The organism is Colwellia aquaemaris (assembly GCF_057548755.1).
Window position 1 is genome coordinate 115,343 of record NZ_BAAJLV010000005.1, and the last position, 57,671, is coordinate 173,013.

The 57,671-nt window shown below is 37.8% G+C and carries 46 protein-coding genes (1 of these 46 cut by a window edge); 21 read left to right on the top strand and 25 right to left on the bottom strand.

From position 1 onward, the window contains the following. Positions 1–62 precede the first annotated feature (62 nt). A complete protein-coding gene (gene pdsS / locus AC27HL_RS14765; RefSeq protein WP_487081948.1) occupies positions 63–2,285 on the bottom strand; it encodes a proteobacterial dedicated sortase system histidine kinase in 2,223 nt (740 codons plus the stop codon). A 12-nt stretch (positions 2,286–2,297) separates the two neighbouring features. Continuing rightward, positions 2,298–3,029, bottom strand: coding sequence for a proteobacterial dedicated sortase system response regulator (gene pdsR, locus AC27HL_RS14770; protein ID WP_487081810.1), 732 nt, complete (start codon positions 3,027–3,029; stop codon positions 2,298–2,300). Positions 3,030–3,264: 235 nt separating this feature from the next. Here pdsR and pdsO point away from each other — a divergent pair, with 235 nt between their 5' ends. The 5 genes from pdsO to AC27HL_RS14795 all read left to right on the top strand — a co-directional run bounded on the left by pdsO (position 3,265) and on the right by AC27HL_RS14795 (position 6,328). After that, positions 3,265–4,098, top strand: coding sequence for a sortase-associated OmpA-like protein PdsO (pdsO, locus tag AC27HL_RS14775; protein WP_487081811.1), 834 nt, complete (start codon positions 3,265–3,267; stop codon positions 4,096–4,098). A 224-nt stretch (positions 4,099–4,322) separates the two neighbouring features. Then, positions 4,323–4,865 (top strand): DUF924 family protein, encoded by a 543-nt coding sequence (locus AC27HL_RS14780; protein ID WP_487081812.1) that lies wholly within the window; start codon positions 4,323–4,325, stop codon positions 4,863–4,865. Between the two features lie 116 nt (positions 4,866–4,981). Continuing rightward, on the top strand, positions 4,982–5,140 hold the full coding sequence (locus tag AC27HL_RS14785) for a YqaE/Pmp3 family membrane protein (RefSeq protein WP_487081813.1): 159 nt from the start codon (positions 4,982–4,984) through the stop codon (positions 5,138–5,140). A gap of 150 nt (positions 5,141–5,290) precedes the next feature. Then, positions 5,291–5,662 (top strand): VOC family protein, encoded by a 372-nt coding sequence (locus tag AC27HL_RS14790; protein ID WP_487081814.1) that lies wholly within the window; start codon positions 5,291–5,293, stop codon positions 5,660–5,662. Between the two features lie 150 nt (positions 5,663–5,812). Continuing rightward, positions 5,813–6,328, top strand: a complete 516-nt coding sequence (locus AC27HL_RS14795; RefSeq protein WP_487081815.1) for a DUF6841 family protein — start codon at positions 5,813–5,815, stop codon at positions 6,326–6,328. Between the two features lie 30 nt (positions 6,329–6,358). On the opposite strand, the gene AC27HL_RS14800 is transcribed toward AC27HL_RS14795, so the two are convergent. After that, positions 6,359–7,225, bottom strand: coding sequence for a LysR family transcriptional regulator (locus tag AC27HL_RS14800; protein ID WP_487081816.1), 867 nt, complete (start codon positions 7,223–7,225; stop codon positions 6,359–6,361). Between the two features lie 169 nt (positions 7,226–7,394). Beyond that, positions 7,395–9,497 (bottom strand): ATP-dependent DNA helicase DinG, encoded by a 2,103-nt coding sequence (gene dinG / locus AC27HL_RS14805; RefSeq protein WP_487081817.1) that lies wholly within the window; start codon positions 9,495–9,497, stop codon positions 7,395–7,397. Between the two features lie 106 nt (positions 9,498–9,603). On the opposite strand from dinG, the gene AC27HL_RS14810 reads away from it, so the two are divergent. Continuing rightward, a complete protein-coding gene (locus tag AC27HL_RS14810; RefSeq protein WP_487081818.1) occupies positions 9,604–12,081 on the top strand; it encodes a DNA polymerase II in 2,478 nt (825 codons plus the stop codon). Between the two features lie 133 nt (positions 12,082–12,214). Further along, positions 12,215–13,402, top strand: a complete 1,188-nt coding sequence (locus tag AC27HL_RS14815) for a cystathionine beta-lyase (protein ID WP_487081819.1) — start codon at positions 12,215–12,217, stop codon at positions 13,400–13,402. A 69-nt stretch (positions 13,403–13,471) separates the two neighbouring features. On the opposite strand, the gene AC27HL_RS14820 is transcribed toward AC27HL_RS14815, so the two are convergent. After that, positions 13,472–15,646 (bottom strand): winged helix-turn-helix domain-containing protein, encoded by a 2,175-nt coding sequence (locus AC27HL_RS14820; RefSeq protein ID WP_487081820.1) that lies wholly within the window; start codon positions 15,644–15,646, stop codon positions 13,472–13,474. A gap of 213 nt (positions 15,647–15,859) precedes the next feature. Here AC27HL_RS14820 and AC27HL_RS14825 point away from each other — a divergent pair, with 213 nt between their 5' ends. Together AC27HL_RS14825 and AC27HL_RS14830 are read left to right on the top strand one after the other, a co-directional pair. Further along, positions 15,860–17,032 (top strand): alpha/beta hydrolase-fold protein, encoded by a 1,173-nt coding sequence (locus tag AC27HL_RS14825; RefSeq protein WP_487081821.1) that lies wholly within the window; start codon positions 15,860–15,862, stop codon positions 17,030–17,032. A gap of 13 nt (positions 17,033–17,045) precedes the next feature. After that, entirely contained in the window at positions 17,046–17,300 is a 255-nt protein-coding gene (locus AC27HL_RS14830; RefSeq protein WP_487081822.1) for a hypothetical protein, read from the top strand. Positions 17,301–17,484: 184 nt separating this feature from the next. Here the strand turns inward: AC27HL_RS14830 and AC27HL_RS14835 are convergent, their stop codons facing one another. The 3 genes from AC27HL_RS14835 to AC27HL_RS14845 all read right to left on the bottom strand — a co-directional run bounded on the left by AC27HL_RS14835 (position 17,485) and on the right by AC27HL_RS14845 (position 20,776). Then, positions 17,485–18,873, bottom strand: a complete 1,389-nt coding sequence (locus AC27HL_RS14835) for an alkaline phosphatase (RefSeq protein ID WP_487081823.1) — start codon at positions 18,871–18,873, stop codon at positions 17,485–17,487. Positions 18,874–18,934: 61 nt separating this feature from the next. Continuing rightward, positions 18,935–20,140 carry an endonuclease/exonuclease/phosphatase family protein gene (locus AC27HL_RS14840; protein ID WP_487081949.1) on the bottom strand — a complete coding sequence of 402 codons (1,206 nt, stop codon included), beginning with the start codon at positions 20,138–20,140 and terminating at the stop codon, positions 18,935–18,937. Between the two features lie 3 nt (positions 20,141–20,143). After that, positions 20,144–20,776 carry a TetR family transcriptional regulator C-terminal domain-containing protein gene (locus tag AC27HL_RS14845; protein ID WP_487081824.1) on the bottom strand — a complete coding sequence of 211 codons (633 nt, stop codon included), beginning with the start codon at positions 20,774–20,776 and terminating at the stop codon, positions 20,144–20,146. Positions 20,777–21,459: 683 nt separating this feature from the next. Between AC27HL_RS14845 and AC27HL_RS14850 the strand changes: the two genes are divergently transcribed. From AC27HL_RS14850 to deoA, 3 genes are all read left to right on the top strand, one after another. After that, positions 21,460–24,663: a TonB-dependent receptor gene (locus AC27HL_RS14850; RefSeq protein ID WP_487081825.1), complete on the top strand. Its 3,204-nt coding sequence runs from the start codon at positions 21,460–21,462 to the stop codon at positions 24,661–24,663. Between the two features lie 183 nt (positions 24,664–24,846). Beyond that, positions 24,847–25,266: a cytidine deaminase gene (locus AC27HL_RS14855; RefSeq protein ID WP_487081826.1), complete on the top strand. Its 420-nt coding sequence runs from the start codon at positions 24,847–24,849 to the stop codon at positions 25,264–25,266. Between the two features lie 12 nt (positions 25,267–25,278). Further along, positions 25,279–26,595, top strand: a complete 1,317-nt coding sequence (gene deoA / locus AC27HL_RS14860) for a thymidine phosphorylase (protein ID WP_487081827.1) — start codon at positions 25,279–25,281, stop codon at positions 26,593–26,595. Positions 26,596–26,679: 84 nt separating this feature from the next. Here the strand turns inward: deoA and AC27HL_RS14865 are convergent, their stop codons facing one another. The 4 genes from AC27HL_RS14865 to udk all read right to left on the bottom strand — a co-directional run bounded on the left by AC27HL_RS14865 (position 26,680) and on the right by udk (position 30,107). Continuing rightward, positions 26,680–27,255, bottom strand: coding sequence for a thymidine kinase (locus AC27HL_RS14865; RefSeq protein ID WP_487081828.1), 576 nt, complete (start codon positions 27,253–27,255; stop codon positions 26,680–26,682). Positions 27,256–27,295: 40 nt separating this feature from the next. After that, positions 27,296–28,069, bottom strand: coding sequence for a deoxyribose-phosphate aldolase (gene deoC, locus AC27HL_RS14870; protein ID WP_487081829.1), 774 nt, complete (start codon positions 28,067–28,069; stop codon positions 27,296–27,298). An 87-nt stretch (positions 28,070–28,156) separates the two neighbouring features. Next, the gene (locus AC27HL_RS14875) at positions 28,157–29,401 is read right to left on the bottom strand and encodes a NupC/NupG family nucleoside CNT transporter (protein WP_487081830.1); all 1,245 of its coding nucleotides are present in this window, start codon (positions 29,399–29,401) and stop codon (positions 28,157–28,159) included. A 64-nt stretch (positions 29,402–29,465) separates the two neighbouring features. Beyond that, the gene (udk, locus tag AC27HL_RS14880) at positions 29,466–30,107 is read right to left on the bottom strand and encodes a uridine kinase (RefSeq protein ID WP_487081831.1); all 642 of its coding nucleotides are present in this window, start codon (positions 30,105–30,107) and stop codon (positions 29,466–29,468) included. 290 nt (positions 30,108–30,397) lie between these two features. Here udk and AC27HL_RS14885 point away from each other — a divergent pair, with 290 nt between their 5' ends. Together AC27HL_RS14885 and AC27HL_RS14890 are read left to right on the top strand one after the other, a co-directional pair. Continuing rightward, positions 30,398–31,609, top strand: coding sequence for a phosphopentomutase (locus tag AC27HL_RS14885; protein ID WP_487081832.1), 1,212 nt, complete (start codon positions 30,398–30,400; stop codon positions 31,607–31,609). A gap of 118 nt (positions 31,610–31,727) precedes the next feature. Continuing rightward, on the top strand, positions 31,728–33,989 hold the full coding sequence (locus tag AC27HL_RS14890) for a TonB-dependent receptor (protein WP_487081833.1): 2,262 nt from the start codon (positions 31,728–31,730) through the stop codon (positions 33,987–33,989). 146 nt (positions 33,990–34,135) lie between these two features. Here the strand turns inward: AC27HL_RS14890 and AC27HL_RS14895 are convergent, their stop codons facing one another. Further along, positions 34,136–35,185, bottom strand: coding sequence for a 3-deoxy-7-phosphoheptulonate synthase (locus AC27HL_RS14895; protein WP_487081834.1), 1,050 nt, complete (start codon positions 35,183–35,185; stop codon positions 34,136–34,138). Between the two features lie 129 nt (positions 35,186–35,314). Beyond that, on the bottom strand, positions 35,315–36,124 hold the full coding sequence (gene ppsR / locus AC27HL_RS14900) for a posphoenolpyruvate synthetase regulatory kinase/phosphorylase PpsR (protein ID WP_487081835.1): 810 nt from the start codon (positions 36,122–36,124) through the stop codon (positions 35,315–35,317). A gap of 243 nt (positions 36,125–36,367) precedes the next feature. On the opposite strand from ppsR, the gene ppsA reads away from it, so the two are divergent. Further along, positions 36,368–38,743, top strand: coding sequence for a phosphoenolpyruvate synthase (ppsA, locus tag AC27HL_RS14905; RefSeq protein WP_487081836.1), 2,376 nt, complete (start codon positions 36,368–36,370; stop codon positions 38,741–38,743). A gap of 170 nt (positions 38,744–38,913) precedes the next feature. Further along, a complete protein-coding gene (gene ydiJ, locus AC27HL_RS14910) occupies positions 38,914–41,985 on the top strand; it encodes a D-2-hydroxyglutarate dehydrogenase YdiJ (RefSeq protein WP_487081837.1) in 3,072 nt (1,023 codons plus the stop codon). A gap of 74 nt (positions 41,986–42,059) precedes the next feature. Here the strand turns inward: ydiJ and AC27HL_RS14915 are convergent, their stop codons facing one another. Further along, entirely contained in the window at positions 42,060–43,103 is a 1,044-nt protein-coding gene (locus AC27HL_RS14915; protein WP_487081838.1) for a Leu/Phe/Val dehydrogenase, read from the bottom strand. A gap of 207 nt (positions 43,104–43,310) precedes the next feature. Here AC27HL_RS14915 and AC27HL_RS14920 point away from each other — a divergent pair, with 207 nt between their 5' ends. Further along, on the top strand, positions 43,311–43,718 hold the full coding sequence (locus AC27HL_RS14920) for a DUF4826 family protein (protein WP_487081839.1): 408 nt from the start codon (positions 43,311–43,313) through the stop codon (positions 43,716–43,718). Between the two features lie 57 nt (positions 43,719–43,775). On the opposite strand, the gene AC27HL_RS14925 is transcribed toward AC27HL_RS14920, so the two are convergent. From AC27HL_RS14925 to AC27HL_RS14955, 7 genes are all read right to left on the bottom strand, one after another. Next, positions 43,776–44,237 carry a GNAT family N-acetyltransferase gene (locus AC27HL_RS14925; RefSeq protein ID WP_487081840.1) on the bottom strand — a complete coding sequence of 154 codons (462 nt, stop codon included), beginning with the start codon at positions 44,235–44,237 and terminating at the stop codon, positions 43,776–43,778. 6 nt (positions 44,238–44,243) lie between these two features. Continuing rightward, entirely contained in the window at positions 44,244–45,398 is a 1,155-nt protein-coding gene (locus tag AC27HL_RS14930; protein ID WP_487081841.1) for a JmjC domain-containing protein, read from the bottom strand. 110 nt (positions 45,399–45,508) lie between these two features. Then, a complete protein-coding gene (gene purB, locus AC27HL_RS14935; protein ID WP_487081842.1) occupies positions 45,509–46,879 on the bottom strand; it encodes an adenylosuccinate lyase in 1,371 nt (456 codons plus the stop codon). 21 nt (positions 46,880–46,900) lie between these two features. Beyond that, the gene (gene hflD, locus AC27HL_RS14940; protein ID WP_487081843.1) at positions 46,901–47,524 is read right to left on the bottom strand and encodes a high frequency lysogenization protein HflD; all 624 of its coding nucleotides are present in this window, start codon (positions 47,522–47,524) and stop codon (positions 46,901–46,903) included. A gap of 11 nt (positions 47,525–47,535) precedes the next feature. Next, positions 47,536–48,681, bottom strand: a complete 1,146-nt coding sequence (gene mnmA / locus AC27HL_RS14945) for a tRNA 2-thiouridine(34) synthase MnmA (protein WP_487081844.1) — start codon at positions 48,679–48,681, stop codon at positions 47,536–47,538. 64 nt (positions 48,682–48,745) lie between these two features. Then, entirely contained in the window at positions 48,746–49,243 is a 498-nt protein-coding gene (locus AC27HL_RS14950; protein ID WP_487081845.1) for an NUDIX hydrolase, read from the bottom strand. Beyond that, complete coding sequence (locus AC27HL_RS14955; RefSeq protein WP_487081846.1) at positions 49,236–49,853, bottom strand: pseudouridine synthase; 618 nt, start codon at positions 49,851–49,853, stop codon at positions 49,236–49,238. Before AC27HL_RS14955 ends, AC27HL_RS14950 begins: the two co-directional genes overlap by 8 nt. A 174-nt stretch (positions 49,854–50,027) precedes the next feature. Here AC27HL_RS14955 and AC27HL_RS14960 point away from each other — a divergent pair, with 174 nt between their 5' ends. Then, the gene (locus AC27HL_RS14960; protein WP_487081847.1) at positions 50,028–52,259 is read left to right on the top strand and encodes an NADP-dependent isocitrate dehydrogenase; all 2,232 of its coding nucleotides are present in this window, start codon (positions 50,028–50,030) and stop codon (positions 52,257–52,259) included. 270 nt (positions 52,260–52,529) lie between these two features. Further along, positions 52,530–53,780 (top strand): NADP-dependent isocitrate dehydrogenase, encoded by a 1,251-nt coding sequence (icd, locus tag AC27HL_RS14965; RefSeq protein ID WP_487081848.1) that lies wholly within the window; start codon positions 52,530–52,532, stop codon positions 53,778–53,780. Between the two features lie 85 nt (positions 53,781–53,865). Here icd and cspD read toward each other — a convergent pair whose 3' ends face one another. Then, positions 53,866–54,087 carry a cold shock domain-containing protein CspD gene (gene cspD, locus AC27HL_RS14970; RefSeq protein WP_487081849.1) on the bottom strand — a complete coding sequence of 74 codons (222 nt, stop codon included), beginning with the start codon at positions 54,085–54,087 and terminating at the stop codon, positions 53,866–53,868. 213 nt (positions 54,088–54,300) lie between these two features. Between cspD and clpS the strand changes: the two genes are divergently transcribed. Then, positions 54,301–54,621 carry an ATP-dependent Clp protease adapter ClpS gene (gene clpS / locus AC27HL_RS14975; protein WP_487081850.1) on the top strand — a complete coding sequence of 107 codons (321 nt, stop codon included), beginning with the start codon at positions 54,301–54,303 and terminating at the stop codon, positions 54,619–54,621. A 28-nt stretch (positions 54,622–54,649) separates the two neighbouring features. Further along, positions 54,650–56,902, top strand: a complete 2,253-nt coding sequence (gene clpA / locus AC27HL_RS14980) for an ATP-dependent Clp protease ATP-binding subunit ClpA (RefSeq protein ID WP_487081851.1) — start codon at positions 54,650–54,652, stop codon at positions 56,900–56,902. Positions 56,903–57,061: 159 nt separating this feature from the next. On the opposite strand, the gene infA is transcribed toward clpA, so the two are convergent. Beyond that, complete coding sequence (gene infA / locus AC27HL_RS14985; RefSeq protein ID WP_011043571.1) at positions 57,062–57,280, bottom strand: translation initiation factor IF-1; 219 nt, start codon at positions 57,278–57,280, stop codon at positions 57,062–57,064. 84 nt (positions 57,281–57,364) lie between these two features. Beyond that, positions 57,365–57,671: the 3' end of an arginyltransferase gene (locus AC27HL_RS14990; RefSeq protein ID WP_487081852.1), read on the bottom strand. Its footprint extends 395 nt past the window's final position; only the last 307 of its 702 coding nucleotides appear in the window; the start codon falls outside the window, past its right edge — the gene reads right to left on this strand; its stop codon occupies positions 57,365–57,367.

The following is a 57,671-nucleotide window of genomic DNA, read 5'->3' on the forward strand; positions in this document are numbered from 1 at the left end:
GACTATAAATTTCAACGTATAGCAGATTAAATTGTTAATCTAAATATTGAAACACGACATGTTTATTTTGCTAATGGTAAAGTAATTATTACGTCGACACCGTCAGCAAGGGTGTTATTTACAGCTTTAATCGAACCTCGATGAAACTGACAAATTAAACGAGCAATATATAAACCTAAGCCTAAATGGGGCTGTTCATTATTGTGCTTTTGCCGAATCGATACCATGGAATCAAAAAGCTGCTCACTCATCTGTTCTGGTAACAAAGCGCCAGTATTTTTAATGGCGATAATACATTCTTGTGCTTGTTGAGCAAATGCTAACGCTACTTTTTGATCGTCAGAAAATTCAACCGCGTTGGCGATAACTTTATCAAGTAGTTGTGCAATATGTTCAGGTGAGCCGTTTATTCGGTATTGTCCTTCAGGAATATTACTATAGCTAAAGTTAATATCTTGATAAATTAGCTGGTAACCTTGCATACAGCCATTAATCACTTCACCAAGGTCGAACTGAGTTTTATCGGTGTTTTGCAATATTTGTTCAATACGTGTCGCTTCGTTCATATTGGTTAAAATAAGGCTAAGTCTTTCAACACCACGTTGTGCTCGGGTTAAATATGGATTTTCATGTTCCTGTGCGTTTTCATCCATGCCATCATTATGATTTAGGCTTTGGTGCTGCATGGCTAAAGTTTCTAACGATGTGCGAACAACTGCTATTGGGGTGCGTAATTCGTGTGAAAGCCGAGACGACATATTCTCCAAATAATGATTGTATTGGCCAAGGCGATTAACCGCGGTGGCAAAACTTCGTGATAAATCGCCAATTTCATCATTGGTAGTAGAAGTGTCAACGTTACCGTTAATTCTGCCGTGTTCATCAATAGCAAGCTCAGCTTGATTACTTAAAGTTCTGATACGATTAGAAATACGAGAAGCGAATAGGAAAAATGCCAGTGCGCCAAGTAACATAATGGCCAGTATCGAACTAAATAGCTTCTCAAGCGCTTGGTTTCTAAGGGTACGAATACCATTAGTGGTTTCTTCGACTATCACCACACCTTTGACACTTTCGTCGATAAATATCGGGTAAGCCGCAGACAGTACAACGGCTTTTTGATCGGTTGATAGTCGCCACTGCGACATAGGGTTACCGCTCAAGGCGCTTTCTATGTGTTTGCCCGTTAGGTTTTCAGAGTCGTAGAGCTGATCAATAAAGTTACGCGGTGGTTGCGTGAGAATTTTCTCATAAAAAGGCTTTAGCCAGTTTTTTTCAACACTATACCAAGTATTTTTAATACCAGCCCAAATAGGATTATTTGAAATTGCCTCATTGTTACTGCTATTAATGCGCTTATTCCATACGCCGCTGGCTTGTTTGATATCTCCGGCTCTTGCCAATACTCTGTGATGTTGGTCAACCACCCAAATACTCGAGTTAGTATAACTCATGCCTTTTACAATACGCTCAATTTCTGGCGACGGTACCAATATTGTGCCTAAGGTTTCTCTAGAGCTAGGGTCAGCAGAGCCGAGAGAGCTAACAATATTGCCTAAGTTTTTGTCAACATCATGCACTGCAAATGCTATATGGTCGTTAAATTCTGTCAGTGGTAGTCTAATTTCAACATTGTAGCCTTGATTTGTGTCTCGCCAATGGCCTTGAATTTGTGTTGCCGGAACTGGAATATTGTTTTCAATGTCGGTAATACGATAGGCATCAATCCAACCGGTGGTTTTGTTACTGATAATAAAGCGACTAAATACGCCTTTTGGATTAATAAAAGCAAGTTCTAAGTGATCATTTTTAACAATACTACGGGCGTTGCTATTGCGATAAATAACTTCGTTGTCGTTAACTGAAAAATATAAATACAGATACTTGCCATATGTGCCTACAGCGGCAGTAAAGTTCACAGATAACTGTTCGGGTGGCAGTTGCGTATAAAGTTGGTTGTTTTGCTGATAAAAATGAGCCTTGTTGGCAAAGTCAGGCCAATCGTTATTTAAGCCGTCTAACTGAATAGGGGCAGATAAGGCATAACTATATAAATCTTTACCTTTTTCTACGCTGGGTAAAAAGCTCGCCTGATTGTTAAATAAATTGGCTCTTTCATGCATTGCGGTGGCTAATGCTCTTGCTGTACCAATAATGGTTTGTTCTTGACCATAACGCAGGTACTTTTCCATTTCCCAAACGTATTGGTAGCCAAACCAAGGAATGGTAAAGAGAAAACTAGAAAGTAAAAGTAATTTGCTTCTTAAGCCAAAGCGCCATTTCATCGTCATTAGTTGTTATTGACCTTGCTCGTTCGCAGTGGACTGCTCAAGCACTTGGCTTTGATTCCATCGATATCCCATGCCGTAAACGGTATCAATGCAATTAAATTTTGCGTCTATTCGGGTAAACTTTTTTCTGATCCGCTTGATATGTGAAGTGATAGTGGAGTCATCAACATAGATTTTTGAATCTTGCATTAACTGGCTTCTATTTTTTACATGGCCAGGGTGCTTTGCTAATGCATAGAGCATCCAAAACTCGGTGATGGTTAAATCAACTAACTCTTCTCTCCATTGTATCGTCATACGCTGACTATCAATAGTTAAGGCATCTAGTTTTAATAAGTGATCAGTTTGTTGTGGCTTGCCTAAGGCATCTTGTCGACGAAATAAGGCGGCAATGCGTGCGGCTAAATGCGGTAGGCTAATATCTTTGGTTAAGTAGTCATCGGCACCTATTCTTAGCCCTGATACGGTATCAACGTCACTGTCGCGGGCGGTTAGAAATATGATGGGTAAAGTATTCGATTTTGTTCTGAGCCACTGGCAAAGCTCAAAACCAGCATCATACTCATGCTCTAAACCAATATCTAATATTGCTAAATTAGGTAAACGTAAAGCAAAAGCCTGCATAGCTGTGGTTTTGTTTGGATACGTTTGTACTTGATATCCCTGCAATCGTAGGGCGTCTGCGTAGTTTTCTCTTATTGCTGCATCGTCTTCAACTATAGCGATTCGTTTTGACATCTTAAATGATTACCTTATTAACTGTGGTTTGCATCATATCGAATAATTCATAGTGATGCTGCTAATAGTTGTAATTGCCATAATCTTGCCACATTTGCTCAGTGAATTGTCATTTTTGCGTCGGTAAGTGGCCGTTTTCCTGCGTTTTAATAGCTCTATCGAAAACGAGATAAGTGAGTTAACAAAACTCAAATACTCAATGATTTAACTATTACTTTTTATTAAGGGAAACACTATGACTACGCAAAACTTAACAATCAATACTAAAGGCAAGAAAGCAACCGCTAATACATTAGTTAGTGCGGCTTTAATTTCGGTTTTGTCAATTACGCCAGCATTTGCAACATCCCACAATCAAGCCCAGCTCTCGCCAACTAGTATTGAAGAGGCACAGCGAAACGAAGAAATAGGTTTTGGTGCAGGTGTTGTTATTGGCGCTATTTTTGGTGGCCCAGCGGGGGCTTTTATTACTGGCTTGGCAGGTAACTTTATTGCAAAAAATATAAATGCAGAGGATGAAATTGAACACATATCAACGGCTTACCAACAAGAGAAACAAAGCAATGAAATGGCGTTGGCTATGTATCAAGAAAAAATTGCAAACACCGAGCAAGCGTACCAAGAAGAGTTATTTGCGCTAGAAAAAAACTATCAAAAAACAAGTCTATTGCAAGCTCAAAACTTACTCATGAGCTTACAGTTCTCTACTGGCTCAAGTGAAATTAAAGATCATTATCAAGAGCAATTGACAGCGTTAGTGAATATCGTCCAGCAATCGCCACAACTAACTATTGATCTTTCAGGCTATACCGACAAACAAGGTAGTGATGAATTAAATCAAGCATTGTCGTTAGCACGTATCAATGCTGTTAAAAATGCCTTAATTGATCAAGGCGTAGCAGCAGAACGAATAAATTTATTTGCCTATGGTGAGCAGCAACCGGTTGTTGCTTCTAATGACAAGGAAGTCAGCTTTTACGACCGCCGAGTTGTTATTAAGTTAAAAAATGAAGCAATAGCTAATAAGTCTTCAGAAAATAGTGATTCGCAAGTGGCAAAGAACTTTTAAACCGCGTATTTATTAACTAGTTGATTTTATGTTGGAAAATGTAGGAGGTGAAACACAGAAACAGTAAACTAAATTATTCCCAGTTATATTGAATTTAAATTGCAGTGAAAGCCAAGGTTTATGCCTTGGTTTTTTATTATTTCTAGGTTTTCGTTACAGTAGCTAGACATTACTGAATATTTCAGTCTAAGCTGTTGAACATATGAGTTATCAGGTGAGTATAAATGAAGAATTATCTAACGGTTCTAGATTTTTGGTTTGATGAAATATCGCCAGAGCAATGGTGGATAAAAGATCCAAACTTTGATCAAGAAATAAAAGCGCGTTTTCTTGATTTACATAAAAGTGCCAATTGTGGCGAGCTGTTTCATTGGCGTAATACTGCGCAAGGGCGGTTAGCTGAAATACTAGTGCTGGATCAATTTTCTCGGAATATTTTTCGAGATACCGCCAAAGCATTTGCATCAGATACACTTGCCTTGGTTTTGGCACAAGAAGCGGTAAGTTTAGGTGCAGATAAAACACTCGCTGACAATCAACGTAGTTTTATGTATTTACCCTATATGCATAGTGAATCAGCAGCAATCCATCAACAGGCCATAAAGTTATATACTGAGCTAGGTAATGAATCGAACTTGTCGTTTGAATTAAAGCATCAAGAAATAATTGCTCGTTTTGGTCGTTATCCACACCGAAATAATATACTTGCTCGTCAGTCTACTGCAGAGGAGTTAGAATTTTTACAACAACCTGGCTCGTCATTTTAATATCGCTGAACAATATCATTTACTGAGCCAGCAAAAATCTCGATTTGTGCTATTAATTAAGTGGCTAAGCAGTAACTTTAGCTTTGTATAACAACAATTAAAAATAGGAAGTTAGTATGAATAAATTAGTACATATCATTCTTGCCATTTTTTTACCGCCTGTAGCTGTTTTTCTTAAGTCTGGGGTTGGAAAAGGTTTGCTGATCAACATAATTTTATGTTTGTTTTTCTTTATCCCGGGTGTTTTACATGCCATTTGGTTAATTACCAAATAACAAGTACACGACACTTTACTTGCACATAGGCAATAAAATTTACCTAAGTAGGTTAAGTTGAAGAGAACTATGGTCCCATTGCAGTTTTAACTATTGCAGTGGGACTAATGTTTTAACGCATGACAATATAAAAGTATTGGAGAATAAATTATGAAATTAGATTGTTTTTCTGTCAGTTTAGCAGTAAAGGATTTAGAAAAATCACGCGACTTTTATCAAAAATTAGGCTTTAGTGTGTTTGCCGGAGAGTTAGCACATCAATATTTAATAATGAAAAATGGCGATACCAATATTGGCCTTTTTCAGGGCATGTTCGAAGGCAATATTTTAACTTTTAACCCTGGTTGGAGCCAAAGTGCTAGTAATCTTGAGAATTTTACCGATGTTCGTGAATTATTGGCAAAAGTTGAACAACAAGGAATTGAAGTTACAAGTAAAAACATTGAAGGGGAACAAGGGCCAGCTAGTTTTTCATTTTTAGATCCTGACGGTAATGCCATTCTTATTGATCAACATCGTTAATCTCTTGCTTGCTAAGCATTGGTTTTTTTATGGTGCATTTTTGCAACCTGCAGAAAACATAATAATCCACGACATGCTTTTTCCTAGATGATAGTGTCTCTTAAGTTACATTTACTTAATGATGAGTTTATTTTTATAAAAGGATAAAGCGTGAATATATATAAAAAATTAACATTAGCGGCTGTGCTAATCATTAGTACAGGAACAGTATTTGCTGCCAATATAAACAAGGAGAAAGCTGATAGTGATTTAGCTGAAATTTCCCAAGTATTTAAAAGTTATATGAAAAAGTATAACCATTTCATAAAAAATCAGGAGTTAAAGTTATCTCCTGTTTTGTATTCAGAGCAAGTAATGCTGATTTCGGGTAATGGTAAGTCTACAACATTAACACCTGAAAAAATGAATCAAGGGGTGACAGGTTTTTTAACAAGATTAAAAGCCAAAGGAGTTAGTAAAGTTGCTTGGGAAAATGTTGAAGTTAAGTTATTAGCAGATAACATTGCTATAGCAAGTAATGTTGCCGTGCGTTTTTTAGCAAATGGCGATGTTTATGATCGCGCTGGTGCGACATATTTTTTAAATAAGGCAGCAACCGGATGGGAAATATCTGCGTTTGCACTCCATGCACCTGAAAAAAGTCTGAATTTTTTATCTGAGAGTTAACCTTATTTGAAAAGCTAATTGCTAAAACTGTTAGACAGCCTTTCCGCTAATTAGCTTTTCTTTTATTCGCAGTGAATTAGTTAAAAATGTCATTAATAGTTTTATACGTGGCACGTTGCGTAAATCGGGATGAGTAAGCACCCAAATATCTTGATGAGGAAATACCATGTTTTTATCTATGCGGCGTAAGCCCTTTATTGAATCAGCGATGTAACACGCCCCCATTGTCATACCTTGTCCTTGTGCAGCAGCATAATGTCTCAGTACTAAATCTTCTATTCGCATGGCTATGCTGGCATTTGGGTAAGGAGAGTTTTCAATCCAAGCCGGTCTGGCACCAATATTCGTCAACCATTGATACTCTGTTTCATGCCTTGCTGAAAGATATTGTGCACTGGCGTAATAGCTTAAGGCGATGGGGAATAATCTATGGCCAACTAAATGCTCAGATGGTTGATTGGATACCCGAATAACCACGTCTGCCTCAGATCTATCCAAATTAGCCAATTGATATGAAGTTTGCATATTCAAAATAATTTCAGGGTATTGCTGCTGAAAGTTGTGCAGTTCTTCTAAAAGAAGGTATTGACCAATAGCCGGTGGTATAGAAAGGTTGATTTCGCCTGCTAGTTCCAGTTGATGAGTTTTCTTTAAACGGTTATCACTTAGGGTAAGTTGCTCAATTTTTTCGGCAGAAGTTAGCAGCGTTTTACCCGATGCAGTTAGCGCATAACCTTTTGGTGTTAAATCAAAAATATCAGCACCATATTTTTGGTTAAGATTAGCTAGGCGTCGTGAAACTGTACTATGATTCAAGGCCAATTGCTGCGCGGCGTTTCTCAGTGTTTTACCCCGATAAACAGCGAGTATTAAGCGATAATCGTCCCAATTTTCCATTTAAATACCTAAGCCAACGAATACAGTTAACATCATCATACGGGATAACTTTGTTGGAATGAAAAACTATTTAATTGCTAAATGTTACCAAAAACAGTTTGTTATCAGTTTACTAGTTTAGTTAAGCATTGAGTTGTTAATTTATTTACAAAGTTAAAGGCGATAATCTTTATTCAATAATACGTTTAAAAGGCGGCAGTGAATTTAATAGGTCTTTACCGTAGCGTTTACTGACAACACGCTTGTCCATTAAGGTTATAATGCCGTAATCTTTTTCGTTTCTAAGCAAGCGGCCTGTGGCTTGAATTAGCTTTTTTGAAGTTTCAGGCACTGAAATTGACATAAACGGATTGCCGCCTTTTGCCGTTATATATTCAGCCTGTGCTTCCTCAACAGGGGAAGACGGCACGGAAAAAGGCAATTTGGTAATTATAACATTGGTTAAATAGTTGCCAGGTAAATCTAACCCCTCTGAAAAGCTTTGCGTACCAAATATAATGCTGACTTTTTCTTTATCGCATAGTGCTTTATGTGTTTCGATAATTTTTTGTCGTGATTGTTCGCCTTGCACTAAAATACTAAGTTTATTTTTTTCACGCAGGGCAGTAACCACTTTATCCATTTGCCAATAGGATGAAAATAATACTAATGTTGCTTTTCCACGCTTAATTAACGCTGGTAGCTTTTCAATAAGTTCATCAGTAAAGCCATCGGCACTGGGTTCATATTGCATTTTTGCTATCATTAATTGCGCATTATTTTGATAATCAAATGGTGAATCAACTTTTTGATACTGGCTGCCATCGTTAGTTTGCAAACCGGCTTGTCGACGAAAGTGATCAAAAGAGTTTAGTGCCAAAATTGTTGCCGAGCATAGAACCGCACCTTCACATTTTGACCACAACATATCTTCTAATGTGAAGCCAACTTCAATTGGTGACGCACACAATAAATAGTCATTGCGTTTACTTTCAAGTTGCTCCATCCAACGCGCCATAGGTGCACCTTTTTCACTGTCGGTTTTTGCGTACATTTGCCAGAGTGCATTGAAATTTTCTAGCCGTTGGATCATAAAGCCGGATTCAGCCAATAATGGCTCAGCTAAATACATTTGTGTGTCGCCATCTTTAACCGATTCCATCAAAAGGTTATAAAGCTTATTCAAATGGCTAAGTGATTTTTTAGAACTTTCACTTAAATCTTCTGCCCAATTTTTTAAAGACTTTGGAATTATTCCGTTTTCATAACGAAATAATGGCGTTTGATTTTTGCCGTTTTTTGCTGCCGTATCGTTGAAATAAATACTGCGATTATTGTCGATAAAAGCTAACACTTTTTGCATGTCGGCTAGAATATCTCGACAATCATCGGCTAATTTTATCGATGGTGAAATAGCACTTTGCGATTTTACTAATTTTGCAATTTTGTCACCGGTTTCTTGTAACTTTGCAAGCCAGTCAAGGGCTCCCTTGATGGTAAGGCTGGCGCTAGAGTGGTCACGCGTAACCTTGGGAAGGTGGTGAGCTTCGTCAATAATGTAAAAAGTCTCTTCAGGTGAAGGTAAAATTCTGCCGCCGCCCAGTTCTAAATCAGCAAGTAGCAAACTATGGTTAACAACGAGAACATCAGCGGCTTCCATTGTTTCTCTCGCTTTATGAAATGGACAATGTGCATGCTCAGATAAGTGCTTTAAGCAGCTGTGTTTGTCAGCTTGAATTTGTTGCCAAATTACATGATTTACGGGATCAGGCCAAGAATCAATATCGCCAGACCAAGAGTTGTCTGACAGCGCTTTATGCATGTTATTTAGCATTCTAATATCATGCGCTTGTGGTTTTTCCGCGAAAGTAAAACCCACTTGAGGGTTATCATCATTGGTTACAGCTTGAGATAATTTTTGTCGGCAAACATAGCGCTGTCGGCCTTTGGCTAAGGTGAAATTAAAATCAAGGCCGCTGTGTTTTTTTAAAAACGGTAAATCTTTATCAACTAACTGCTCTTGTAGTGCAACGGTGGCAGTTGCAATGCATACCTTTTTGTTTCTACTAAGTGCTAATGGGATTGAACCTAAGGCATACGCTAGTGACTTCCCCGTACCTGTGCCGGCTTCAATAGTGATGATTTTGCGTTGCTTGTCATATTCGCCAGCTAATGTTTTGGCAATTTCGGCAATTAAGAAGGTTTGTTGTTTGCGTGGGTTAAAATTGTTTAGGTTTTCACCTATGCTTTTATAGGAAGTTCGAATAACTTGCTTAATTTTTTCGCTTAACATTGCGGCTGTGGTTTCCTAAAAAGAATAGATGATTTACACTGCTGTATATATTAACAGTTTATTTGGATTGGTTGCACTAATTAATCCACTTGGTATTCGTCACTAAATGCAAATTTCTCCGCAAAATTTAAATGAACAGTCAAATATAGTGAATTTACAACGTGGTTTTATATTAACGCGTTCAGTGCGTGATCTAGGTAATGCAATCGAAATTACCTTGTGGTTAAAAACCCCTAAAGGCCCAGTTGAGCTTATTATTAATAATGAACGTGCAGTATTTTTTATTGAACATCAGCATGTTGATTCAGTTCAGCGTATTCTTAAAAGCCAGCAATTTAATTCTACACACATTAAGCCAGTCGCTTTAAAAACGTTTAACCAAGTGAAGGTTAATGTTGTTTATTTTTCTACCTTAAGAGAGTTTTATCAAGCAAGAGAAATTTTGAAAAAACAAGGTATTAAGTGCTATGAGGATGATTTTCGTCCTGATGATCGCTTTTTAATGGAACGTTTTATAACAGCTGATCTAGTTTTCTCTGGTCGGCAAGTGCCAATAAAAAATATCCCATTCCAACAAGCGAGATCACAGACAAATTATCAACGCTTTGAACAAGTAAAATGCAAGCGCATAGATAAAGCACTGCAAACAGATATTCAGTTAACGACGGTTTCGTTAGATATAGAATGCTCAATGTCGGGAGAGCTTTATTCTATTGGTTTGTACAGTGAAATGTGTCAATGCGTATTTATGATAGCTAATAGTGAAGAGGCTCAGCGGGAGCAAGAACAAAACACAGATGCAGATATCGAAATCATCTGGCAAGTTGATGAGCAGGCATTATTACATAGTCTATTAGTGTGGTTTAGTGAATATGATCCTGACATCATTATTGGTTGGAATGTCATTAACTTTGATTTTAACTTATTGCAAAAGCGCTACGATCTTTATGAAATTAAATTTGCGATTGGACGAGATGGCAGAGCACCGCATTGGCGTAAAAATATAGCCAGTGAACAACAATTTATTGAAATAAACGGCCGAGTTATTTTAGATGGCATAGATTTATTAAAAACTGCCACTTACAGTTTCCCAAGCTTTTCACTTGATAATGTTGCTAATACCTTGTTAGGTATAGGTAAAAAAGTAAATGATGTTGATAACCGCGTACAAGAAATTACCGATAACTTTAACCACAATAAAACTGCACTAGCACTATATAATTTGGAAGATTGCCGTTTAGTATCATTGATATTTCGCCATACCCAATTATTAGAATTTGCTATGTTACGAGCACAGCTAACGGGCTTAGCCATTGATAGAGTTGGCGGCTCAGTTGCGGCCTTTACCAACTTGTATTTACCGAAATTACATCGTAGTGGTTATGTGGCGCCAAATATGGGCGATGGCGACCAAGGCTTTGAATCACCTGGCGGCTTTGTTATGGACTCTATTCCGGGTCTTTACAACAATGTTTTGGTACTAGATTTTAAAAGCCTGTACCCCAGCATTATCAGAAGTTTTAATATCGACCCTATGGGTTTAATAGAAGGTCTGAAATCGCCCGAAACAGCTATAGAAGGCTTTGACGGCGCGTATTTTTCACGAGAGCAACATTTTTTACCGAATATTATTACCGAACTATGGAAAGAACGTGATAAAGCAAAAATAGAAAAAAACGCTGCTTTGTCGCAAGCGATAAAAATTATTATGAATTCTTTCTACGGTATTTTGGGCTCAACAGGGTGTCGTTTCTTTGATCCTCGTTTATCGGGTTCAATTACCAAGCGCAGTCACAGCCTGTTAAAAACCACGAAAACTTGGATAGAAGCAAAAGGTTATCAAGTGATTTACGGCGATACCGACTCGATATTTGTTCATATTGGTGACGAGCAAACACCGGAGTCGAGTAAAATTTTAGGCAAAACACTACAGGACTATATAAACCAGAAGTGGCAAGCGGTGTTACTGGAACAATTTAATATAGTGAGCGAGCTTGAAATAGAGTTTGAAACCCATTTTAGTAAATTTTTAATGCCAACAGTACGTGGACAAGAAGTTGGTACAAAAAAGCGCTATGCCGGCTTAGTTTTGAAAAATAACGAGCAACAACTGATATTTAAAGGATTAGAGAGTGTTCGTACTGATTGGACTGAATTGGCAAAGCAGTTTCAACGAAAGCTATACCAAATGGTATTTAATGATCAACCTGTGGCGGAGTATATTAAACAAGTTGTTGCAGAAACTTTGTCTGGATTACATGATGAAAACTTAGTTTATCGTAAACGATTACGCCGTAAACTTGAGCTGTACGTAAAAAATGTTCCGCCTCATGTTCGTGCAGCAAGACTCGCTGACGAAATTAACAAAACGCAGGGCAAACCACTGAAGTATCAAAATAAAGGCTGGATAGAGTACGTAATAACTACCAGTGGGCCACAAGCGAAAGGGTGTCAGACCGCACCGTTAGATTATCAGTTTTATATTGATCGACAATTACAAGCGGTTGCCGATGCCATATTACCGTTTATTAATACCAATTTTGATGAAATTACCAACGCGCAAATGAACTTGTTTGATTGTTAGTGGTATAAGATCAATTAAAACTATGTCATGACAAAATAATTCGTGCTTCTTTACGCCATCCGATATATAAAAGAGCTATAGATGGCTAGATAGCTAAATTTGTGCAGTATTAACGTTGGGAATTCTTGGGCTGATGAAAAAAGAAACAAAAATTATTAATGCAGGTCGTAAAAGCAAATGGACGCGTGGTGTTGTAAATCCGCCTGTAGAACGCGCGTCAACCGTGGTATTTGATTCTGTTAAAGAAATGAAACATGCAACGGCGAATAAAACTAATCAGGTATTGTTTTATGGTCGTCGCGGTACGTCAACGTCATTTGCCTTTAGTGATGCGATGACAGAGTTAGAAGGCGGTGCAGGTTGTGCTGTTTACCCGTCAGGTACTGCCGCTATTACCAATGCGATTTTAGCTTTTGTGAAAACTGGTGATCATATTTTAATGGTTGATACCGCTTATGAACCAACAAGAGATTATTGCGATAAAATTTTAGCTAAGTTAGGTATAGAAACCAGTTATTATGATCCATTAGTGGGTCGTGATATTGAATCACTCATTAAGCCTAATACCCGAGTTGTTTTTCTTGAATCGCCTGGTTCAATCACTATGGAAGTGCAAGATGTGCCAGCGATTGCAGAAGTTGCGCACCGACATAATTGTGTTGTAATGCTAGATAACACTTGGTCAGCTGGGGTGAATTTTCAACCATTTGACTATGGTGTTGATGTTTCTATTCAAGCTGCAACAAAATATATTGTTGGTCATTCGGATGTAATGTTAGGCACAGCAACCGCAAATGAAGTCCATTGGCCACAACTTAGAGAAAGCAGCTACACCATGGGGCAATGCACTTCGCCAGATGATTTATACTTGGCTATGCGCGGTATTAGAACCTTGCCGGTAAGGTTACAACAACATCAAGCAAGTGCGTTAAAAATTGCGCAATGGCTGTCTAATCGTGAAGAAGTGGAAACAGTGCTTCATCCTGCTTTTGAGTCTTGCCCTGGGCATGAAGTATTTGAACGTGATTTTACTGGCTCTAATGGTTTATTTTCATTTGTATTAAATAGAGGTAATCAAGCAGCACTAACCGCGCTTTTAGATGGTATGAAACATTTTAAAATGGGCTATTCGTGGGGCGGGTTTGAAAGTTTGATTCTTGGCATTGCTAAGGTTGGAAATTTACGCTCAGCAACACAGTGGCCTTATGAATATCCACTTATTCGTTTACATGTTGGTTTAGAAAATGTTGATGACTTAATTGCGGATTTAGAGCAAGGGTTTGAGCGTTTAAACGCAAGACTTAATTGTAGTAGCTCATAGCTATTCTGATAGTTATGCTTGATAATTTTTGCATAACCTGACAGGTAGCCAAGAGCTAAAAAGAGACATTCAATACATAGTGCGATGGACATCGCCTTCGAGGCTATTAGCGTCGCTCACTATTATGTTGCCTTTACTTATGTCATAACTAAAAAAGTCATTCAATGGTAGTTTCCGGCGCTCAGATTTTCTATTAATTGGAACGACATAAAGATATTCATTACCGTTTTCTGCATTAACGTAATAAAGGTTATTTGAATCGACCTTTACATGATAAAAATCAATTGGTAAGGATATTTGCGTATTAATAAAACTTATTTGTTTAGAAGGAGTGTTGTCATCACGGGATGAATAGCTTGCTTGGTATAAGGCGTTACTTTGTTGTTCAATAAAATAGACAAGTTCAGGTTGTTCATTGTCTTTCAAACCATACGCCCATCTTCCATCAAGTTTTAGCTTTTCATTGTTAGAGAGCTGGACTACTACCAATTCAGGGTTTCCATTAACAACCTGAGTAATAGCCACACTCTGGCTTGCAAGCCAATCCAAAGCAATGATTGGGTTTTTACTTTGATAAATTAAATGTTTTGACTTAAACGCAGTCAATGGTTTATTTGGGCTTAGTTCACTTATGGGAACTTGATAAACCTTGTTATCAACATTTAATAAAGCATGTTTATCGTTTTCAGAAATTGCAACATATTTGAGCCAATGAGAATTAGGTAAATTAGTGACTACTTTAGCCTGCTTATATTGATTGTTTGCTAAATATAATTGCATACGGCCACTTCGTTTTGAAACGAATAAATACTTATCGCTTTTGTGAAATAGTGCGGGATAAACATCAAGCACTGATGAATTATCAATAGAGTTGATGTTGTTGGACGAAATTAACCAGCGATTGTTATAGTTTTTGTTCTCTGTACTAAAGAGTATATTTTTCCCGTCAGGCAACCTTGCAAGCTTTGGTAATATTTCTTCTGATATATTGATAACTTCAGTAGCATTTTCGCCATTTATGTCACTTTTGATGATTCGCTGGGCAGGTGGAGATGCAAAGTAATACACTTGCTCTGAGTTATGATGCCATATAGCCTCATACACTGGCTTTTCAAACTTAATACCTTTTGTTATTTTGTTATCCGATAAATTTAGCGACAGTAACTGCGTTTTGTAGTCACTATCAGTGCTCATTACTAAAAGTTTCTTGCCATTAGGGGATATATCAAGACTATGGTGTCCCCAGCCCTTGGGGTGTGGTTGAGTAACAATCCTGTGCTCGCCAGTATCAACATCAAAAGCATAAATTTGATTCGGCCAATAATTCTTAGGTTGAGCAGCATAATAAAAGGTATTTTGACCAACATGATAATCTATATCTTTGACTCTCTTATTACTGCAATCAAATAGCTTTTTGGATGCTTTACTTATTTGATTTAGCTCTTCTGGCGCTGGTAAAAACTCTTGATAAACTCCGCATTTATTCTCCAAAATATCAAGGTAAAAAATGGTAGTTTGATTTGCATTACTGTCATTAATGATAGAAATGATTTGACTAATATTGCCTGCTATTTTTGCTTGGTTAGTGACTGAGGTGTCAATATTTTTTAGCCATAGCTCAAGACTTTTATGGTCATCATTTGCTTTCAAATAATATAAGTGCGTATTGTTTGGATGCATTATAGGAGACAGCTCTGCACCTTGATCTCGCGTTAATGCTACCGAGTAACTAATATTTGAGGAACTTTTGGTACTAGCTTTAAATATCATGAAATAGCTTAAAGCAATGACCAAAATAACAGTAAAAGAAATCCCTATATGAGTTTTCCACTTTTTTTCCAAAAAACCAAATGAGGCCATTTGGGCTGTGTTTTCATTAATTAAATTTGAACTATTTTGGGTTAAATCATTTTGACGTGAAGCGATGCATTCTAGTGTTTCAATATCACAAACGAGACGGTATCCCCGTTTAGGTACAGTTTGAATGTAATGCGGCTTTTTAGCATCATCACCCAGTAGCTTGCGAAGGTTACCTATTAACTTATTGATGGCATTGTCTGTAACGACAGAGCCCGCCCATAATTGGTCAAGTATATTTTGTCTTGAGATAACCGCATTTGGACGTTCAACAAATAGCCGCAGTAATTCAAATATTTTAGGCTCTATAAGTATTTCGGAATTATCACTAGCATTTAGTAAACGTGAATGTTCTACATCGAGTATATACTCGCCAAATTTGATCATAACCTACTATAATAAAACCCAAAATCATCACTCTCATTCAAACGATATCATACCGATAGCTATATTGAAAAAAGAATTAGCTTCAGTTCTCTAATTTGCCGACTGATTCGTAAAAATCACCTTTTCATCACCTTTTTTCCCTACAACTTCATTACTTTTCAAAGGTTACTTGTCACATTATCCCTCTAATATTAATAAGATAATGGAAAATTTATGTTTAAACAGATAGCAACTCTACTCTTTGTGTTTTTAATTTGTGTCGAGGAAACAAAAGCCAATGTACGCGGCACTTCAAACACTGACAGCTTGTATTCAACCATTTTGTCAGAACAACGAGATTTATTAATACATTTACCCAACAACTATAATCAAAATAAAATGCTTGATTATCCTGTGCTCTATTTATTGGACGGGCAAAGAAACTTTGCTCATACCGTTGGCACTTTAGATTTACTGAATCAATCTAATATGGCGCAAGAGATGATTGTAATCGCGATAAAAAACACACATCGAACAAGAGATTTCACTCCTACCTATGATGAAAGCTACAACGAATGGGGTATTTCAGGTGGTGCAGATGACTTTCTTGATTTCATTGAAAAAGAACTTAGTCCATATATTAATAAAAAATACCGTGCTAACAATTTTAAAATAATCTCAGGCCACTCCTTAGGAGGATTGCTTGCTATCTATGCTTTACAATCAAGACCCGAGCTATTTCAAGCGCACTTCGCATTCAGCCCGAGCTTATGGTGGCATACGCAGGTCATATTCAAGAAAGCAGAAAGCTTTTTGAAAAATTCAGACGAATTATACACATATCTTTATGTGAATATGGGGAATGAGGGCGTTCATATGTTGAGTTCATATGAGCGATATACAAAATTACTTAATTCACAGAGCCGAAAAGAATTTAAATTTAATTCAGATTTAGATATATCCGAAACCCACAATACTACTGCTCTTGCAGGACACTCATTAGCTTTTCAAAAGCTATATTCGACATTACGCCCGAGTCAAGAGACTATTGCTAAAGGAATGCCAGCAGTCAAAGAGTTCTACAAGAAACAATCCAAAATCTACGGCTATGAAATAAAGCCAAGCTACGGAGCCATTAATGGAGTAGCTTATAGCGTGTTGAATAAAAAAGACTTTGCTACAGCAATCGCTATTTTTAAGGAAAATGTAAAGAGTTATCCTTATAAAGCTGACGCCTATGATAGCTTGGCTGATGGCTATGAAGCTAATGGAGAGCTAGATAAAGCGTTGGAAATGAGAAATTTAGTCATTAAGAAAAGCATTGTAGAAAACGTTGAAAATAATGCCTATAAAACTCGCAAAATGAATCTATTAAAGTTGATTAAAACTAATAAAAACAAACCTTAATAAGGATTTGATTGTGATATACCTCTCGGCTTTACTGCTATTATTCGTCACCTTTCATTTGCATGCGGTAGTTATAAGACATGACGTAGATCCCAACTTGTATAAGGTTGATAACGTACCTCAGTTTTTTGTTGATATGCCATTTCAAGGGGGCGCAGTATTAATCGATAAACACTGGTTATTGGCACCTGCACATGTCATTTATACTTATGCTTTCATGTCAAAACAATGGGTATGTAAAAGGAGGATCATGAATTGGCAATGGTAAAACTGTCAGCACCATTTTCTTCGCTGCGTGCTCAGCAAAACGTTTAGGAGCGGTGAGGAGCAGTTCAGCACGGCAACACAATTCAGCTGCATTATTAAAATCAGGCACATATAGCGCAATAATTAAAAACGCCGAATAAAATATATTCGGCGTTTTTAATTTAGAAAGTAACTTTAGGGAAAAACTATTTTTTACCGAGTAATTGAAATATGTTTTTGGCGATTTCTGTATTGTCACTTAAGCCTTGAAAAAGTTCTTTTTGTTTACCCATAGCAAATACCGGAACGTCAACACCAGTATGACCAAAGGTTGTCCAACCCGTAATGCTACGTTGGTCGATAATGCGGTTGATATGTTGACGTAATAAACGTTGTGCTGTAGGTTTTTTCATTTTGACTTTTTCTGCTTTTGACAGCTTGTTATAAGAGATTAAAGCATCTGCTAAAGATTTTTTGGTTGCTATTAATTGTCCGGCTTCTGCTTCAGTTATTTCAAAATTAAGCAATTCACTCGCTTTTTTTGCTGTTATTTCTTGTATTGCTAACTTCTTAGCAATTGTATCAGGTGACATGGTCATGCTGCGCAGCACTTCAGGTTGCCATAAGTATTTGCCACCTTGTCCTATAGTAAAGCCACCTGTACTATGGTCTGCAGTAAGTATCACCAGAGTATCTGGGTTTTTCTCAACATAGCCTTCTAAATATTCAAGTGTTTTTGCTAAGTCATCCATTTCCGCCATAGCTACGGCAATATCATTGCTATGTCCGCCCCAATCAACTTGGCTGGCTTCAATTAGCATAAAAAAGCCATTTTTATTTTCTAATTGAGAAATAGCAGGTTTTACCATAGCAGATAGACGATGTTTATTGCTGTCATCTAATGCCCAAGGAAGGCCTTTATCTGCAAATAACCCTAATACTTTTTTATTGTTTGGTAGTGTTGCAAGCTGCTGGTAATTATCGATGTAACTGAAACCTTCAGCTTTGAATGCTTCAACTAAATTTTTATCTTCGCGGATAAAGTATTGCCAACCACCGCCAAGTAATACATCGATATTTTCATGTGCAGCTAAATAGCTATCTGCTATTTCGTCATAGTTATGACGACTTTCGTTATGCGCTAAATAAGAAGCAGGAGTTGCGTGGTTAATTTGTGAGGTAACTACCATGCCGGTTTTCTTACCTTGTTTTTTTGCCCAAACTAAAACAGATTCAACCGGTTTTTTATTAACATCAACACCGATAGCACCGTTGTATGATTTAGTGCCTGTGGCAAGTGCTGTTGCGCCAGCAGCTGAATCAGTAACATAACCTGAAACTCTCGCCGGATAGGTACTGCTGCTGCCAACTAAATGGCGATCAAAAACAGTCTGTTCAATTACAGCGGTATCTGGGTTGTCGTTAAAATAGCGATATGCTGTGGTATAGGCTGGCCCCATACCATCACCAACGATCATAATAATGTTTTTCGGACTATCGCTATCTGTTGAAGCATTACTAACATTATTGGCTTGTATTTGGCTACAAGACATCAACATTACGCTGGCTAAAATACTAGGAACGAATTTTCTCATGTGTTTTTCCGGTTTGTTATGTGCTGAATAATTGCGGTTAATGGCAATTATTCAATCATGTTTATTGTGTCTTTAATTCAACATCAACCCAAACTAGGCGATGATCAGACGATGCGGCTCGGTCTTTAATTAATCTAAATTCTGCTGAATCAGCTTTTGGCCAAAATATGCCGGAATCAAGTACAGTCATTTGAGCTTTCGCTGGCAGTACATAATCGGCACGCATTCCCCAAAATGCGGTGTGATTTTTTGCATTAGGGTTGTCAATTTTGTGATACTTTCCACCTTCGCTTTCTGGTTTAGGATCATTAACCCTAGGGTGATGGGTTAAGCGGTGTATTCCGGACTTAATAGCATTACCGTCAATGGCATCAGCATTTAGGTCGCCAAGAATAACAAAGGCTTGATCTTGTGCTAAGCCGCCATACTGCTTTTTGTCATCATAAATATAACTGCTAGCACTTGGCGTTAAATAATCAATCCAGAATCTTAATTCATCAAAGTTTCGCTTGCCGTTTCTGTCTTCTGGGCCATCGAAAACTGGTGGAGTAGGGTGACTGGCCAATACATGTAATGTTTTATTGTTAATCGTTACCGGAATGTCCCAGTGTGATTTTGAAGATAAACGAAAGTCGTTCCAAGCTTGCTCGCTATACCATGGACGATTGGTTTCAGGGTCAATCGGTATTAGTGCATTTGGCATATCTTGCCATTTAAACTTTTGAAACGTTCTAATTTTCTCTTCATCAATCGGGTACTTTGACAATAACGCCATAGCAAAGTGACCGGGAAAGTGGCCATAACCATAAGCATCGTTAGGAAGCTGACCTAATTTACTGTCGTTATTTAAATCATATTTTGTCGCCACACCAGTATTTACAGGCCCTTGATAAAAGTAAGGGTAGTCAACACTATTGTTGCCATTTTGAGGCTTGTTTAGGTAGCTTTTTATAAATGTTTGCAACGAGCGATGTGAGTTATCATTGCGGTCAAATTCGTTTAGTAAAATTATGTCAGGGTTAACCCGTTGAATAATTTCAGCAACATTTTTAATTTGTTGACGATCTTCCTTTAAAGCCAAGGCTAACTCATTGCCACTTACCTTATTAGTTTGCTCAGCGGACAAGTAGTTGAGCGCCTCCATACTTACGTTAAAAGTAGCAATGCGTAGTTTAGTCGGCTCTGACTGTTTTGAACTAATCATATTGCACCCAGTAGTAAGTAAAATAGTTGTTGCAATGGCGGTTGTTAGTAAGCGCACTTTTATTCCTTATTTGAGGCCACAGCCACGTAAAATAAAATCAGTTAAAAACTCTGTAACTTGTGTAACATCATCTTCTTCGTAATCGGCACGGTTCATAATGGTCAAAATTTGTTGTTCAAAATCAGCGTAGTGCTGTGTGGAAGACCAAATTAAAAAGATAAGTTTAACCGGGTCAACATTGGCCATTTCGCCGTTATCAATCCAAACTTGGAATACTTTTGCTTTTTCTCTAACCCATTGACGTAAATAGGTGCGAGCAAATTCTTTTAAATGTAACGCACCTTGGATAATTTCCATGGCATAAATTTTTGACGCTTGCGGGTGCTCAAATGACATTTTAACTTTTGCAGCGATAAACTTTTCAATTGCAACAACAGGACCTTCGCTGGTGTCAATATCGCCTATACCTTGATCCCATGTATCAAGTGTTAGCTGTAATACTGCGTGGTAGATATTTTCTTTATTTTTAAAGTAATAAAGTACATTGGCTTTTGGTAAACCAGCAGAATCGGCAATTGACTGTACTGTCGCACCTTTATAGCCTTGTAATATAAATTCTTTTTGCGCGGCGGCCAAAATGACGGCTTCACTTCTCGCTCTTATGCTTCCTTGCTTATCATTTGATGTATTGTTGCTCACACGAATAACCTTTCAAATTTAGTTTTTATAGTTTTAGCGTTATCTTATGACACTAATGTTACATATTATTTCAACTGTTCTATGCTTAAAACAGATCAAAACAATAAAATTCATTTTACTTAGAATATGATGAATAAAATACTGCATTTATATTCTAAAATCAGTTCTTATTCATTAATTATTAACTAGTTTATGTGAATTAATGCTTTGAAACACTGTTTTAATACCTTTCAATTGCATTATTAGTTTTAATTATTGAATATTTACCAAATATGTTCTTTTGGTTAGTTAAAGCATTTTATTGGAGACCTTTATTATTGGCAATAAAAGCATACTAGGTTTTATCTTGACCAAGTGGTTTGTTTTTATGATTTTTTGTTATGATTAATTAAATATCAAACTAATAATGTTATAAGTGAAATTTAACAGTGTTTTATTTTCTGTTATAGATGTTTGTTTTTATTTGATAATTTACATTTGACGTTGTTTTATTAATTTGAAGTTAAAAAAAATAGAACTTATTAAAATGATGCTTGTAAAATTTTGTAATGAAAATGTAAGAAAACTCTGATTTAATTTCTGCTGAAATACACTTGAAAAACAATAAATAGATTAAAAAGTAATCAAGTAAAGCTATAAATTAACAATTTACAAACAATATAAAACTTCTACCAAGGAATAATATGATGAAAACTCATCGTCTCTCAAATATCGCTGGTGCGGTAGTTATTGCTTTAGGGCTATCAACTTCTGCGATGGCAGATGATACATCGTCGTCAATTCGAGGCAATGTATTAACACAAAATGGCAATGTTGTTACTGATGCGACAATAACTATCGTTCATGAACCTACGGGCACCCGTAAAACATTAAAAGTTAATGATACAGGTTCTTTCTTTGCAAAAGGCCTTCGCGTTGGCGGTCCATATACCGTTACGATTGATTCAGATGTGTATTCTGACAAAACATTAGAAAATATCTATATCAAGTTGGGTGATGTTTTTCGTCTTAATGAAGTACTTGAAGATGCTAATGTTGAGCGTATCACTGTAACAGGTTCAAGTATTGCTTATGACGCAACTGGCTCTCGCTCTTCTTGGGGAGAAGAAGATATTTCTCGTGCACCATCATTTAATCGTGATTTAAAAGATATTGTTCGGAACAACCCATTAGCTGTTGTTGATTCAAGTGGAAATTTAAGTGTTGGGGGTTCGAACCCTAAATTTAATAGTATAACTGTTGATGGTATTGGACAAAATGACGATTTTGGACTGAATTCTGGTGGATACCCAACACAGCGTTCGCCAATCTCGCTTGATGCAATTGAACAAATATCAATTGATACTACACCATTTACTGCAAAAGTAGGCGGTTTCTCTGGCGGTATCGTTAATGCTGTTACTAAATCAGGTACAAATGAAGTACATGGATCTTTTTTCTATGAATTTAAAAATGACGATTTATCGGGTACACCTGAAAACCAAAGAGCTGATGAAGACCCTCAATTTGACGCAGATGCCCCAGTAGAAAAATTTGCTACGGGCAAAGAGAGAACATTTGGCTTTAATGTTGGCGGCCCGGTTTTAGAAGATAAATTATTTTATTTTTTAAGTTATGAAGATTTCAAAAAAGAAACTCCAGTTTTATATGGTATTGGTAGTGGTGCTAACCAAAGTGATATCACTCAGGCAGAAATAGATCAGTTTTTCTCTATTTTGGGTGATACATATGGATTATCTGATAGTCTTGCGGGTGATCCTGAAGAAACGGATGAAAAAATTCTCCTTAAGTTAGATTGGAATATTAACGAGTCTCACCGTGCCGATTTTACGTATCAATATCAAGATAATTCAGAAGACCGAAATACAACAGATGAAGATGATGAAATTCGTATGCAATCTAATGTGTATGAATTAAACACTAAGTCTACCAACTTTGCAACGCACCTATATTCAGAGTGGAATGATGATTTTTCAACAGAAGTTTCAGTTAGTCATAAGAAAACTGAAATTGCTTCGCTAACAAATTCAAATATTGGTGAAGTTAATATTGAATCAATAAATGGCGATATTATTTTTGGTACTGATGCATTTCGCCATGGTAACGAAGCAGAAACTAAGACGTTAAAAGTCAAATTTGATGCAAACTATTTAGTTGGCGATCATAGTATTTCATTTGGTTACCATTTTGAAAGATTAAATCAATACAACTTGTTTGCAGAAAGTTCATTAGGTGTTTGGTCATTTGATGGTGATCGTTTTGATGGTACGACCGGTTTAGAAGATTTTGCAGATAAAAAACCAGATGACTTTAGAGGAGCTGGTTTTGTATATAAGAATGCATATACAAACAATGCAGCCGATACTGCTTATGAGTTAACGCGTAATAATCATACGTTATACATTGAAGATACTTGGGCGATTACAGATGATGTTGAAATCGCTTTTGGTTTACGTTATGAACGACTAAGCACAGACGACAAACCTAAATTCAACGAGAATTTTTACAACACTTATAAGTACGACAACACGGAAAACTTAGATGGTTTAGATATTATTTTACCTCGATTTTCTGTTAAATGGTACATGAACGACGAAATGACACTACGTGGTGGTTTAGGTCGTTATAGTGGCGGTAAACCAAATGTATGGACGGCTAACTCATTTACTAATGATGGTATTACATTTGTAGCATTACCAGCAAGCATCTCATCTGCTTTAGTACGTGATCCTGCAAACGTTGATTTTAGTAAAATACCTCAAGCTGCACTCGATGGTATGGTTTCCGGAACAGGTAGTACAAACTACATTGATCACAACTATAAATTACCTTCAGATTGGCGTGCGCAGGTTGGCTTCGATTGGAACCTAGATATTCCATATTTAGGAGAAGGTTATGAGTGGAGCACAGAGTTTAACTATGTTAGACAAGAAGACTCTAGTTTTTGGGTAGATACTTCAAGAGTTGACTCGGGTAAAACGACTGCCGACGGTGAGCGAATTATATATGAAAGCCGTTACGAAGGTGATTTGGCTGATAACTTTGATATTATGCTAACCAACTCAGATGACAATGGTCGTAGCCTGATTTGGACGACAAGTTTGAAGAAATCTTGGGATAATGGTTTGAGAATGAGTATGTCATATACTAATCAAGACATTACCGGGGCAAATCCAGGTACAAGTTCACGTGCTCAATCTAACTACCAATATAATGTGAATGTTAATCGTAATGTACCATTAGTAGGCACTACAGACTTTGAAACTAAGCATAGGTTTGTTCTAAATCTAGGTTATAAAACTCAATTCTATAAAGATTATAATACGACGTTTGACTTATTCTTCTCTCGTCGTTCAGGTACACCATTATCATATACTCTAGGTCTATATCAAGACGGTGATTTCGGAGACCAACCTGATTTTTACAGCAACACTATATACTTACCGTATATTCCGTCAGGAGCTGATGATCCTAATATTGATTGGGAAAATAGTGACTTAAGCTATGATGAAATGAAAGAGTTGATTGATGCTGCTGGTCTTTCAGGAGATGCTGGTGGTTATGCAAGTAAAAATTCAAAAACTCAACCATGGGTTACTACACTTGACCTAAGCATTACCCAGGAATTACCTGGTTTTAGTGAAGATCATAAAGGTCTCCTTTATTTTACCATTGATAATTTAGCTAATTTGCTAAATGATGATTGGGGTCAAGTACACGAAATGCGTTTCCCACAACAAGCTTTATGGGATCTAAAAGGTATTTCAGATGACGGTCGTTATCAAATTACCGAAAGATTTAGAGGCTCAGATACTCGCAACTGGAATGAGTTCGCTGCAGAAGAATCTACATGGCGAATTAAAGTGGGTGTTAGATATACATTCTAGATAACATTTGACTAAATAATCAAACCAGTAACGAGAGTTACTGGTTTTTTTTTACCTAAATTTGGTAAAAAGTTAAATTTAATATAGAACAGCTAGAATATTGTGAGATCTATCTTGATATTTTTACTCAGTTTCATTAGGATATACATAAGTTGACCAGTTGGTCAGTTAAAGGGTTTGATAATGTCAAAAATTGAAAATAGCAAAGTAGAAGAGTTAATTGTTGCTGCCAAAAATGGATTCGACAAAGCTTATGCGCCTTATAGTAACTTTCATGTTGGTGCTGCGGCATTAACTAAAAATGGCAAGATAGTGAAAGGCTGCAATGTAGAAAATGCCTCTTATGGCTTAACTGTTTGTGCAGAGCGTAATTGCTTGGCTCAAGGTGTTATTGCTGGTGAGCAAGAATTTTCAGCGATTGTTATTTACACTAACCAAGACAAATTGACCCCACCATGTGGTGCTTGTCGGCAAGTTATTGCTGAATTTTTAGCGCCTGAAGCTTTGGTAAAAGCCGTTAACCATAACAATGATTCAAAGGAATGGACTGTTAACGAATTATTACCAGATGCTTTTACACCTAAAGATTTACTTGAAAAATAAGGATTTAAAATAATGTTACTACCACAAGAAATTATTCGCACCAAACGTAATGGTGGTTCACTCTCCCAAGAACAAATACAACATTTTGTTGATGGTTTAGTAACGAAAAATTTTAATGACGCTCAAGTTGGATCTATGGCAATGGCAATATTTCAAAAGGGTATGGAAACCCGTGAAATTATTGACTTTACCTCAGCAATGAAAAATTCTGGTGATGTGCTAAGTTGGCCTGAACTTGATGGGCCAATTGTTGATAAGCATTCTACCGGCGGTGTTGGTGATAAAGTGAGCTTTATGTTGGCTGCGATTGTTGCTGCATGTGGTGCGTACGTACCTATGATATCTGGCCGTGGCTTAGGACATACTGGTGGTACTTCCGACAAGCTTGAAAGTATTGCAGGTTTTAACGTTCAACCTAGTATTAGTGACTTTAAACGGATTGTTAAAGATTTAGGCGTCGCCATTATCTCTCAAACAGATAACCTGGCGCCTGCTGATAAACGCTTATATGGCATACGTGATATTACCGCAACTGTTGAGTCTATTCCGTTAATTACCGCGTCTATTTTATCGAAAAAGTTGGCTGCTGGTTTAGATTCATTAGTCATGGATGTAAAAGTGGGTAATGGCGCTATGATGTCGAATATCGATGATGCAAGAGCACTCGCACAAAGCATTGTTAATGTTGCCAATGGTTCAGGTGTGCCAACACAGGCTATTATTACAGATATGAATCAAGTACTAGGTGCGACAGCTGGTAATGCCTTGGAAATGGCAGAAACGGTAAAATACTTAAATGGTACTTTACGTGAACCTCGTTTACATGCAGTGGTGGTTTCGCTAGCGAAAGCTATGTTAGTGAGTGCTAAAGTTGCAGAAAATGAAGACGTTGCACTTGAAAAAATTAATTATGCACTAGCATCCGGTGAAGCTGCAGAAATATTTGGCAAGATGATTCATGCTCTAGGCGGCCCTAGTGATTTTATGGAAAATCCATGGCGAACTATGCAACGTGCTAATGTTGTTACTGACGTTATAGCGCCAGAGCATGGTTATATCGTTGGTATGCAAACACGAGATATAGGCATGTCTGTAGTAGGCCTTAAAGGTGGTCGCACCGCAAACGGACAAGCTATTGACCATAGTGTTGGTTTTGATCGTATTTTACCAATTGGTACTTTAGTTAATCGTGGTGACGTGGTTGCGAGAGTACATGCAATAGACGAAGATGCGGCAGCATTGGCAAGTAAGCAATATCTGGCTGCTTTAGCTATCAACACAAAAGTAGTGGATGAACAACCTGTTATTTATCAAACAATAACTGCTTAGTTTGACTTGACACTAAGGTAATAATTAAAAAGGGAAATGATTTTCATCGTTTCCCTTTTTAGTTTTGATTTTATAATGAATGTTTTACCAAACTAAAGCTTTAAAGTGTTTTCTGCATAAAGATTCATAGCGTTCATTACCACCAACTTCAATTTGCTCTCCGCCTTTGACTGCATTACCGTTTTCGTCGCAACGAATAACAAAGTTTGCTTTTTTACCACAGTGACAAATAGTCTTTAATTCGATCAATTTATCTGCCCATGCAAGCAGGGCGGCACTACCACCAAAGGTTTCACCAAGAAAGTCAGTTCGTATTCCATACGCTAAAACTGGAATGTTAAGCTCATCAACAATATTCGTAAGCTGTTTAACTTGTTGTTTTGTTAGGAACTGCGCCTCATCAATTAGCACACAAGCCAGCTTGCTTGTTTTAATTTTACTTTGAACATCAGAGAAAATATCTGAGGTTTCATCAAATAAATGAGCATCAGCATGAATGCCTAAGCGAGAAGATACTTTACCTTGGGCAAATCTATCATCTATTTTTGCCGTAAAGAGTAGAGTATCTAAGCCACGTTCACGATAGTTATAAGAAGATTGCAATAAATGAGTCGATTTACCGGCATTCATTGTTGAATAGTAAAAATATAACTGTGCCATGATTTTATAAAACCTATTATTATTTTAAATGCGATTAATATTAGTAACTTGAAGGATCGGCAATATCGTCACTTGCGCCTAAGGTGTTTAGTAAGTTTGTTAATAAACTACTTGCACCAAATCTAAAGTTAGCTTTACTGGCCCAGTCATGGCCTAAAATATCACTTGCTAAATCTAAATATACTGCTGCATCTTCTGCACTTTTAACACCACCAGCGGGTTTAAAGCCTACTTTAGTATTTTTGTTTTTAATAACATTCAACATAAGCTCTGCCGTTTTCGGCGTAGCATTTACTGGTACTTTACCCGTTGATGTTTTAATAAAATCAGCACCCGCCGCAATAGATATTTCACTGGCTAGAATAATTAATTCATCAGTTTTCAGCTCGCCGCTTTCAATAATGACTTTAAGTTGCACCTGATCACCACAAGCAAGTTTACATGCTTTCACCAGTTCATAGCCTACATCTTTATTGCCGGCCATTAATGCTTGGTAAGGAAATACTACATCAACTTCGTCTGCGCCGTATGCTACAGCTGCTTTTGTTTCTGCAACTGCAATATCAATATCATCATTACCATGTGGGAAGTTAGTTACAGTGGCTATTTTTACATTAGATGTACCTTGTGCAGCTAACGTTTTCTTTGCTAGCGGAATAAAACGAGGGAAAATACAAATGGCGGCGGTATTGCCTTTTGGTGATTTTGCGTTTTGGCAAAGGGTAATGATATCGTCGGCACTTTCACTATCAGTTAAACTCGTTAAGTCCATCATTTCAAGTGCGCGTTGGGCGTAGTTTTCAATTGTAGTCATGATAAGCCTCGTTTATGAAAAAGGGGATTATTAAATTAGCCTAGCAATGATGCTAGGCTCGTCATATTTTTATTTTGATTAATGGGATTATAAACTTACGAATAATCCGGCTATTGCTGCACTCATTAAATTTGCCATTGTTGCCGCTAGCATAGCTTTCATCCCCAAACGAGCTATGTCTGGACGGCGATTAGGAGCCATAGAGCCAATGCCACCTAGTAAAATTGCTATCGAAGAAAGGTTAGCGAAACCACATAATGCAAATGTAACAATGGCTTGAGTCGTTGGTGATAACGTATCTTTAATTTCAACAAAATTTACATAGGCAAAAAATTCATTTACAACAATTTTTTGTCCAATAAAGCTGCCAGCTTGTAGCATTTCGTCAAATGGTACGCCAATTAAAAATGCAAAAGGCGCAAATAAGTAGCCTAATATCCACTCAATAGTGATACCTTCAAAGCCAAGTAAGTTGCCAAAACCTGAGACCATTGAATTAAGTAAGGCAATAATAGCGATAAATGCCAGTAACATAGCACCAACATTTACTGCAAGTTTTACCCCTGAAGCCGCACCAGATGCCGCTGCGTCAATTACGTTAGCAGGTTTTTCGCCTGCGTTATCCATTTCAACGTCTTTGTAATCATTTTTGATTTCTTCGGTTTCAGGTAATAGTATTTTTGCCATTAACAAGCCACCTGGTGCGGCCATAAATGACGCGGCAATTAAGTACTCAAGCTTGACGCCGAGTCCCGCATAACCTGCTAAAATTGAACCAGCGACTGAAGCTAAGCCACCCACCATAATTGCAAATAGCTCTGACTGACTCATTTTGGCAATATAAGGGCGGATAACCAGTGGCGCCTCAGTTTGACCGACAAAAATGTTAGCAGTAGCAGAAAGAGACTCAGGCTTAGATGTTTTTAAAAGTTTTTGTAAACCGCCACCAATAATTTTAACCACCCACTGCATTATGCCTAAGTAGTAAAGTACGGCTATTAACGAAGAGAAGAAAATAATAACGGGTAGCACACGAATGGCAAAAACAAAGCCAACACCGTTGCCAAACATAGCATCAGTACCTAAGCCACCAAATATAAAGTTTATGCCGGCTTTGGCACTGTCGATTACTTGTTGAACACCATTAGTTATTGACCCGAGTACATCTTTACCAAATGGCACGTAAAGTACAAAAGCACCTAATAAAATTTGCAAAGTAAACGCAAACCCTACGGTGCGCCAGTTGATCGCTTTACGGTCTTTTGACAATAAAAAGGCAATTACCAATAGAGCAATAATGCCCATAACGCCTCTAAGTGCACTTAAATCCATACTTACCTCATGATTTTCTTTGTTATCGTTATTATTTTTAAAGATTACAGTTCGTTAAAAATGCTTAATCTCTTGCCATTATTTGTCTTATTTTGGCTTTTAGCATTTCAATTGCCATTCTATTCTTACCACCGCGAGTTACCACTATGTCAGCAAATGGTTTGTTGGGCTCAATATATTGGTGATACATAGGTCTAACCGTAGTTAAATATTGTTCAGTAATCGACTCAACACTACGCGAACGTTCAATGGTATCGCGGTTAATGCGACGAACTAAGCAAATATCAAGTGGTGTATCAATGTAGATTTTAATATCAAACTTTTTACGCAATTCTTCGTTTGAGAAAAGCAAAATACCTTCAACTAAAATAATTGAAGTAGGAGACAAATGAAGTGTTTCTTCCAAACGAGTGTGAGTTTTGTAGCAATAAGTTGGAATATCAACACTTTCACCTATGCTTAATTGGGTTAAGTGCTCAGTTAATAAACTGTGTTCAAAGGCACTTGGGTGATCGTAATTGGTTTTTACTCGCTCTGCCATTGATAAGTGAGATTGGCTTTTATAGTAGGAGTCTTCTTTGATGATCGAAATGCCATTTGGCCCCAGCTCAGGTAAAAGTTCGTCATAAATGGTTTGCGCAAAAAGAGATTTGCCTGATGCTGACGCGCCAGTTACCGCAATAATAGTCGGTTTATTGGTTTGCAAAACAGAAAGCCTTAAAAGTGTGGTTAACAATAACGTTAAAATTATTTTTAGCCAAACTGCGCTAAGCAGTTCAGCGGTCATATTATGGACTAATTATACCGAATTTAATAACAATCACCTTAATCTCCAGCGGGAATTGTTAATTATTTACAAAATTTCAGTTGTCTATAATTTATTGCTTGGTAAAGTATCACATGTTGACCATCTGGTCATGAATTTTTTGTCGGTAATATCGAGGATAATTCAAAAAAGTTTGTTAAAATGCATTTATATAAATATGGGAAAGTATCATGGCACGAGCAATAGTTTTAGTAATCGACGGTTTTGGTATTGGGCATGCGCCTGATGCGGCTGATTTTGGAGATGTAACGGCTAATACTTTTGCTAATTTAGCAAAAAAATTCTACCAGCAAGAAAAGCGTGAAATCAAACTAACTAATCTTGCCAAAATGGGGCTAATTAATGCTGCCGTAGCGGCAGGCAAAGAGACTTTTCCCATTCAAACGCAACAACCAGAGCAGGGCGCTTATGGATATGCTGCTGAATTAAGTACTGGTAAAGACACGCCTAGTGGCCATTGGGAAATGATGGGAGTTCCGGTATTATTTGATTGGGGATATTTTCCTAAAGAAGGTAACGCTTTCCCGCCTGAATTAATTGACAAAATAAATCAAGCAACCGGCATTGATGGCATACTAGGTGATTGTCACGCGTCGGGTACCGATATTATTAACCGATTAGGGCAAGAGCATATAAAATCAGGCTTACCTATTTGTTACACATCAGCAGATAGTGTTTTTCAAGTGGCTGCCCACGAAGAACATTTTGGTCTCGATAACTTATATAAATATTGTGAAACGGTACGTGAATTGTTGTCAGATATGAATATAGGTCGAGTAATTGCACGGCCATTTGTCGGCGAAAGTCCTAGCGATTTTGAGCGTACCGGCAATCGTCGCGATTATTCTATATTACCGCCCGCGCCAACGGTATTAGATGTATTTACGCAAGCAGGTGGCCATGTCATCAGTGTAGGTAAAATTGCCGATATTTATGCTCATCAAGGCATCAGTGAGAAAACCAAAGCGACCGGAATTGATGCCTTAATTGATGCGACACTTACACATATAGAAAGTGCGCAAGATAACAGCTTAATTTTTACTAATTTAGTAAACTTTGACCAAGACTATGGCCATCGTCGTGACCCAATAGGTTACGCATTAGCATTGGAAAATTTTGATAAGCGTTTGTCTGAGATTACGGCCGCAATGAAAGATGATGATGTATTATTTATGACCGCAGATCATGGTTGTGATCCAACTTGGCACGGAAATGATCATACTCGTGAATACGTACCCGTACTTGCGTATCATAAACAGGTACAATCTGTTAATATTGGCGAAAGAAATACGTTTGCTGATATTGGTCAAACTATCGCTGATTTATTTAAATTGGAAAAAATGCCTTACGGCACGAGCTTTTTATCAGCGCTTGACCTTTAATATACTATAAAATTACAAAATATAATGCGCATTTGTCGCTGCGCATTATTTAAAAAATTACAAATTACAAATTACAAATTTCAACACAAAACATAAACAGTTCTTGGGAGAGTACTTAATGAATGTTTTTAAAAAAACGTCGCTTGCACTTTGTGTAAACGCGGCTATTTTTGCGTCTGTTGCTAGTGTTTCTGGTTCAGCAATGGCTCAAGAAAAAGCTGACGAAGTTGTCGGCATTGAAGTTATCGAAGTTACTGCACGTAAGCGCACTGAGAATGTTAAAGAAGTACCTATTTCAGTTTCTGCTTTAACACCAAAGAAATTAGAAGTGCTTGGCTCTTCAGGTATGGATGTAAGAGCCTTATCGGCGAAAGTTCCTAGTCTTTTAATCGAGTCATCATTTGGTCGTACTTTTCCACGCTTTTATATTCGTGGTTTAGGCAATACAGATTTTGATTTACTAGCTTCACAACCCGTGTCTTTAATTTACGATGACGTTGTATTGGAAAATGCCTTAACGAAAGGTATGCCAATGTTTGATATTGAACGTGTAGAAGTTTTGCGCGGTCCTCAAGGTACTTTATTCGGTCGTAATACACCGGCGGGTATTGTTAAAGTTCAATCTAAAAAGCCAACACAAGATTTTGATGCGACAGTTTCTGGTTCATACGGAAGCTTTGGTTCAACAGATTTTCGAGTAGCTGTTGGCGGTGGTCTAACGGACGAACTTTCAGCGCGAGTTGCCTTACTACAACAAGATCGTGATGATTGGATTGATAACAAAGCGCCAGGCTTTGAAAAGAAAGATCAACTAGGTGGCTATAGTGAAACTGCTGGGCGCTTGCAACTATTGTGGCAACCGAATGACGATTTCTCTGCCTTGTTTAATTACCACTTTAGAGATGCAGAAGCTGACGCTCGTATTTTTAGAGCTAATATCATTAAGCCCGGAACTAATGATTTAGTTGCTGGCTTTGACCGTGAAACGGTATTTCATGATGCGGCAGTTCGCAACAATCAAACGGTTGATATGAAAGGCGCAAGCTTAAAAATTGAATATGATTTTGGTAGCCATACCTTAACTTCTGTTACAGGCCACGAATCAGCTGAAATGTTTTCTGTTGGCGATATTGATGGTGGTTACGGTGCAGCATTTTTGCCTGATTATATGGGACCAGGCTTTATCCCGTTTCCGTCAGAAACAGGTGCTAGAATGCCAGATCATAAGCAATCAACGCAAGAGATTCGCATTGCGAGTAACGATCTAGGTGCGTTAGATTACCAGTTTGGCTTTTTTCTATTTGATGAAGACTTAACCATCAATAATCTAAGCTTTGACACATTGGGTGGTGGTGCACAAAATGGTATCGCGATTCAGAATATGGAAACTCAAGCATGGGCCATATTCGCTTCACTTGATTATGAAATCTCAGATAAGCTAAGTATAAATGGTGGTTTACGCTATTCAGATGATGAGCGTAAATGGGACGGCGAATTAGTACAATCTCCGTTTGGTGCGCCAGGCTTTTCAGAAAGCAATGATGTAGATGACTCACAGGTTAGTGGTGATTTAAGTATTTCATACGTGTTAAATGACGAAACTAACGTTTATGGCCGAATTGCTCGTGGTTACAGAGCTCCAAGTATTCAAGGACGTAGTTTATTGTTCTCTGCAAATTCAACTACGGCTGATTCAGAAATAGTTGATTCAATTGAAACTGGTTTTAAGTCGGTCTTCTTGGAAAATACTGCTCGTGTTGACGGTTCTGTTTTCTATTATCAAGTAAAAGATCAACAGTTAACCGCTGTTGGCGGTACAGGTAATGTTGCAAGCTTACTTAACGCTGATAAAGCTGTGGGTTATGGTTTTGAGTTAGATTCTGAATATTTTGTAACGCCTGACTTTGTAATTGCTGCAAGTGTAAGTTACAACCATACAGAGCTTAAAGATAGTAATGTTGCGGTGCCGGGCTGTGGTGGTGGTTGTACTGTGACAGATCCATTAAATGCCGATGGTTTAGCAATCATAGATGGTAACTCTTTACCGCAATCGCCTGAGTGGATCAGCAACTTAAGCGCACGCTGGACGAAAGAAATTGCTGATGGCGAGCTTTATGTTTACACCGATTGGTCATACCGTAGCGAAGTTAACTTCTTCTTATATGAATCAACAGAGTTTACTGGTGATGCCTTATTAGAAGGTGGTGTACGTGTGGGTTACGAGTGGTACGGTGATGATGCTGAATATGAAGTAGCGTTATTTGGCCGCAACATTACTGACGAAGAGCAGTTAACCGGTGCAATTGATTTCAACAACCTAACGGGTTACGTAAACGAACCACGTTTTTGGGGTGTAGAATTTAAAGCAAACTTCTTTTAAAACCTAATTTAATAGAAGTTCCTTGAACATTGCCACTAATTCACATTCATGTGATTGTGGCATACCGTTCATATTGAACATAAAAAAGCCGATTATCAATTAGATAATCGGCTTTTTTTAACATTAAGTTTTTTAAATATTGTCTGCTATTTACGCGTTTTTATAGCGTGTGCCAATACATCTAATATTTCTTCACTGGTATCTAAATTGATACAAGCATCAGTGATACTTTGTCCGTAGTTTAAAGGTTGTCCTTCAATAACTTTTTGATTACCTTCTACTAAAAAGCTTTCAATCATGACACCGAATATTGATTGTTCACCATTGGTAATTTGCTGAGCTAATGAACGAGCAACGTCAATTTGTTTGGTGTGATCTTTATAACTATTACCATGACTACAATCAATCATGACTTTCTCAGCTAACCCAGATTTGGTTAATGTTGCACGAGTCGTTTGAATATCTTCCGCATGATAATTCGGTAGCTTGCCACCACGTAATATAACATGCGCAAATGGGTTACCATGTGTTTGGTAAATACACATTTGGCCGCTTTTATCTGGCGAATAAAGTACGTGGGGTACACTAGATGCTTTTATAGCGTCAACAGCAATTTGAATATTACCATCAGTACCATTTTTAAAGCCAACAGGGCAAGATAAAGCTGATGCGAGTTCTCTATGAACTTGACTTTCTGTTGTTCTGGCGCCAATCGCGCCCCAACTAATTAAGTCAGAAATATATTGCCCTGTTACCATATCTAGAAATTCAGTACCGGCAGGTAAGCCCAATTTATTAATTTCCATTAATAAATTACGTGCTAAATCTAAACCTTTTGCAACATGGAATGATTTATCTAAATCAGGATCGCTAATTAATCCTTTCCAACCAACCGTAGTGCGAGGTTTTTCAAAATATACTCGCATAACAATTAGTAATTCATCTGAGTACTTATCATGCAGAACTTTTAGTTTTTTAGCGTAATCTATAGCTGCTTCTATATCGTGAATAGAGCAGGGACCTATGATCACAAGCAGGCGATCATCATCGCCATTAATGATAGCTTCTATGTCGCGGCGGCTATTAATTATAAAATTAGCGGTGTTATCATCTAGCGGGATTTGCTGAGCAAGCTCGGCAGGAGAAACTAAATTCTCAATTAACGTGGTTCTAAATTCATCTGTTTTTATAGTCATTTGCTATCAAATACTTTTTAACGGCACACAGTTGTTATGTAGCGCAATAATAATATCGCGCTAACATAACGAATATAACCAGTTAAGTGAACCGCTTTCTTAGTTTTTATTGAACTAATTTGTCATAAATTAATATTTATAGCGTTGCAGGCCCGTTTCAGACAATATTTTTGCGGTAATTTCTTCAACAGACAATTTAGTAGTGTTTAAAAAAGGGATTTTTTCTTTTTTATAAAGCTTTTCAACTTCACGTACTTCCATACGACATTGGCGAGCGGAAGAGTATTTTGTGTTAGCCATTCTTCCGTCACGAATATCTACCAGCCTTTGCGCATCAATTGTAAGGCCAAAAATTTTCTTTTTATGCATTTTTAAAAATGACGGTAACTTGAGTTCATCCATATCTTCGTCAGTAAATGGATAGTTTGCCGCTTTTATGCCGTATTGAAGTGCTAGGTAAAGGGATGTAGGGGTTTTGCCAGAGCGAGATACACCAACAAGAATAACATCAGCATGCTCATAATTAGTAACATTAGAGCCGTCATCATTAGCAAGAGAATAGTTAACGGCATCAATACGGTAATCGTAACTATTTTCATGAATACTGTGGGTTCTATGGGCTTTTGGTTTCGCTTTAATACCTAATTGTTGCTCAAGTGGTGAAACAAAATGTTCAAGAAAGTTATAAATAATACCATCGCAGCCATCTATAATTTCCCTAATATCAGGATTAACAAAGGTATGAAAAACCAGTGGTGGTTCGCCTGTGCGTTTTGCAGCTCGGTTAATGCGCTCGCATGCTTCTAGCGCTTTTTCTTTGGTTTCAACAAACGAAATGGTATCGTGTTCGAACTCTGTTGGGAATAAAGATAATAAGGCGTGGCCAAAAACTTCAGAAGTTATGGCGGTACCATCAGAAATATAAAACGCTGCCCGCATAATTAATCCTATATATTATTCTGTAATGAAAGGTGAAAACTTTCAAATAGTGCTTTAGTTTCAAGGTTAGCAGTGTAAAATGTCTGCAGCGTGAAAACTACCGTTAAATGAAACTTAATAAATTTGTCTTCAATGTGACAAAGTTATTAAGCCAAAAAGATTTAAGAAAATTATTTTTAACGACAATAGTCATATTCAAAAAATAATTTCCTTAATTCTTTTATTTCGAATGGAGATGTTGTCGTGCAAGAATACGTACTTTGGTATGAAGATTTAGGAATGAATGATGTAGACCGTGTTGGCGGTAAAAATGCATCATTGGGTGAAATGATTTCAAACCTGTCAAATGTTGGTGTGCAAGTGCCTGGAGGTTTTGCTACTACCTCGTTTGCCTTTAATGAATTTCTTGAACAAAGTGGTCTTAACGATAAAATTTATCGTCTTCTTGATGATTTAGACGTCAGCGATGTTAATGCCTTGGCTGAATGCGGTAATAAAATTCGTCAATGGGTAATTGATACTCCTTTCTTACCGCAAATGCAGCAGGATATTGAACAAGCCTACGCACAACTAGCGGGTGGTTTTGCTGACGATGCTTCATTTGCTGTTCGCTCATCTGCTACCGCAGAAGATATGCCAGACGCTTCTTTTGCTGGTCAACAAGAAACATTTCTTAATGTTCGCGGATTAGATGCCGTTATGATTGCAATTAAGCATGTATTTGCTTCGCTCTTTAATGACCGCGCAATATCTTATCGTGTACATCAAGGCTACGATCATCGTGGTGTGGCATTATCAGCTGGTATTCAACGTATGGTGCGCAGTGATATTTCGTCTAGCGGCGTTATGTTTTCAATTGATACCGAGTCAGGCTTTGAAGATGTGGTGTTTGTAACATCTAGCTTTGGCCTAGGTGAAATGGTGGTACAAGGTGCGGTTAACCCAGATGAATTTTACGTTCACAAACCAACACTAGCTAAAGGCAAGCCTGCCGTTGTACGTCGTAATATTGGTAGTAAAGCCATTAAAATGATTTACGCAGATACCCAAGAGCATGGCAAGCAAGTAGAAATTGTTGATATTGAACAAGCGCAATCAGACACTTTCTCACTAACGGATAAAGAAGTTGAAGAATTAGCTAAACAAGCCGTTATCATAGAAAAACACTATGGTCGCCCAATGGATATCGAATGGGCTAAAGATGGTTTAGATGGAAAGCTGTATATTGTACAAGCTCGTCCTGAAACGGTAAAAAGCCGTGAAAATGCCAATGTAATGGAACAATTCCAATTACAAACTACTGCCGATGTTATCTGTGAAGGACGCTCAATTGGGCATAAAATAGGTAGCGGTGAAGCAAAAGTTTTATCTTCTTTAGAGGAAATGGATAAAATTTTACCTGGCGATGTTTTAGTTACTGACATGACAGATCCTGATTGGGAGCCAATCATGAAACGCGCATCTGCTATTGTCACTAACCGTGGCGGTAGAACGTGTCATGCTGCCATTATTGCCCGTGAAATGGGTATTCCAGCTGTTGTCGGTTGTGGTGATGCTACCAGTAAAATTGCCAATGGTGATGAAGTTACGGTTTCGTGTGCTGAAGGTGATACTGGCTTTATTTATCAAGGAAAACTGGACTTTACCGTTACCACATCTGAAGTTGATGCAATGCCAGACTTACCATTAAAAATAATGATGAATGTCGGTAACCCGGACCGAGCTTTTGCTTTTGCTCGTTTACCGCACGCAGGTATAGGTTTAGCACGTTTAGAATTTATTATTAATAAAATGATCGGCGTTCACCCGAAAGCACTATTAAATTTTGATGAGCAATCTGCTGATTTACAAGATGAAATTCGCGATATTATCGCTGGTTATGAAAACCCAGTTGAATTCTACATTGCTAAGTTAACAGAAGGTATTTCAACGTTAGCAGCGGCGTACGCACCTGAAAAAGTGATAGTGCGTATGTCTGATTTTAAATCTAACGAATATGCCAACCTAGTTGGTGGTGAAGAGTTTGAACCGGAAGAAGAAAACCCTATGATAGGTTATCGTGGTGCATCTCGTTATATTTCGAAAGATTTTAGAGATTGCTTCGCCCTTGAATGTGAAGCTATTAAACGTGTTCGCAATGACATGGATATGACACATGTGGAAATTATGATCCCATTTGTTCGAACCTTAGAAGAAGCAGCAGCCGTTATTGATATTCTTGCTGAGCACGGATTAAAACGTGGCGAAAATGGCCTACGTATCATTATGATGTGTGAATTACCGTCAAATGCGTTACTTGCGGACCAGTTTTTAGATTATTTCGATGGCTTTTCAATTGGCTCGAACGATTTAACCCAATTAACATTGGGTTTAGATCGTGATTCCGGTTTAGTCGCTCATTTATTTGATGAGCGTAATCCAGCAATTAAAGCCTTATTAGAAATGGCGATTAAAGCTTGTAAAGCGCGTGGTAAATATGTTGGTATTTGTGGTCAAGGCCCATCGGATCATGCCGATTTTGCAGCTTGGTTAGTTGAGCAAGGTATAGAGAGTGTATCTCTTAACCCTGACACCGTTTTACCAACATGGTTATACTTGGCAGAGCAACACGGCAAATAAGCAGGCAAGCATAAATTAGACTACTTATGTAAGTCGTTAAAAATAAAGCCCAATAAATTTTTATAAATGCTATAAAAAAGTTATTGGGCTTTTTTGTTTTACTGAGCAAAAGCTGACATTGACATGATATAATCTCAACATCATATTATTGCCAATAGAAAATTTAATTCATGTTACCTAAGCTAGCCCCACAAGAGCTCGTTTCTCCGTTATATCAAGAATATGCAACAGTTTTAGCAACAAAACGTTTTACCGGTGATATTAATTTTCAGTACAGCGCTCGATTGGCGCATGCCACCGATAATAGTGTTTATCAGCAATTACCTCAGTTGGTTTTACATCCGCGCAGCAAACAAGATATACAGTTAATAACAAAACTTGGCGCAGAATCTCGCTTTAATGAGATTAAATTCAGTGCCCGAGGTGGCGGCACAGGAACCAATGGTCAAAGTTTAACACCTGGCATAGTGGTTGATTTATCAAAATATATGAACCGTATCTTAGAGATAAATATTGAAGAAAATTGGGTACGTGTAGAAGCTGGCGTTGTAAAAGATCAATTAAATGATTATTTAAGGCCACATGGATTTTTCTTTTCTCCTGACTTATCAACCAGTAACAGAGCGACCATTGGCGGTATGATCAATACCGACGCTTCAGGTCAGGGTTCCCTTGTTTACGGTAAAACCTCTGATCATGTTTTAGGCCTGGCAAGCATACTGGCAAATGGCGAGTTACTTGAAACTTCGCCAATGAGCGTAGCGGAAGCAGAAAAGTTAGCGAAACAAGAATCAACACACGGCAAATTAATTCAGCAGGTGCTGAGTTCTTGTCGTGATAATCGTGCACAGATCCTTGAAAAGTTTCCTCGTTTAAATCGTTTTCTCACTGGCTACGACTTAGAAAATGTATTTAATGACGATTTATCTGTACTAGATTTAAGTCGTATTATTACTGGCTCTGAAGGTTCATTGGCTTTTGTTTGCGAAGCGAAGCTAAATTTAACTCCAATTGCCAACGCTAAAACGTTGATCAATATAAAATATGATAGTTTTGACTCAGCTTTGCGGCACTCACCGTCATTGGTAAAAGCAAAGGCAACATCGGTTGAAACTATAGATAGTAAAGTACTAAATTTAGCCAAGCAGGATATTGTTTGGCAACTCGTTAGTGACATGTTGCAAGATGTTGATGGTGCGATCATGGACGGCATCAATATGGTTGAGTATAACGGCGAAAGTGTTGAAGCTGTTGCCGAGCAAGTTGAAGCCCTTTGTGCAACGCTTGATGCTGATATAGCTAAGGGAAGCGGCGTAATCGGTTATCAAGTAACGTCCGACTTAGCAAGTATTGCAAAACTTTATACCATGCGTAAAAAGGCAGTAGGGCTTTTAGGTAATACCGAAGGTAGTCAAAAACCTTTAGCGTTTGCCGAAGATACTGCTGTTCCACCAGAGAACTTAGCAGACTTTATTGCTGAGTTTAGAGCTTTGCTTGACGGTCATGGTTTGCATTATGGCATGTTTGGTCATGTTGATGCTGGCGTTTTGCATGTTCGTCCAGCATTAGATATGTGCGATCCTGAACAAGAAATATTACTTAGAAAAATCTCTGATCAAGTGGTAGCGCTGACCGCTAAATACGGTGGTCTAATGTGGGGTGAACATGGCAAAGGTTATCGTAGTGAATATGGGCCAAAATTTTTTGGCGAAGTACTGTTTAGTGAGTTAAGAAAAATAAAAAGTGTCTTTGACCCATTCAATAAAATGAACCCAGGAAAAATATGTACACCATATAATTCTGATGAAAAATTGGTTTCAGTTGATGATAAAAAGCGCGGTTTTTACGACCGACAAATTCCCGTAAAGGTTAAAGATTCCTTTAGCTCAGCTTTAGACTGTAATGGTAACGGTTTATGTTTTAATTATGACGTAAATAGTCCTATGTGTCCCTCTAGCAAGGTTACGCGTGACCGTCGCCATTCACCAAAAGGCAGAGCTGGCTTGATGCGAGAGTGGTTACGTCTTGTTGAGTCAAAAGGCGTTGATATTCTTGCTTTAGAGAAAAACATACAAGATTGGTCAGTTAAAAGGCTGCTAGATAAAGTTAAAAATCGCTTTTATCAGATTAATGCTACGCCAGAAAGTGACGATTTTTCTCATGAAGTTATGGCTGCAATGCAAGGCTGTTTAGCGTGTAAAGCATGTGCTAGCCAATGCCCAATTAAAGTAGATGTTCCAGATTTTAGAGCGCGTTTTATTAATCTTTATCACTCACGATATTTTAGGCCTGTTAAAGACCACTTAGTGGCTAATGTTGAAATTATGACACCAATGATGGCGAAAGCCCCTAAATTGGTAAATAGCGTTTTGAGCTCTAAGGTTTATAACAAAATATCTAAAACAACTATTGGTTATGTCGATACGCCGTTATTGTCTGTGCCAACATTAGATGAACGAGTTAAAGAGCAGCAGTTTGATAGCTTTGACCTTAACTCACTGAGTAAAATGAACACCGAAGCGCGAGCTAAAAAGGTATTGATAGTACAAGACCCTTTTACCGCGTTTTATGATGCCAAAGTTGTTGAAGATTTTATGCTATTGGTGAAAAAACTCGGCTATCAACCTATATTGTTACCGTTTAAACCTAATGGTAAGCCACAACATGTTAAGGGCTTCCTTGCTAGGTTTGCTAAAACGGCAAAATCTACCGCTGACTTTCTTAATAAAGTACAGCAATTGCAATTACCTATGATAGGCTTAGACGCTTCATTAGCCTTGTGTTACCGAGATGAGTACAAACAGACGCTTGGCGAAAACCGAGGCGACTTTAACGTTATGCTAGCACATGAATGGTTAATTTCTATTCTCGATCACCATAATAAAGTACATGAAGATTCTCACGATAAAGCAGAAAAAGTTGTATATAAATTGTTTGCACACTGTACCGAGAAAACCGCATTAGCTGGTAGTGAAGGGCAGTGGCAGCGTATTTTTAACCACTTTGGTTTAGCCTTGTCTAATGTTTCGGTGGGCTGTTGCGGAATGGCAGGCACGTATGGTCATGAAAAAGCGAATTTAGATAACTCAAAGTCGCTTTATGAGATGAGTTGGAAAGATAAAGTATCTGAATTAGCGACCGAGCAAGTATTGGCAACAGGCTATTCATGTCGTAGTCAAATTAAGCGTTTAGATAAAAAAGTGGTACAGCACCCGGTACAGGCGTTATTGAAAGCGATTTAGTGATGAATATCGCATAAAAAAAAGCACCTCTTGAGGTGCTTTTTTTGTTACTAACTTTAACTGTAATAAGTCAGTTACTTTTTGCCTTTAGCAATGATCTCTCGAGCCATTTCATCAGCAATAATACCTGTCGGCATATTTTTTGACGCTGCGGTTTCAAAAACAGTCATTAGGGTATTGTAAATATTCTCAACTAAAGCCGTTGCACTGTCTGCACAGTATGGTTCAGGATAAATTTCCAAGGCAACGTTAATAATACCACCAGCATTAATAACATAATCTGGAGCGTATAATATGCCTTTGTCTAATAAAATTTGATCATGGCGAGCTTCTGCTAACTGGTTATTGGCACAACCAGCAATTATCACGGCTTTTAATTGTGCAATACTGTTGTCATCAATTGAAGCACCTAGTGCACATGGTGAAAATACATCGACGTCTTGGCTATAAATTTCGTCTAAACCAACAACTTTTGCATTTAATTCAGTTGCAGCTTTATCTAGTGCGGCTTGGTTTATATCGGTAACAATTAACTCTGCACCGGCCTGATGTAATTTTTCACACAATGAGTAACCAACGCTGCCTAAGCCTTGCACGGCAACTTTAACACCTGTTAATTCGTCTTTACCAAGTTTAAATTTTACAGCCGCTTTAATACCTAAAAATGTACCTAAGGCGGTAAATGGTCCAGGATTACCACTTTTCCCTTCAAGCCCGGAAACAAATTCAGTACTTTGGTTTACTATTGCCATATCGCCTGTGGTGATATTAACATCTTCAGCGGTGTAGTAGCGTCCGTTTAAGTTGTTAACAGCATTGCCGAACGCTTTAAATAAAGCGTCTGACTTCAAGTTTTTAGGGTTGCCAATAATGACACCTTTACCACCGCCAAGTTTAAGACCGGCCATGGCATTTTTATAAGTCATGCCTTTCGATAAACGTAAAACGTCCTTCAACGCCTCGGCATCACTCGCGTAATCCCAAAAGCGACAACCACCAGCTGCTGGCCCCAATGCGGTACTATGAACTGCAATGATGGCTTTTAAACCAGAGGCCTCGTCACTGCAATAAACGACTTGCTCATGGTTATCAAAATCTACTAAATCAAAAACGGCCACTATCGTAATCTCCAATGATTATAGAAACTGTCCAATGATAAATAATTATTGAACAGAGGTTGTAATAATTCGCTGCGCACAATACCATCTAGGCAGGTGGTTCGCCAGTGCAGCTACAAATTAAATTGAAATTTACTGTGAATTAATTCATACAAGTTTTCAAAGTTAACATCTCTTTAATATAATTAACAAAAAAAGATAATAATCATGACAGAACAACAAGCTATGACTGCAGAGCAGCAGCAAGCATGGATCAGAGAGCAATACTTAAGCGCGACTAAATATCTTGCAGACAAAGGCCTAGTCACAGCAAGTGTTGCTGACACCGAAAGTCGTTATTTAGTACCAGTTTTAGCAGTATGGAAAATTAATTTGCTAGATAAATCGACAGTATGGGTTATTTCTGGAGATTTACCAACGGACCATGTGGCATTAGATGGTAATGAAACTGCCCGAGAAGTTATTCGACATTTTTCCTTGAAATGGCAATTACAAGCAGAAAACTTATTGCGAGGTGAAGATAAAGAGCAGCATGAGTTTGCAAAGCTATTGATTGGTCGTGCCGATGGCTTATATAAGCTTTATGAAAAAGAAGAGTTGTGGCAAGGGGCTTAATATTATGGCAATTGCCTTAATAAAATAACCTCAATAAAAAGCCATTAACTATCTTTGTTAATGGCTTAAATAATATTTAGCTAAACTGGCATCATTAAGCGGGCACGTCATTTTTTGCCTTGGCATACCTGCTTCCATAAATACAGCGCCTGATGTAATAAAGTTGAATTTTCTAAAATAGTCAATTGTGTCTAATGGACTAAAGATAAAAATTTCTTTTAAATTCATTTCTCTGGCAATGTCGAGCAGTGCTTGTAAGATAATTTTATCAACTTTATCTTTTCTACAAGACTTAAGAACCGCTATTCTACTTACTTCTCCTGTGGTCAAAATCCTTCCGGTGCCGATAGGCTCTTGAGTAACGTCATTACAGGCCAAAACGTGAAAAGCAAAGCGGTCTTTTTGATCAAATTCTATATTTTTGGGAATACGCCATTCACAGACAAAAACTTGCTCACGAACATTTTTTAGTAAAGGAGCTGCTTGCTCCCATTGCACTCGACTAACTGTGTATGACATTGCACTCTATTCTATATACCAATAACCCTTATTTAAAACACTAGTTAATAATTGACTGTTTTTCAAACAAGTGGTGAAACTTTTTACTTGTGCAGTTGTCAAAGGCGACTGTTTAGCAAGTTCTTGGGCAAGAGCCAATGTTTCATACTCGAGGGCAAAGCTATCGCCATTGATAAATAAAGTGGGCTTATGTTCATTGCTAATGGCTGCTTTGATACCTGAAACGGGCAAAAATAAAATATCAGGCTCAGAGAGAATATCGTTTAGCTTTTTATTATCGATATCAGTAACAGGTACCAACAATTCAAGTGCATGATGGCTTTGAGTTAAGTACTGGCCAATAAACTGCTCAAATAATTCTTCGTTTGCTAATTGTTGGAGCATAAATGATTTTAACAGCTGTTGATCGGCTTTACTAATTAAAGTGCTATCAGGCGTTAATTGTCTTGTTGCATCGCTAAAGCGTTGTTCACCTATATTTTTGTCAATTAATTTGTCGGCAAAACTAGACCAAAGTTCTTGGCTCGACGGTGCTTGAAAGCCAACAGAAAAATTCACGGAATTTTCGATAGAGATTCCGTTATGTGGATGATTGGGCGGAATATATAATAAGTCGCCGGCCTCAGTCACTTCATCAATTAACGGCTCGAAGGGAGATACTTGTTTTAAATCAGGGTGGGGTACGAGTGTTTCTAAGGTATTGTTTGGGGCACCGACTTGCCAACGGCGTTTACCACTGCCTTGAATGATGAAAACATCATATTGATCTAAATGGGCACCAACACCACCGTTTGGTGTTGAAAAACTTACCATTACATCGTCTATACGCCATCGTGGAATAAACGAAAACGGCGCTAACAAGGCATTTGTTGGGCGAGACCAGTTATTAACGGCTTGCACTAATAAAGTCCAATTTTCCTCACCGTATTGGCTAAAGTCATCAAATGGACCGTGGTCAACTTGCCACGTATTATTACCGTTATTACTAACAATGCGCGATTCAATCTCAGACTCCATCGCTAAGCCCGCCAATTCATCGGCAGGAATGGTATCTTGAAAGTCTTTGAAGGCTTGCTTAATTAATAATGGCTTTTTCTGCCAATATTCTTTAAGAAATGTTTCTGGAGATAAATCGCCCCAGTTTAAAGATTCAATATTCATAGTATGGCCTAGCTTAATAATTGCTGTTTTGAAAAATCTGATGGTAATGCTAAATAAAAAAGGGAGCCATTACGGATCCCTTTTATAACTAACATATAGTTATGTTTTAATTAATCAAGTTCTTTGATAAATGAAACAGCACGCCCGATGTAAGATGCTGGTGTCATTTCACAAAGTTGTGCTTTTGCCGCTTCTGGTAATGCTAAGGTCATGATGAATTCACGCATTGAATCACCATCGACACGCTTACCGCGGGTTAATTCTTTTAATTTTTCGTATGGCTTTTCAATACCGTAACGACGCATAACTGTCTGAATTGGCTCAGCTAATACTTCCCAGTTAGCATCAAGTTCAGCAAGTAAGTTTTCTTCGTTTACTTGAAGCTTACTAATTCCTTTGCGTGTTGCTTGGTAGGCAATTAACGTGTGTGCAAAACCTACCCCTAAATTACGTAAAACGGTGGAATCGGTAAGGTCACGCTGCCAACGAGAAATAGGCAGTTTTTGCGCTAAGTGGGTAAATAATGCGTTGGCAATACCTAAGTTACCTTCAGAGTTTTCAAAATCAATTGGGTTAACTTTATGTGGCATAGTTGATGAGCCAATTTCACCAGCAATAGTTTTTTGCTTGAAGTGGCCAAGGGCAATGTAACCCCATACATCACGATCGAAATCAATTAAAATAGTGTTAAAACGAGCGATAGCATCAAAAAGCTCAGCGATGTAATCATGTGGTTCTATTTGCGTAGTAAAAGCGTTCCAACTTAAACCCAATGAATTAACAAACTCATTGGCAAAGTTGTGCCAATCAACTTCTGGGTAAGCTGACAAGTGAGCGTTGTAGTTACCAACAGCACCGTTAATTTTACCTAACATTTCAACTTGAGCTATTTGTTCACGTTGACGTTTCAAACGTACGTAAACATTGGCCATTTCTTTACCTAAGGTACTAGGAGACGCCGGTTGGCCGTGAGTACGACACATCATAGGAATGCTTTGATATTCTATTGCCAATGCTTTTAAGTCTGCAAGAATATCGTCGATCATAGGTAAAAGCACCTCATCACGACAATCAGATAACATTAAACCGTGTGAAAGGTTATTAATATCTTCTGAAGTACAGGCGAAATGAATAAACTCAGTAACTGCATTAAGCTCAGTATTATCAGCAATTTTTTCTTTTAAGAAATATTCAACGGCTTTTACATCATGATTAGTCGTCGCTTCAATGTCTTTGATTTTCTGTGCGTCAGCTTCTGAAAAATTTGCCACTATTGCGTCTAATAAGTCATTGGCAGTTGCTGAAAATGCAGGAACTTCATTTATTTCGTTAGTTGCAGCTAGTTTTTGTAACCAACGTACTTCAACGGTAACACGGTATTTAATTAAGCCGAACTCACTAAAAATAGGGCGTAATGCTTTAACTTTACTGCCATAACGACCGTCAACCGGTGATATTGCACTTAATGCTGAAAGTTCCATAGTATATTCCTGAAGTTATTATTAAATCTGTTTAAGTAATTGTTCGGCGCAAGCAACCAATTTGCTGCGTCCAAATAAAATGTTTCTGCGCTTTCCGCCAACCTGACGCCACAAAACACTCGAGCGTATACCTGCAAGTAGCAATGCTCTTATTTTGTGTTGATTACTGGTTTGTTTCAGCCGTTCTGGCTCGCCAGCAACTTGAATTGGCGTGCCAAGAGGGCTTAATAAGTCACTATAAATACTGGCTAAACTGGCAATTAAAGTATCACTATCAATTTCATAATGTGCTAGTTGACGCTGACACTGCTCAATGCGCTCACCTAACAACGACAATTGATTGCGTTTATTGGCAAGGCGTCGTTCTAGGCCTAATAAACTAACCACGTAACGGGTTAGTTCAGGATCTTTTTGCTTAGTTTGATTGCCAAGTTGCTCGATTAATGCCGTTAAACCCATTTTCAGATGTGAAATATCATTGCCGTATACTTCTAAAGTATTTTCAGGAGAAGTAATTATGATGCTTTCTAGCATGACTTTAAGTTCATCTTCAATATTAGTACCACTGCGGGCAATTTTTTGCACCAATGCAGCTACTTGGCAAACGGCTGCCATGGTAATGGTTTGTTTTTCTAAATTATTCATGAAGGCATCAACTAACGAATCAAAGAATTGATAATGCCGCCGCCAAGGCAAACATCATCTTGATAAAAAACGACAGACTGGCCAGGTGTTACTGAACTTTGCGGCTCAGAAAAAATCACTAAATATTCGCCATTTGCCATAGGTGATAAATTACAAGCAACATCTTCTTGGCGGTATCGAGTTTTAACCGTGCAAGAAATAGGTGTTGTTAGTTCAACGCGATCGATTAAATGCAATTGATTGGCGATTAAACCTTTAGAAAATAGGCGAGGGTGGTTATGCCCTTGGCCTACAATTAGCACATTGCGCTTAAGATCTTTTTCAACTACGTACCAAGGCTCCTCACCTGCATTTGCTAAGCCGCCAATACGTAAGCCTTTGCGTTGACCTAGGGTGTGATACATTAAACCGTCATGCTCACCAATCGCCTCACCTTCAGCTGTTTCAATAACACCAGGTTGTGCCGGTAAATATTTAGCTAAAAAGTCTTTAAATTTACGCTCACCAATAAAACAAATGCCAGTGCTATCTTTCTTATTATGGGTTACAAGATCCGCTTTTTCGGCAATAGCACGCACTTGTGGTTTTTCAATATGGCCAACAGGGAATAATGTTCGGCCGACTTGTTGATGGCTTAAGGTATATAAGAAGTAACTTTGATCTTTATTATTGTCTAAGCCACGGACCATTTGCCATTTATTATCAGTAAAACGACGTTGAACGTAATGACCGGTAGCAATGTAATCTGCCCCCAAGTCTTCACAGGCAAATTCTAAAAAGGCTTTGAATTTTATTTCCTTATTACACATGATATCAGGGTTTGGCGTTCTTCCTGCTTTATATTCTGCTAGAAAGTACTCAAAGACATTGTCCCAGTATTCAGTCGCAAAATTAATGGTATGTAATTTTATGCCTAATTTGTCACAAACATTTTGTGCATCGGCTAAATCTTCAGCTGCTGCGCAATATTCGTCGTTGTCATCCTCTTCCCAGTTTTTCATAAACAAGCCTTCAACTTGATAGCCTTGTTCAAGTAATAAATATGCGGAAACTGATGAGTCAACACCGCCCGACATACCAACAATCACTTTAGTTTCTTGTGGCGATTTTTCGCTAGGCACTGTTGTATTTATATTTAAATCTTGGTTTGAGGTCATTACAACTACATTACAATGGAAAATGGCGCGAAATTATAGCACGGGCAATTATCTTGATGATAGATTAAAGATTAGATTTTACGTGACTTAATGGAATTTTTTTACCACTGAGGTAGTCTGCTATACATTCTAAAACCAATGGACTGCGTAATTGCGCAGATTTTTCTTTAATTTCATCATATGTTAGCCAATGACAAGCGATAATATCACTATCTTCAGGGTGTGTTGCTAATGTACTGTCAATTTCAATAACAAAGCAAAACCTTAAATAATATAAATCTATATTTTCACGATAATAGTAATAAATCCCGCAAAGGTAATCTGGTGCTAAACTTAAGCCTGTTTCTTCTTTTAGTTCACGTTTTAGTGCACTAATAAGACTTTCGTTACTTTCTATATGTCCAGCTGGTTGATTATAAACCGTTTTTCCATACTCTAATTCTTCAACAAGTAAAAATTTATCATGACAGCATACAACAGCGGCTACCGTTGTATTCGGTTTAAATTGCTCTTTTCCATGAATATTAATAGAAGGGTTATCTGTTTGAGAATAATTAGTCATAACTTAGTTTTCTAAATTCTCCGTTTTTAATGTCATCAATCGTCCATTTTCCAATGGAGTAGCGAATTAATCTTAAGGTGGGAAAACCAATATGGGCGGTCATGCGCCTAACTTGCCTATTTCGGCCTTCACTAATGGTAATTTTCAACCAAGTTGTTGGAATTGCCGCGCGTTCACGGATAGGTGGTGTTCTTGGCCAAATGTTTGGTTCGTTAATTATGCTTACTTTAGCGGGTTTGGTCATACCATCTTTAAGCTCAACACCGTGGCGCAGCGCGTCAATATCTTCTTGTGTTGGTGCTCCTTCCACTTGCGCCCAATAGGTTTTCTCAGTTTTTTGGCTTGGATTAGCCAATTTATGCTGTAGTTTACCGTCGTTGGTTAATAGCAATAAACCTTCGCTGTCACGATCAAGGCGGCCCGCGGCGTAAACATCTTGTACATTAATGAAGTCTTTTAAGGTTTTCCTGTTTTGATCATCAGTAAACTGACTTAAAACATCGAAAGGTTTGTTAAAAAGCACAATTTCAGTTTTAAAACCAACTGGTCGTACCTTTTGTTGTTTACGTCTGTTTTTGCGTGCAAACGCCTGATTTTGCTTAAATGTCACTAATATTTGCCTTGGTGAATTTATCTCGTTGCTAATTCATCTATTTTAATGCGCTTTGAATTCCGATACTATGCGCGCGCAAAATATTTTTTATCGATAAAATGAATATCAATTTGTTTAAATTGAATCGCTATTCATTTTATCGATTATTGGCAAATCAGCAAAGGATTTTAAATGACCACAGATACATCAAAAATTATTTATACTATTACCGATGAAGCGCCAGCTTTAGCAACGCATTCTTTTTTACCTATCGTTAAGGCATTTACTGCATCTTCTGCTATTGATGTTGAAACACGCGATATTTCATTGGCGGGCCGTATAATTGCTAACTTTCCAAAGTACTTGACCGAAGAACAAAAAATGTCAGATGCTTTGACTGAATTAGGTGAGTTAGCTAAAACACCAGCAGCTAATATTATTAAGTTGCCGAATATTTCAGCATCTATTCCACAATTACAAGCTGCGATAAAAGAATTACAGGCAAAAGGTTATAACTTACCAGATTATCCAGAAGAGCCACAAAACGAAGCTGAAGAGTCAATTAAATTAACTTACGCTAAAGTTTTAGGTTCAGCAGTAAATCCTGTTTTACGTGAAGGTAACTCTGATCGTCGTGCTCCTGGCTCAGTAAAGCAATATGCTCGTAATAACCCGCACTCAATGGGCGCATGGTCACCAACAACTAAATCTCATGTTGCGCATATGCAATCTGGCGATTTCTACGGCAGTGAAAAATCAGTCACTATCAATGGTGCTACTAACGTTAAAATTGAATACGTAGCTGAAAATGGTGAAGTAACATTATTAAAAGAGCATTTAGCGTTATTAGATCAAGAGATTATTGATGCTTCTGTTATGAGTAAAAATGCTTTAGTTGACTTTTTTACAACAGAAACTGAAAAAGCTAAATCAGAAGATGTACTGCTATCATTGCACTTAAAAGCAACCATGATGAAAGTATCTGACCCAATTATGTTTGGTCATGCGGTGAAAGTATTCTATAAAGATGTATTCGCTAAGCATGCTGCAACATTTGAACAATTAGGTGTTGATGCAAACAATGGTATTGGTGATGTTTATGCGAAAATTGAGCGTTTATCAGCTGAGAAAAAAGCTGAAATTGAAGCTGACATTCAAGCTGTTTACGCCGTTCGTCCTGAATTAGCTATGGTTGATTCAGATAAAGGCATTACCAACTTACACGTACCAAGTGATGTCATCATTGATGCTTCTATGCCTGCTGCATTGCGTGCGTCAGGTATGATGTGGGGACCAGATGGTAAGCAAAAAGAAACTAAATTTATGATCCCTGATCGTAACTACGCAGGTGTATTCTCTGCTGTTGTTGATTTTTGTCGTGAAAATGGTGCATTTAACCCAACGACAATGGGTACGGTACCAAATGTGGGCTTAATGGCGCAAAAAGCTGAAGAGTATGGTTCACATGATAAAACATTCACTATGGCTGGCGAAGGTACGGTTCGCGTTGTAAACGACAAAGGTGAAACATTAATTGAGCATGCTGTTGCTGAAGGCGACATTTGGAGAATGTGTCAAGCGAAAGACGCTCCAATTCAAGACTGGGTCAAATTAGCCGTAACCCGTGCAAAAGCTACTAATACACCAGCCGTTTTCTGGTTAGATGCTAATCGCGGCCACGATGCTGAAATGATCAAAAAGGTAAATACTTATCTTGGTGATCACGATACGACAGGCTTAGACATTCAAATCATGGCGCCAGTGAAAGCCTGTGAATATACTTTAGCACGTGTTGCAAAAGGTGAAGATACCATCTCTGTTACCGGTAATGTTTTACGTGATTACCTAACAGACTTATTCCCAATTCTAGAATTAGGAACTTCTGCGAAAATGCTTTCAATTGTGCCACTTATGAATGGTGGTGGTTTATTTGAAACAGGCGCTGGTGGCTCTGCACCTAAACATGTTCAACAATTTGAGAAAGAAAACCATTTACGTTGGGATTCATTAGGTGAGTTCTTAGCACTTGCAGCATCTCTTGAGCATTTAAGCGTTAATACGGGTAATGCGAAAGCACAAGTACTTGCTGATACACTTGATAGTGCAACAGCTAAATTCTTACAAGAGAATAAATCTCCTTCACGTCGTGTTGGAGAATTAGACAACCGCGGTTCACACTTCTATTTAGCCATGTTTTGGGCACAAGCACTAGCTGAGCAAACTACAGATGAAAGCTTAAAGTCTAGCTTTGTTGCTGTAGCTCAAGCACTAACCAAACAGGAAACTAAAATTGTTGAAGAATTAAATGCTGCACAAGGTCCGAGTATAGATATTGAAGGCTATTACTTTGCGAATGCTGAGCTAGCGTCAAAAGCAATGCGTCCAAGTGAAACATTAAATACAATTTTATCTAGCTTATTGTAAGCTGAATCATTGTTAGAAGAAGCTAGGCAAATGCCTAGCTTTTTTTTGCCTTTTATTTATATCTCTACTTCTGAATTTGCTAATAAACTGAATATATTTAAAAAATCTAGTGATAAATTTGCAAATAATTAAAACGCACGTTTTAATTATTCATAGTAATGATGTTCAATATCACTGTTTCAGTATTAGTGTCATTACTCTTTTTCATTTAGTTTAATGTTAAAGAAACTAGCAAACGGCTATTTTCATTAGTAATTTAGGAGAGTTCATATGTCGGGTCATGTAAATGTTCCTAGCGCAGGCGATAAAATTACCTCAGTAGATGGCATTTTAAATGTGCCAAACAACCCTATAATTCCTTTTATCGAAGGAGATGGTATAGGTGTAGACGTAACACCGCCAATGATGAAAGTGGTCGATGCAGCGGTAGCTAGAGCTTATAAAGGCGACAAGAAAATTCATTGGATGGAGGTTTATGCTGGTGAAAAAGCGACGCAAATGTATGACTCAGAAACATGGTTACCTGATGAAACGTTAGACATGTTTAAAGAATATAAGGTTGGCATAAAAGGGCCGCTAACAACGCCCGTTGGTGGTGGTATGCGTTCTTTGAACGTCGCTTTAAGACAAATTCTTGATCTTTATGTTTGCCAGCGCCCAGTACAATGGTTCACTGGTGTGCCAAGCCCAGTGAAGAAGCCAAGTGAAGTAGATATGGTTATCTTTCGTGAAAACTCAGAAGATATTTATGCCGGTATAGAATATCAAGCGGGCACTGAGCAAGCAGAGAAAATGATCCAGTTTCTTAGTGAAGAAATGGGGGTTACAAAAATTCGCTTTAAGGAAAACTGTGGAATTGGTATTAAGCCCGTGTCAAAAGAAGGTACGCAACGTTTAGTTAGACAAGCTATTCAATATGCAATTGACAATGATCGTGAATCGGTAACCTTAGTACACAAAGGTAATATCATGAAGTTTACAGAAGGTGCGTTTAAAGATTGGGGCTATGAACTAGCTCGTGAAGAGTTCGGCGCTGACTTACTTAATGGTGGGCCTTGGTGCACTTTGAAAAATCCTAAAACAGGTAAAGAAATTATAATTAAAGATGTTATTGCTGATGCCATGCTACAGCAAATATTATTACGCCCTGCAGAGTATAGTGTAATTGCGACATTAAATTTAAATGGTGATTATTTATCTGATGCGCTTGCAGCACAAGTCGGGGGTATAGGCATAGCGCCGGGCGCCAATTTAAATGATGACGTCGCTATTTTTGAGGCAACACATGGCACAGCACCTAAATATGCTGGGCAAAATAAAGTAAATCCCGGTTCGGTTATATTATCTGCAGAAATGATGCTGCGACATATGGGGTGGGTTGAAGCGGCAAATCTTTTACTTAAAGGTATGTCGGGGGCTATCAATGCTAAAACAGTTACTTATGATTTTGAACGATTAATGGACAACGCTACATTAGTGACATGTTCTGAATTTGGTGACTGTATTATCGAACATATGTAAATATACTCCTGCTTACTACAGCGATAAAAAAACACAGCATAAATGCTGTGTTTTTTTATTTTACGCCATCAATAAATAATTGAGTTTACTTTTCTGATTCTATTTCTGATGGGGTAATACTTGCTGCGTGGTGACCTTTAGGCCCTGCATTTAACTCGTAGTTTACGTCTTGACCCGCTTTCAACGTACGGTATCCTTCCATTTGAATTGTAGAGTAATGAGCAAAAATATCTTCACCACCATCCTCTGGACGAATAAAACCAAACCCTTTTGCATTATTAAACCACTTAACTGTACCGTGAGCCATACTTCAACATCCTTCTAAAATCATCGGTAATTAGGTATGCTTTCCTCAAAGCATTAAACTTGTATCAGAAGTGGACAAAAAACGCCCACTCAAGTAAATCGTAGATAATAAAAAAAAATAGTCAAGTGATAACTACTAGATATTAGTGATTTTGAGTGATTATTTTTTTTAATTCTTAAAGCAAAAATTTGACTGACAGACTAATATAGAATTATGAGTAGATGGAAAGAGTTAATAGATGATCAGGCAGTTCTTGATGATGAGATAATCGAAGAACATCAGAAACCGCCAATGTACAATGTTGTTTTATTAAATGATGACTATACCCCGATGGATTTTGTCATCGATGTATTGTGTAGATTTTTTAACTTAAACTCAGAGCAAGCAACTGACGTAATGTTGGCTGTACATTATAAGGGAAAGGGTCGCTGTGGCACGTATACGGCTGAAGTAGCTGAAACAAAAGTTGATCAAGTACTTAATTACGCAACAAGCAATGAACATCCGCTTAAATGTACCATGGAAAAAGCGTAATTACGCGAGATTTGAATTGGAGTAACCTATGCTAAATAAAGATTTAGAAGTATCGTTAAATATGGCTTTTCGTCAGGCTAAAGAGTCTCGCCATGAATTTATGACGGTTGAACATTTATTATTGGCGCTATTAGATAACCCTTCATCAATTGATGCTCTACACGCGTGTGGAGCAGATATGACAAAACTTAGAAAAGAGCTGTTAGCCTTTATCGCTGATACTACACCTGTGATCCCAACCGGTGAAGAAGAGCGCGAAACTCAGCCAACCCTTGGCTTCCAGCGGGTACTGCAACGAGCGGTTTTCCATGTTCAGTCATCAGGTAAAAGTGAAGTTAACGGTTCAAACGTACTTGTGGCTATATTTAGCGAGCAAGAGTCTCAAGCCGCGTATTTCTTAAAGAAATCAGATATCAGTCGCCTAGATATTGTTAATTATATTTCACATGGTATCGCTAAAATAGAACAAGGTGATTCAAGTACTGAAGAACAAGTACAAACAGGCGAAGAAGAGCCTAGAACTATCGAGAACTTTTCTACAAACCTAAATGAAGAAGCATTAAAGGGTAACATTGATCCTTTAATAGGGCGTGATAATGAACTTGAGCGTACCTTACAGGTATTAAGCCGCCGTAGAAAAAATAACCCATTGTATGTGGGGGAAGCAGGTGTTGGTAAAACGGCTATCGCTGAAGGCTTAGCTAATTTAGTGATATCAGATAAAGCACCTGAGTTTCTAGCTGATGCGACTATTTACTCGCTAGATATGGGGGCTTTACTTGCCGGCACTAAATATCGAGGTGACTTTGAAAAGCGTTTTAAAGCACTGTTAAAAGAACTTGAGCAAGATGGTAACGCAATATTATTTATTGATGAAATTCATACTATTATCGGTGCAGGTGCTGCTTCTGGCGGTATGATGGATGCATCAAATTTGTTAAAACCATTACTTTCATCAGGTAAATTACGTTGTTTAGGTTCAACGACCTACCAAGAGTACCAAAGCATATTTGAAAAAGATCGTGCCTTAGCTCGCCGGTTCCAAAAAATTGATGTTGTTGAACCCAGTGTTGATGATACCACGAAAATTTTACAAGGCTTAAAAGACAAGTATGAAGCCCATCATGGTATTCGTTACTCTAATAAAGCGCTTCGCGCAGCAGCACAATTATCCGATAAATATATTAATGAACGCTTTTTACCAGATAAAGCGATTGATGTCATCGATGAAGCAGGTGCTCGACAACAACTAGTAGCGGCGTCAAAACGCAAAAAAGTGATCAGTAACACTGATATAGAAAATATTGTCGCTAAAATGGCGAGGATCCCAGAAAAATCTGTTTCATCAACTGAAATTGATAGCTTAAAAACTTTAGACAGAAACTTAAAGTTAGTGGTATTCGGACAAGATCATGCAATTGATGAGCTATCGTCAGTTATTCGTTTATCTCGAGCTGGGTTGGGGAATGAGCATAAACCTGTAGGGTCGTTTATTTTTGCTGGACCAACAGGCGTCGGTAAAACTGAAGTTACACAACAATTGGCAAAAGTATTAGGTGTTGAGCTGTTACGTTATGACATGTCTGAATACATGGAAAAACATGCCGTAAGCAGATTAATTGGTGCTCCTCCTGGCTATGTTGGCTATGAGCAAGGTGGTTTATTGACGGATGCTGTTATTAAAAACCCACACGCGGTTGTTTTATTAGATGAAATAGAAAAAGCCCATGAAGATGTTTACAACATTTTATTGCAAGTGATGGATCACGGTACATTAACTGATAATAATGGCCGCAAAGCAGACTTTAGGAATATTGTACTCGTACTAACAACTAATGCGGGTGTTGCCCATACGACCAAACAATCTATTGGTTTTAAGCAGCAAGATAATAGCCTTGATGCCATGGAAGAAATTAACAAGGTATTTTCACCTGAATTTAGAAACCGCTTAGATAACATAGTTTGGTTTAATCATTTAAGTGACGAGGTTATTCAGCAGGTTGTAGATAAGTTTATTGTTGAACTGCAAGTGCAATTAGATGAAAAAGGGGTTTCTTTAGAGATCACCAAAGATGCTAAAAAATGGATGGCTACACATGGTTATGATAAAGCCATGGGCGCAAGGCCAATGTCGCGGTTAATTCAGGAGCAATTGAAAAAGCCTCTAGCAAATGAATTGTTATTTGGTGAATTAACACAAGGTGGTATTGCAAAAGTTGTTGTTAAAAAAGACAAACTTGCTATTAACTACGAGTCAAAAAAAGAGTTAGTAGAGCATTAGATTTTTAATTTAATATCTGCAAACAAAAAACCGAGCAATGCTCGGTTTTTTTGTCTTTAATAAAAAGCAAAATAAAAACTAAATTGCTCCTTAAACAACAGGCATAAAAAAACGCTTTAGTAATTAAACATAAAGCGTTTTTTAAAAATGAATTATTTTTTATCTAGCACGGAAGATAATACGGCCTTTAGATAAGTCGTACGGAGTTAATTCAACAGTAACTTTATCGCCAGTTAAAATACGGATGTAGTTTTTGCGCATTTTTCCAGAAATATGAGCGGTAACAACATGACCATTTTCTAATTCAACTCGGAACATAGTATTTGGCAAAGTATCTAAAACAGTACCTTGCATTTCAATATTTTCTTCTTTCGCCATTGGGCGCCAAACCTCTAAATTAGTGCGTAAATAAAAAGCTGCGCAGATAATGCCGAATTGCAACGCTAAAGTAAAGCTATAGTGTTATTTATTTACTGTTTTCCACTGATTTTCTACTAATATTTGATGAGGCTTGTAGCGGTTTTTATAATTCATTTTGCTACAGTCATCTATCTGATATCCCAAATAGAGAAACTCGCGTTCTAATTGCTGTGATATTTCAATTTGCTTTAAAATGGAGAGCACACCAATACCATATTTTCGATAGTCAGGGTGATAAAAGGTATAAACGGCTGATAACGCATTAGGTATGTCATCTGTCACGGCAACACTAATTAATTTATTGTCGTGCCAAATTTCGATAAAAATTTGTTCGGTAATATCATTATCT

What these genes read in the sequence shown, in the direction of transcription:
- pdsS (WP_487081948.1), bottom strand. Translation starts at nt 2,285, where the DNA reads ATGAAATGGCGCTTTGGCTTAAGAAGCAAATTACTTTTACTTTCTAGT.
- pdsR (WP_487081810.1), bottom strand. Translation starts at nt 3,029, where the DNA reads ATGTCAAAACGAATCGCTATAGTTGAAGACGATGCAGCAATAAGAGAA.
- pdsO (WP_487081811.1), top strand. Translation starts at nt 3,265, where the DNA reads ATGACTACGCAAAACTTAACAATCAATACTAAAGGCAAGAAAGCAACC.
- AC27HL_RS14780 (WP_487081812.1), top strand. Translation starts at nt 4,323, where the DNA reads ATGAAGAATTATCTAACGGTTCTAGATTTTTGGTTTGATGAAATATCG.
- AC27HL_RS14785 (WP_487081813.1), top strand. Translation starts at nt 4,982, where the DNA reads ATGAATAAATTAGTACATATCATTCTTGCCATTTTTTTACCGCCTGTA.
- AC27HL_RS14790 (WP_487081814.1), top strand. Translation starts at nt 5,291, where the DNA reads ATGAAATTAGATTGTTTTTCTGTCAGTTTAGCAGTAAAGGATTTAGAA.
- AC27HL_RS14800 (WP_487081816.1), bottom strand. Translation starts at nt 7,225, where the DNA reads ATGGAAAATTGGGACGATTATCGCTTAATACTCGCTGTTTATCGGGGT.
- dinG (WP_487081817.1), bottom strand. Translation starts at nt 9,497, where the DNA reads ATGTTAAGCGAAAAAATTAAGCAAGTTATTCGAACTTCCTATAAAAGC.
- AC27HL_RS14810 (WP_487081818.1), top strand. Translation starts at nt 9,604, where the DNA reads ATGCAAATTTCTCCGCAAAATTTAAATGAACAGTCAAATATAGTGAAT.
- AC27HL_RS14815 (WP_487081819.1), top strand. Translation starts at nt 12,215, where the DNA reads ATGAAAAAAGAAACAAAAATTATTAATGCAGGTCGTAAAAGCAAATGG.
- AC27HL_RS14820 (WP_487081820.1), bottom strand. Translation starts at nt 15,646, where the DNA reads ATGATCAAATTTGGCGAGTATATACTCGATGTAGAACATTCACGTTTA.
- AC27HL_RS14825 (WP_487081821.1), top strand. Translation starts at nt 15,860, where the DNA reads ATGTTTAAACAGATAGCAACTCTACTCTTTGTGTTTTTAATTTGTGTC.
- AC27HL_RS14835 (WP_487081823.1), bottom strand. Translation starts at nt 18,873, where the DNA reads ATGAGAAAATTCGTTCCTAGTATTTTAGCCAGCGTAATGTTGATGTCT.
- AC27HL_RS14850 (WP_487081825.1), top strand. Translation starts at nt 21,460, where the DNA reads ATGATGAAAACTCATCGTCTCTCAAATATCGCTGGTGCGGTAGTTATT.
- AC27HL_RS14855 (WP_487081826.1), top strand. Translation starts at nt 24,847, where the DNA reads ATGTCAAAAATTGAAAATAGCAAAGTAGAAGAGTTAATTGTTGCTGCC.
- deoA (WP_487081827.1), top strand. Translation starts at nt 25,279, where the DNA reads ATGTTACTACCACAAGAAATTATTCGCACCAAACGTAATGGTGGTTCA.
- AC27HL_RS14865 (WP_487081828.1), bottom strand. Translation starts at nt 27,255, where the DNA reads ATGGCACAGTTATATTTTTACTATTCAACAATGAATGCCGGTAAATCG.
- deoC (WP_487081829.1), bottom strand. Translation starts at nt 28,069, where the DNA reads ATGACTACAATTGAAAACTACGCCCAACGCGCACTTGAAATGATGGAC.
- AC27HL_RS14875 (WP_487081830.1), bottom strand. Translation starts at nt 29,401, where the DNA reads ATGGATTTAAGTGCACTTAGAGGCGTTATGGGCATTATTGCTCTATTG.
- AC27HL_RS14885 (WP_487081832.1), top strand. Translation starts at nt 30,398, where the DNA reads ATGGCACGAGCAATAGTTTTAGTAATCGACGGTTTTGGTATTGGGCAT.
- AC27HL_RS14890 (WP_487081833.1), top strand. Translation starts at nt 31,728, where the DNA reads ATGAATGTTTTTAAAAAAACGTCGCTTGCACTTTGTGTAAACGCGGCT.
- AC27HL_RS14895 (WP_487081834.1), bottom strand. Translation starts at nt 35,185, where the DNA reads ATGACTATAAAAACAGATGAATTTAGAACCACGTTAATTGAGAATTTA.
- ppsR (WP_487081835.1), bottom strand. Translation starts at nt 36,124, where the DNA reads ATGCGGGCAGCGTTTTATATTTCTGATGGTACCGCCATAACTTCTGAA.
- ydiJ (WP_487081837.1), top strand. Translation starts at nt 38,914, where the DNA reads ATGTTACCTAAGCTAGCCCCACAAGAGCTCGTTTCTCCGTTATATCAA.
- AC27HL_RS14920 (WP_487081839.1), top strand. Translation starts at nt 43,311, where the DNA reads ATGACAGAACAACAAGCTATGACTGCAGAGCAGCAGCAAGCATGGATC.
- AC27HL_RS14925 (WP_487081840.1), bottom strand. Translation starts at nt 44,237, where the DNA reads ATGTCATACACAGTTAGTCGAGTGCAATGGGAGCAAGCAGCTCCTTTA.
- AC27HL_RS14930 (WP_487081841.1), bottom strand. Translation starts at nt 45,398, where the DNA reads ATGAATATTGAATCTTTAAACTGGGGCGATTTATCTCCAGAAACATTT.
- purB (WP_487081842.1), bottom strand. Translation starts at nt 46,879, where the DNA reads ATGGAACTTTCAGCATTAAGTGCAATATCACCGGTTGACGGTCGTTAT.
- hflD (WP_487081843.1), bottom strand. Translation starts at nt 47,524, where the DNA reads ATGAATAATTTAGAAAAACAAACCATTACCATGGCAGCCGTTTGCCAA.
- mnmA (WP_487081844.1), bottom strand. Translation starts at nt 48,681, where the DNA reads ATGACCTCAAACCAAGATTTAAATATAAATACAACAGTGCCTAGCGAA.
- AC27HL_RS14950 (WP_487081845.1), bottom strand. Translation starts at nt 49,243, where the DNA reads ATGACTAATTATTCTCAAACAGATAACCCTTCTATTAATATTCATGGA.
- AC27HL_RS14960 (WP_487081847.1), top strand. Translation starts at nt 50,028, where the DNA reads ATGACCACAGATACATCAAAAATTATTTATACTATTACCGATGAAGCG.
- icd (WP_487081848.1), top strand. Translation starts at nt 52,530, where the DNA reads ATGTCGGGTCATGTAAATGTTCCTAGCGCAGGCGATAAAATTACCTCA.
- cspD (WP_487081849.1), bottom strand. Translation starts at nt 54,087, where the DNA reads ATGGCTCACGGTACAGTTAAGTGGTTTAATAATGCAAAAGGGTTTGGT.
- clpS (WP_487081850.1), top strand. Translation starts at nt 54,301, where the DNA reads ATGAGTAGATGGAAAGAGTTAATAGATGATCAGGCAGTTCTTGATGAT.
- clpA (WP_487081851.1), top strand. Translation starts at nt 54,650, where the DNA reads ATGCTAAATAAAGATTTAGAAGTATCGTTAAATATGGCTTTTCGTCAG.
- infA (WP_011043571.1), bottom strand. Translation starts at nt 57,280, where the DNA reads ATGGCGAAAGAAGAAAATATTGAAATGCAAGGTACTGTTTTAGATACT.